Consider the following 48,012-nt stretch of genomic DNA (forward strand, 5'->3'; position numbering starts at 1 on the left):
AGGCTTGCCACTTAACCATACCACGCCCTTTGGGTATACGTGGATTAAGATACTCTCTAGGTATTTTACGGTAATCAGTTTCGTATTTATATTCATCTGGTGCGTCAGGATTTATTATTTTCATAGTATCACCTCATGAATATAATAGAACATTCGTTCGCATGTGTAAACATATATCATAAATTATATTTACTTTTTCCACTTTTGCAAATATAATTAATTTAATAAGTATACCCCCGCTTAACGAAATGAAAAGGAGGTCATTTCTGATGGAAAAAATTAGATATGATTTAACAAACAAAGAGTTAGATGTTGAATCTCAATATTTAAAAAAATTAGATAAATCAGAAAAAGATGAGTATCTAAATTATAAAGTTTTCAAAAAGCGTAGTAAATTGAATAAATTTAACGGCGAGGATATTGAATACTTTGCTGTAGAAACTGAATTAAAAGATGAAAATGATTATTTAAATACTTTGAGCCAAGAAGACAAAGAGCAGTACCTGAATTTAAGTAGTGTACAGCAGCATAAAATCATTAAAAAGTACAGGGTATCTGAAGGTATTATAGAGGAACCACTTATAAAACTTTCAGAAATTGAAGAACCTTCTAAACCAGTACCTGAACCTGAAGTATATGATTTTGATGATATAGAAAGTCGAATAATAAAAATAGAAAATGATAACTTAGCTTTTGAAACGTTAGAGGAACTGTTTGAAAGACGTAGAAAAAGTGAGATTTATTTGTCACCAGGGGAAAGCAGATTTTATCACGCTAGAACCAAAATATCATCTTACGTGGATGAACTGAGAGAAATATTATTTGAAATGCAAAAAAGCAATCCTAATTACAAAGTAGCTACCAATTATACAGAAGTACCTATTAATTATTACAATAAACAGTATTTTGATGCTATTGAGGAAATAACGGAAGGTGTAGACGTAAATAGTTTAACTCCGTATGAGATAGAAGAAATAAAAGCTGAAAGTATAGATTATGAGTATGAAATCTTAGTTAGCCAACCTACTAAGAAAACTAAAGAAAAAATGAATTCTAAATTAGTGGAGTATGTTAGGTCTATAGAGGATTCACTAGATAAAGGCGTAATTGATAATAACTACGCTAAGCAAGCAATTATTAATTATCTAGAAGTAAACTTATAAATCAGAATATTATATAATCTGTATGTAATAAAAAAGGAGCAGACACGGGACAATGTGCCTGCTTCTTTTAGTAAGGTATACTTGCGTTGGTTAGCAATAGTATATTGCTTAAAATATTTATATCACAAAAAAGACACCTCGTAAAGAGGTGTCAAATATAGTTCGTGTTATCTATATACTAAACCACCATCAGTAAGAATAGACTGACCTGTAATATAACCAGAACCTTCTGAAGCTAAGAAAGATACTAAATTAGCTACGTCTCTTGGTTCTTGATATCTTCCTAATTTTATTGCAGAAGAAAATTCTTCGAATGCATCTCCAGGCTCCATATCATCGTTATATTTAACCATTTCTTCGTCGATACGATCCCACATCTTCGTTTTAGCAACGCCAGGACAATATGCATTAACTGTAATACCATCTTGAGCTAATTCTTTAGCCGCAGTCTGTGTAAAAGAACGAACCGCATGTTTAGTAGCTGAATATGTTCCTAACATTTCATAAGATTCATGCCCAGCAATACTACATGCATTTATAATTTTACCACCTGTATTTTGTTTTTTAAATTGCTCTGCTGCGGCCTGCGTCCCAAACACTGTACCATAAACATTTACATTGAAAAGTTTACTAAGCTGTTCTTCATCTATTTCTAAAAATGGAGAAACAGCATCTACTCCAGCGTTATTAACAAAAACGTCTATCTGACCAAACTCCGTAACTGCAAACTGTACTAATTCTTTTTGGTCTTTTTTTACCGAAACATCACTTTTGAATGCGGCAACATTAAAACCGTTGTTCTTAAATTCTTTTTCTGTTTCTAAAAGGAGTTCTTCATTAAGATCTTGTATTATTAAATTAAAACCATCATTTGCCAGTCTTTCTGCTATTCCTTTACCTAAACCACCTGCAGAACCCGTAATAACAGCTGTTTTATTCATCATAAATCATCCTCCAATATTATAATTTTTTAACTAACTTTATAATATCATCTATAGTCTTTTTCATCTAAGAAAGCGCTTGTAATCTGTAACATCCTAGTTTGTAAACATAAAATTTTAAATAAAATCGGTGATTAAGCTCATATTGAATTGGCAGGTCTGTCTTAACTCCTTTATATCTTTTCTTTGAATTTCACTAAATTCAGTTTAATTTAGATTTCTTTTTTTCTTATAATAAATTATACTTAATCCTAACATAAATTCAGACAACCAAGGAGAGTGTATATGAATTACAAAAGTGAAATTAAAAAAATAGGTTGGAATAAAAAAGAAGTTGCTAATAGAGTGGAAAGTTTAATCGAAGAAGAAATAATAGATACAAAAGATGAATTAACTGACGATGTATCGACAGTTATTGAAAAAGAAGACAACAACCCTGTACTTAATGAATTTTTAAATAAATAAAAACAGTCTGAGGAAAACAGACTGTTAAAAATATATCATTAAACATGTGGCAAAATGTACTAGTTTATACTAGCCAAAATTAGTATATAACAAAGACTTAATTCTGAAAAATTTATGTCAATTTTACTGACATGAAATAACCACCCAGTGACATGTTTAGGTAGTTTAATAGGTAATAATCATTATCATTTTATAATATGTACATGTGAATATATTATAACACAAAAAAAGACAGACACAGAAGTACCTGCCTTTTTATGGTTAATACACAAGCTAGCTTATGGTATGAGCATTATTATAACATAAAAAGACACCTCTTAAAGAGGTGTCCGTCACAAATAAAAGGATAAGTTAAAACGAATGTTCTAACCATACCCTTATTTTATCACTATAAATTTAACTTTCAAATCATTTAATTACTCCCCACAATGAACCCACGCCATGATTAGGAGGCGCTACGCGGTTCCATGTACGAATTGGTAAATACCTTCTTCCATTATAACTGTCGTAACCAACCCATACGTGACCATCTTGTAACATTACTTCATCATATTTAATTGATTCACCAGGTTGTAACCATCCACTAATTGCCATATTAACAAACGGACCAATCATGTGTACTGCTATTTGTTCACTGCCTACTTTGAAAGTCGCTTGTTCTGACATATACCAAGTACCGTGTTCATTTTGTTGCCAACCTGTGTTAGTTGCAGGTTTGTTATTATTGTTTGAATCACTTACAACTTTTGAACCTTTTGGAATTTCTCCGTCGTAATATTGTTTAATTTGGTTAAGGAGGAATAACTATGACAGTCAAGAAATATAGCAACGGTAAATGGGGATATTACTTCGGTCACGAAGGTAAACGTTATCGTAAGCAAGGATACAAGACCAAACGAGAAGCTACTGAAGGCGAAACACAAGCGAAAAATCAACTTATGCAAGGTGTGATTATCAATAATAAAAGTTCGTTTATTGAATATTATAATCAATGGATTGATGTAAATAAAAAAGGTGTTATCACTGATCGTGCCTATCAAACATTTGTAAATGCTATTAATCAATTAAAATTATTTTTAGAAACTGAAATGATTACAGATATACGAATGGATAATTTCAACACCACTTTATATCGTAAGTTTATTAAATGGTATGGTGAAACGCATGCAACCGAATCAGTTAGAAAAGTCCACAACTGTATTAAAGCGTCAATTGAAGATGCAATACAAGAAGGTTTGATGTTAAAAGACCCTACTTATAAAGCTGTTGTAAAAGGCAGTAGACCAACACAACGAGAAGAAGACAAGTTTATGAGTATAAAAGAGTTCAATGGCTTAAAAGACTATGTACGTGGCACATATAAACAATCCTATCTGTTTATATATTTACTTATTATAACTGGTGGAAGATTTGGAGAAGTACAAAGATTAAATAAAACTGACTTCAATTTCGTAAATAACACTATTCACCTACCTGGAACAAAAACTGAAACATCAGATAGAACAATAGACATTCCTAAAATGGATATGAAGTACATTGAAACTGCCCTATCAAATATGCCGACTAATATGAGTGGTCAATTATTTAACACAGGTACATCTTTAATTACAAACAATGCAGTGACTAAAGTTTTGCAAAAATATTGCTTAGAAAACAAACTAGGCAAATATACCCTACACTCTATCAGACACACCCACTGTTCTTATCTACTTCATAATGGTGTATCAATATATTATATTTCAAAACGATTAGGACATCGTAATATCAAAACAACAATGGGTGTATATTCTCATTTATTAGATGAAACAGCAGAAATTGAAAAAGACAAGGCTATGACTGCATTAGAAGCAATGCCAACATCGTTGGCGTAATGGTATAAATCAAATTCCAAAATTGGCGTATCGTTGGCGCAAAAGTATAATTACGGTATATAACGAAGTATATCGAGATACAAGAAAACCCCGTTATACCAACGTTTTTATTAACGAAGTATAACGAGGAATATCGAATTAACGGAGAGTGAGGGATTCGAACCCTCGAGACGCTTGTGGCGCCTACACACTTTCCAGGCGTGCTCCTTCGGCCAACTCGGACAACTCTCCATATAAAAAAACAGAAGCGATATTTCACTTCTGTTTGTATGACCCCGACGGGACTCGAACCCGTGTTACCGCCGTGAAAGGGCGGTGTCTTAACCGCTTGACCACGGGGCCATGGCTCCACAGGTAGGACTCGAACCTACGACCGATCGGTTAACAGCCGATAGCTCTACCACTGAGCTACTGTGGAATAATTATAATGGAGCGGGTGATGGGAATCGAACCCACAACATCAGCTTGGAAGGCTGAGGTTTTGCCATTAAACTACACCCGCATTTTAACGATTATGGGGCGGATGATGGGAATCGAACCCACGAGTGTCGGAACCACAATCCGATGCGTTAACCACTTCGCCACAACCGCCAAAGTAAAAATCAAAAGAATGGTTCAGGACAGAGTCGAACTGCCGACACATGGAGCTTCAATCCATTGCTCTACCAACTGAGCTACTGAACCATAATTAAAAATGGCGGTCCCGATGGGATTCGAACCCACGATCTCCTGCGTGACAGGCAGGCGTGTTAACCGCTACACTACGGGACCTTTAAAAATTGCGGGAGGCGGATTTGAACCACCGACCTTCGGGTTATGAGCCCGACGAGCTACCGAACTGCTCCATCCCGCGTTAATATTATTAATGACGACTACCAATTAAATATACCATAAATGTTAACTTAATGTCAACGTTTTTTTAAATTAATTTACATTGGCTTAACAAGTTTTTAAAATTAAGTATGATAGTAGCTGTTTGCACATCACCTATCAAATAAGACTAACTCAGTATATAAAGATTTCATGGTTTAGTCAATGGCTTTTAAAAACTAATTTGTGTAAAAATGGTTTATAATAATATTATTTTAATTTTAGTTCCCTTTTTATATAAACAATTAGTGACTTCATCAATTTATTTATAGTTTTTAGACATTTTCTCAATCAAAAAGCTTAATATTAATTCAGATAGATAGAGACCTTCCACCTAAATAACTCGATTTAAGATTGTTATTTATTGACTCATAATACCTTGCATTTTACTTTGCAATCTTGTAAATGTTGTAAATCCATCATCCTCCATAAAATGCCCGCCATATTCTGTCACTTTGCATTTTCCACCTAATGTATCCATTAACCTTTTAGTTTCTTCATATGATACGCATTTATCGTCCTTGGCACACAAACCATAAAAAGATTCCACTTTGTCTTTAACTCGTTCATAATCGATTTGAAATTTTTCAGTGTGAGCTAATTCATCTGGCACTCGAGCATCTTCCATAAATCCTGAAATACTAAACAAACCTTCTATAAAATTTGCATCTACTTCTTCAATAAATTTTAATGATGCTAAAGTACCAAAGCCATGTGTAACAAAATAAGTTTCATATTTATTAATTTGAATTTGTTGTTTCATTTCACTTACCCATTTTTCGATTTCGCTATCTTTTTCATATGGTAAATTAAATAATGTTACATTATAGCCTTCTAACGTAAGGTTATTTGCTAACCAATCATACCAATGATTTGATGCATCACCATATTTTGAATGTACTATTACGATATCAGTCATAAATATCCCCCACTTCATCTGAATCACATTAGCTATTTATTACGCTAATTTTGCAACTGTTTCATTATCTCATAGATTAATTTGAATTTTAAATAATTATATAGCCATAATAAAAAACCGTATCATCTATATTACTATTTGATAAATAGATGGTACGGTTAATTGCTGTTATTTAATTATGATAATTCTGCCAATAACTCTTCTACCGCATTTTTACCTTGTTGAATACAATCAGGTAAACCTACCGCTTCGAATGATGCACCTGTAATACGTAGTTTTGGATAATTTTGTTTAATATGTGTTTGTATTGATCTAATTTTATTGATATGACCAACATGGTACTGTGGCATACTTTTAGGAAGTCTATTTACAATGCTAAAGTCTGGAGCACCTTTAAATGTCATCATCTGGTTTAAATCTTTTTTAACAATATTAACTAATGCTTCATCTGTGTGATCATCTACAACTGTATCATTAGGCTTACCTACATAAGCACGTATAAGTACTTTGCCTTCAGGTGTCGTAAATGGCCATTTCTTACTTGTCCATGTACAAGCTGTTATGTCGGTTTCACTTGTACGTGCAATGACAAACCCAGTACCATCATATGTGTTTTCAATATTCTTTTCATCAAACGCCAATACAACAGTTGCTACTGTTGTACAATCCATAGATTTAAAATAATCAAATGCAGGATCATTTCCAAACCATTGCATAAATGTTTGATGTGGCGTGGTCACTAACACACTATCGTAAGTGTCTTTATTTTCTCCACTGATAACTTCGTAATTATTTTGTGAAGTTATAATATCTTTAACTGGCGTTTGATATTTAATTTCAACACCTTGATTGACAACATATTCAGTCAAATATTCTATAAATGAACTAAGTCCATGTTTAAACTGTTTAAATTGCCCTTTAGGCGCGCCCGGGTATAATTGACGTTGCTTTTGGCGCTGTATTTTTTCATGTCTCATGCCTTTAATCAAACTACCAAATTGTTCTTCTCTATGCTTAAACTCCGGAAAAGTACTCATTAAACTTAAATCATCAATATTTGTACCATAAATACCACCCATTAAAGGCTCTATTAGATTTTCTAGTACCTCATCACCCAAACGTTCTCGGAAAAATGCACCAACAGAAATATCTTCATCCATTTCTATTGGCTTTTTAAATAAATCTAATCCAGCACGTATTTTTCCTTTGGGAGAGATTAACTTTGTCTTTAAAAATGGTTTTATATCTGTTGGTACGCCTAGTATAGACCCACCAGGTATTGGAAATAATTTATTCTTTGCGTAGATATAAGACTGTCCTGTTTGATTGGTAATCAAATCATTTTCTAAACCAATCTCTTGAGCGATATCAGTCATAATTTGTTTACGACCTAAATAAGATTCTGGGCCTAACTCAATAGTATAACCATCTTTTCTATATGTTTGGATTTTTCCACCAGTTCTATTAGAAGATTCGTATATAGTTACATCTACATCGGGACGTAATTTTTTAATAAAATAAGCACTAGATAGTCCTGTAATACCAGCACCAATTATTGCGATACTTTTACCCAAATTAATTCACGCTTCCTTTAATAAACATTTTTAACTTCATCAACGATGGCACCGATAAACAATGGATCTGTATTCGGCATTGAAGGTCGGTAATAATTTACGCCTAGTTCATCACAAACCACTTTACATTCATAATCGTTATCAAATAATACTTCTAAATGTTCACAAACAAATCCTACTGGTGTATATATGAAATGCTTGTATCCATGTGTTTCATACAAAGATTTCGTCAAATCTTGAACATCAGGTCCTAACCATGGCGTGCCCGTATTACCTTCAGATTGCCATCCTTCTGCCACATGAATAATATTTGATTGTTCCTCTAATAATTGTGCCGTATGATGTAATTCATTCGGATAAGGATCATTATTTTTCTCAATCAATCCTTTAGGCAAGCTATGAGCCGATACTACTAAGACAGTTTCATCGTGCTCTTCACGAGGGATTCTTGTTAGTGTTTCATTAATTTTTTCAGTCCAGTATTGTATAAATTTAGGCTGTTGATAATAATGAGCTACATGTTTAAATTGTATACCGAATTTATCTGCTTCTTTTTGGGCACGTGTATTATAAGATCCCACTGAAAAACTTGAATAGTGTGGCGCTAATACAACCGTAACTGCTTCATCTATACCATCTTTATGCATTGATTGTACTGCATCTTCTATAAATGGAGAGATGTGCTTCAAGCCTATATAAAGTTTAAATTGCACATCATCATATGCTTCATTGAGCGCGTCTCGTAAAGCTTCAGCTTGTCTATTTGTCGTACCTGCTAAAGGAGACAGTCCTCCTATAAATTGGTATCTATCTTTTAAATCTTGTAACTCTGCATCAGACGGCTTTTTACCATGTCTAATATCAGTGTAATATGGTTCAATATCACTCTCTTTATATGGTGTACCGTAAGCCATTACTAATAAGCCTATCGTTTTTGTCATTTTAAAATCATCCTCTTGTATAATAAATTTTAGATGTATATGACATAAGTATTTGTAAATCTTGGTAGCCAAAGTTTATGTCGTACTATCTTTGTGTATATTCATGTACAAACGTAGTAACTCGTTTTAAAGTTTCAGGTTTCACCTCTGGAAAGACACCGTGACCTAAATTAAAAATATGTTTCCCGTGCGCCATACCTTGATCTAAAATCACTTTTAGCCTTTCTTCTATAACGTCCCAAGGTGCTAATAACAGAGATGGGTCTAAATTACCCTGTAACGTTTTATTAATATTCATCGCATTTGCCTCTTTAATAGATAAACGCCAATCTAAACCTAAAACATCAATTGGTAAAGTATTCCATTCATCAGCTAAGTGACTCGCGCCAACTCCAAACAAAATAACTGGTACATTATATTTTGCTTTTATACCACTGATCAATTTATTCATAGCTGGCTTTATATAATAACGATAATCTTGAACATTTAATGCACCCACCCAAGAATCAAATACTTGAATGATTTGGGCGCCCGCTTCTACTTGAGCGGCAGTATAAGTAATAGACATGTCTACAAGATGATCCATTAATGCGAACCATGTTGCTTCGTCACTATACATCATTGCCTTTGTAAAATTATAATTTTTTGAAGGTCCACCTTCAATCATATAACTTGCTAAAGTAAATGGCGCACCAGTAAAACCTATTAAAGGTACATTTAATTTTTCTTCAGTTAATAATTTAATTGTATCTAAAACATATGGTACGTCTCGTTTGGGATCTATAGTGCCTAGTTTCTCAACATCTTGAATATTTTTTATTGGATTATGAATAACAGGACCAATCCCTGATTTTATTTCAACGTCTACACCAATCGGTTGTAATGGCGTCATAATATCTTTATAAAGTACTGCTGCATCTGTATTATAATTATCTACAGGTAAATGTGTGACATATGCACACAATTCTGGTTGGTGCGTAATTTCAAATAATGAATATTTTTCTTTTAATTTTCTATATTCAGGTTGTGACCTCCCTGCTTGTCGCATAAACCATACTGGCGTGTGCGACACAGATTCACCATTAATCATATTTAGGATTGTATTATTTTTATTATGCACCTTGTAATCCTCCTACATTGTAATCATTCTTATCTATAATACCATACTGCATTATTACTCGTATTTCATTGTGCTTAAATGTCATAAAAAAGACAAACTGTTAGCTTTTCACGATTTAATCATTTGACTATTGTTTTATAATAGAAATCAATTATAATGTTATCAAAGCTTATTTTATATCTATTTGAAAAACTAGATATATCTATAGTAAGGTATAGTAATCAACTATACTTTCATAAACAAAGCAAGGGGGAAAATCTTTATGAAAATTTTTGCATCTTATGGGACGTTTGGTTATTTAAATCAAATTAGATTAAATAATCCCGACCATAACTTATTACAATTTTCTGCATCTGATTCTTCAGTAATTTTGGAAGAAACAGATGAAAAATCAGTATTAAAACAGCCTTTAATTTATAACATCCTTGAGTCTGAGGGAGACTTAAACGAAAACCATTTTTATTCTGTAATCTTTGTACCGACATCAGAAGATCATGCTTATCAACTTGAAAAAAGATTAGAAAGTTTAACTACTGATTTCAAACAATTTGCAGGTTATAGATGCTACCGTTTCTTAAAACCAGAGCATGGGTTAACTTATAAGATTTACTTTGGTTTTGAAAGTAGAACAGCTTATGAAGACTTTAAAGCTTCATCTGTTTTCAAAGATAATTTTGATAAACTTGCGCTTAGTCAATTCTTTGGCTCTAGCGGTCAACATTCAAGTTATTTCGAAAGATATCTCTTCCCAATCGATGATAACTAATTTTTCGTAAAGATCATAATCAAAATAAAATGGTCGTTGCTCATTTCATTTAATGATGTATTGAGTAACGACCACTTTTTTAATCTTTTAATAATGATTCTTGATATTTAAGTTTTTTGACCACATTTCTAATGGTTAACCACCCTACCAAGAAGAATAACAAGCCATAATAGCTATACATCGGTAATGTGATTGCATAAACGATTACAAACAATACCCCAACAATAAACATGAGCCTATATAAAAATTGTTCATAGCCTTTTATTACTTTAGTATCTGGACTCGGCCAAACTTGTGGCCACAAGCCATAAGCTTGCTGCGTATAAAACTGAGCCATTTGTAATAAAATGATATACATAAAAAGACTACCTATGATTAGTGTAATGAATGGTTGATCTAACCAAAACATTAAAATCATCGCTAATACAACTAATCTTAATATGATGTTAAAGGCATCTTTCCCTCTTGCAAAACTTCTAATAAACAAATAAAGATACATATAGTTTTCATTAAATTTCTTATTTTTCGGCGTGATTAACAATGGATCAAGATAACTCCTACGAACTGCCGTTTCCTTTAAATGCTTAACATCGGTAAACATATTTACAAATTTATAATAATTCATATGATGTTGTTGTTCTGATTTAATCATTCTTTCCCAAGGGAATAATTGATTTTTATTTTGGTATTTAAGCAAAATGGCTAATCCAATTAATACGAATATAGAAGTTAAGCTAGATAAATGTTTTGCATCTAACGCGACATAATACCCCGAAGCATAAACGATAAATAACACAAGATGAAGAGACCAACTTTCTAATTTATACTTATACCATTGCCATTTCACTAATAATCCTAAATAAGGCATAACTAGCATTAACACAGCAAACAGTATATAAAATTCAAATGATCGGTTATTTATTACAAAAAACAATGGAAATAGTACGATTAAAATTAAAAGCTGAAGTCCTATTCGAGAAAAATAACTATAAACTAGTGATTGTGCCATGTATATTTCCATATTTTTTTCGAAGGGTAATAAAAATAACCTGTCTGCATCTTTCAGTAAAGTCCTTAACGGAAACATTGAGGTCATTGCCACAATAACACTCGCAATCAAAGCATAATTAATATGCTGCGGTATAGACTTTAACCAATCACCATATCCTAATATAAATGCACCTAATAAAATTACAAGAAATACTGAAAAATGGCCATTGAAAATAAATTTATTATAATATTGCTTTTCTTTAGTGATTTCCTTTTTTCTACTAGAAAACAATTGCTTAGCATTCTGTGTCATGTATTATTGCCACCTTGTGTTACATGGATGTAAATCTCATCTAATGTTTTACCTTCTAACCCTGTCTGTTTACGAAGTTCTTCCAAATTTCCAAAAGCAACAATTTCTCCCTCATCCATGATTAAAAATCGATCGCAATACCTTTCCGCAGTTGCTAAAATGTGTGTGCTCATTAAAACTGTTCTATTTTCATTCTTTTTCTCAACCATTAGATCTAACATTGATTGAATTCCTAAAGGATCTAAACCTAAAAATGGTTCATCAATAATATATAGTTCAGGATCTACTATAAATGCACAGATGATCATTACTTTTTGTTTCATACCTTTAGAGAAATGACTTGGGAAGATATCTAACTCATCTTCTAATCTAAAAGTCTTGAGTAATGGGCGAGCTCGTTCCATTGCTTCTTCCCTACTAATGTTGTAAGCCATAGCCGTCATATATATATGTTCTTGTAATGTTAGTTCTTCGTATATAACTGGTGATTCAGGAATATACGATAGTTTCCTTCTATAAGTCTCTACATCTTGATTGATGTTGATATCTGAAATAGTTAGACTACCTTCCATTGGCGTCAATAACCCTAACATATGTTTAATTGTTGTACTCTTTCCTGCACCGTTCAACCCAATAAGACCAACAATTTCTCCTTGATTGAGTTCAAAATTTATATTTTTAATTACAGGTCGTTTACCATATCCGCCTGTTAAATGTTCTACTTTTACTGTCATATGGCACCTCCACAAATGATATTGTATCAAAAATTAAGCTTTAGGTATAAATTTATTGCGAAAACTGACGTGAATAATATAGTAATGCTATAATAGGCAGTAACAATCTTACAAGGAGTGAAGCTTTTATGTCAGAAACAGTCTTCAGTAAAATTATTGATGGTGAAATTCCGAGTTATAAAGTATATGAAGATGAATACGTATATGCATTCTTAGACATTTCACAAGTTACAAAAGGTCACACATTATTAATACCAAAGAAAGCATCTGCAAATATTTTTGAAACTGATAGTAAAACTATGACACATATCGGTGTTGCTTTACCAAAAGTAGCAAATGCTATAAAATCAGCTTTTAACCCTGATGGTTTAAATATTATACAAAATAATGGCGAATTTGCCGATCAATCTGTTTTCCATCTTCATTTCCATTTATTACCAAGATACGAAAACGATGTGGATGGATTTGGTTATAAATGGGAAACACATGCAGAAAGTATCGATGATGAACAAAAGGCAAAAATTGCAGAAGAGATAGCTGCTCACTTCGATTAAAAATGCTTACCTTATAACATATGGGGTATATAAAAATTATTAACCGTTGAGATATTATTTAGAAATGAGGAGAATTTTTATGAAAACAGCTCAAATATTATTAGGTCTAGGTGCTGGCGTTGCTACTGGTCTAGGCGTAGCGTTGATGAATCGTGACAAAAAAGATTCTAATGAATATATTGAACACGCAAAGAAACCAGTGGGCGCTGAGTCTGAGTTTGATAGAGAAATCAATACAATTAAGCAAAGTATAAATGACATCACTAACTATATTGCTCAAATAAAGTCTGAAGGTACTGAATTTGGTAGTTCAATAGGTGATGAAGTTAAAACAATGATTGGTGATTTCAAATCAGACATAGACCCTAATATCGAAAAACTACAATCTCATATAGAAAACCTTCAAAACCGCGGAGATGAAATTACTAAAGCATTCGAAAAAGATAATTAAGTTAATCGCGGCTTGGTTTAAAGTCTGTTCCTAACATTTCTGAACTGCAACTCACCTTTTATTGGTGTGAGTTGCAGTTCTTTTTTTAATCTTTAGCTATACAGGCAAAAAACCGTAATATAAGTCTTAAATTTAGGTGTAAATACTAGAAACAAATTTGTCTTGACGTTTGTTCTATTAAGATAGATAATACGAAAGTATATAGCATGCGAATTATAATATAAAGGAGTATGACCGAATCATGTATCTTTGTACACGGCAAATAGATATTAATGCGCGTTTTGGTTTACCTAGGATTGCTTTTCTTAGTTTAGTCACAACAATCATTACATTTCTCATTGCTTATGAAATTTTATACTTCTTTTCAAATACAAAGTTAACAGATAAATATTTTTTAATTTTCTTGTTACTCGTATTAGTTTTATACCCTATTCATAAAGCAATTCATTTATTCTTTTTGTTTCCGTACTATAAATCATTTAAAAAGTATAAGTTATTAAAACAAAAAAACATCCCTTTTTATAACACGTACGTGAACACGCCTGTAAACAAGTATTATTTTTGTTTTGATTTGATGACACCAGTTATTATAATCACTTCTGTTTGCGCTTATTTAAGCACTTTATTCCCGCAGTATGGACATTATCTAATGTTTCTTATTGCCTTAAACATGGGCTATTCAGTAATGGATTTTCTATATTTAAAGATTATTATATTTTCAAACGAAGGAACTTACATTGAAGAACATCAAACAGGTATCAATATATTAAATAAAGTTGAATCAAGACATGAACGTCATATATAACTCATACTAATGTTTCAAAATCATTGCTATCACAATGATAACTTGTTATTTCAAAAGCTGTTTTTAACGCGTTTTTACAAATTAAAATATTTTTGTCTAATGGGACAACAAAATCTTATTTTTGTAATTTGATTTTGTTGTCTTTTTTATAAACAAACTCATACTATAGTCTTAGAAATTGTGTTTCTAATTGGTGATTACACCATAATATGTTATATTTACGTTGTTATTCTTACAAAAGGAGTTTCCAACCATGAAAACATTGAAAAAAGTTATACTTCCTGTTACAGCAAGTGCTTTATTATTGGGGGCGTGTGGTAACAGTGCAACAGATTCAAAAGAAGATACAATCATTTCTTCCAAAGCTGGTGACGTTAAAGTAGAAGATGTTATGAATAAAATTGGCGATGAACAAATTGCTAACAGTTCTTTCTCTATTTTATTAAATAAACTACTGGCTGATAAATATAAAGATGAAGTAAACACTAAAGATATTGATAAAGAAGTTGAAAAAGAGCAAAAACAATATGGTGGTAAAGACCAATTTGAAAGTATGTTGAAACAACAAAAAATGTCTCTAGGCGATTACAAAGAACAGAAAAAATTACAAGCTTATCAAAAAGAATTGCTTAATGACAAAGTAGATATTTCAGATAAAGAAATAAAAGAAGATACTAAAAAAGGCTCTCACATCTTAATTAAAGTTAAAGAAAACAAAGATGATAAAGAAGGCTTATCGGATAAAGATGCTAAAGCTAAAGCAGAAAAAATCCAAAAACAAGTTGAGAAAGATCCAGATAAATTTGGCGAAATTGCTAAAAAAGAATCAATGGATAAATCCTCAGCTAAAAAAGATGGAAGTTTAGGTTATGTTACCAAAGGTCAAATGGAAGATAAATTTGAAAAAGCACTCTTCAAGCTTAAAGAAGGTGACATTTCTGATGTAGTCAAAACTGATTATGGCTATCACATCATTAAAGCAGATAAACAAGATGATTTTGATAAAGAAAAAGGTAAACTTAAAGCACAATTAATTCAATCTAAAGTTCAAAAAGAACCTAAATTATTAACAGATGCTTATAAAGAGCTATTGGATGAATATAAAGTAGATTACAAAGATAGAGATATCAAAAAAGCAATCGAAGATTCCATATTGGATCCTGAGAAAATTAAACAACAACAACAGCAACAACAACAGCAGCAAATGATGCAACAAAGTGGTGCTGGCATGTCTACAGGACAATAGTAATTTTAAAAAAGAGGTTAGGAAAATTCCTAACCTCTTTTTATATATTGTAAAGAAAAGCAATACATAAAAATGAGAGTAGGACAACGCACCCATTTTTATATGTAATCGTAGCCCCACTCTCAATATTTAATTTAAAAACTTCTTTCATCAAGCTATTTCAAGAAAATATGCTAGCTTTAACTATTAATCTAGAGATGTCGGATTGTAAAATTGTCTGCCATCTAATCCAAAGATACGTTCCGTAAATTGTCCTTTGTTTGTTTTCTTAAATGCTTTTTCAAACATATTCATTTTCGCATCTATATTATCAATAAAGAACAATATTTCAGCTTCTTTCATGTGTGGTAATTTAGGTGATCCAAATTCCATTTTACCGTGATGCGCTAAAATCATATGACGTAATAACAATACCTCTTCACCATCAATGTTTAATTCTCTAGCAGCTTCAGCTACTTCATCACTTGCAATCGAAATGTGCCCCAATAAATTTCCTTCAACCGTATAAGATGTAGCTACGGGTCCACTTAATTCTCTTACTTTACCTAAATCATGTAAAATAATAGCACTATATAATAAGCTGCGATTCAATAATGGATAAATATCACATATTGATTTAGCTACTTGCAACATTGTTAACACGTGGTAACTTAAACCACTTGAGAAGTTGTGATGGTGAGTACTTGCAGCCGGAAATGTAAAGAATGCTTCTTGATGTTTACGTATTAAATGACGCGTAATACGTTGTAAAGTCGCATTTTCAATTTCTAACATATAATGTGAAATCTCTTCTTGAATTTCATCAGGTGTCATAGGTGCACCATCTACAAAATCTTGTGTTTTCATATTATCTTCAGGTGCAGCCAATTTTATTTTATTAATTTTCATTTGTTTACGGCCACGATAATTTATAATATCGCCTGTAACGTGTACAATCTTTTCAGGCTCTAATACTTTCATATCTTCTTTACTTACAGTCCAAAGTTTCGCTTCAATATCACCACTTTTATCTTGTAAATGAAGCGTCATATAATCTTTACCTTGAGCAGTTACACCTTGTGTAGCTTTATGAATCAAGAAAAAATGATCCACTGAATCTCCAGGATTTAAATTTTCAACATTTCTCATTATTTACCGCCTTCCTCGATTTTATTTAAAGTAATAATTTGTTTTGAAGGCACACTCGTATCTTTCACACATGTAAAATACAAAATTTGATAACTGCTTGGCATTTGTCTTAAATAATTCATCATGATATCTTTTCTATATTTATCAAAATGCACAAAAGCGTCGTCAATAATAATTGGGAATGGATAATACGGTTTTAAAGTTTGAATTAAACTCAAACGTAATGCAATATATAAAATTTCTTTCGTAGACTGACTTAACTCTACAGGCTCATACATCTGTCCATTTGCTTGTTTTACCATTAAATCGTCATTAGCATATGTGACTTGCACATAATGACCATTTGTTAAATGCGAAAAGATATTTGTTGCTTCGTTTATCACTTGTGGCAAACGTTTATCTTTAATTTGCTTAATATGCCCTTCAACTAAAGCTTGTAGATAACTAAGACTAGCCCAATCTTTAGCTTCGTCATTTACTTTGTTCTTAAGTATATGGAATCTATGTCTTAAATCAGCTAAAGTTTTATCTGTCTCCATATCTGTAATTTTAGCATTTAAATCACTTACCTGTGACTGTAGCTCTAAATATTGATTATTATAATCATCCACTTGACGTGCGAGTACTTCATCTTCATTAGTTAATTGTGCAGAAGTTTTCTCACTCAACCTAGAACTAGAATCATAATTGTAATTTTGATTTTCTAGGTATTTTGATAAATCATTAAAACGTGCCATCTGTTGATGGTAATTTTGATGTTGAACATGATGTTGATAATAAGACTCTTCATCATTCACATTAACAAAATTAAATAATTGTGAAATTACATTACTATTTTCATTCAGTCTATTATGAAGTTGTGAAACTTCACTTTCAATCAACTTAATTTGTTCATTGTTTCTATTCCACTTATCTAAATTACTTGTTTCTTCTTTTAGCCATTGTCTTATATCGTGGAACAATGACAACTCGTTAAAATATGAAAATTGATTTTTGGTAATTTCTTGCGCATGGGCATAAAATTCATCTAATTGTTGTTGTAATTCATGTGCTTTTTTATGAAGTTCAGTAATATGAACATCATGTTCTTTAATTTTATTCATTGTATTAATGCTATCAATAATTAATTCATCAGACATTTTGTTCGATAAGAACAAATCTGATTTAACGTCATTAATATTGTTCTGCGCAGTTTGATACTGTTGTTTAGCTTGCTCTAATGTGTCTTCTAAATAAGCTGCTTTTTTATCGATTGCGTCCTTTGTTTTAATTGCAGTTTGATACTGTTCACGCACTCTATATTGATCATCCAAGTCAAAATCAAGGTCATAATTGTCCTCTAAATGATTCACTTGATGCTGCAAATCATCAATCTCTTTTGAAAATGTTTCGCTATGGCCAATTTCTTTTGTTTTTACAAAGAATATACCTACGATAAAGACAAGAGATAAAATAGCGAATACGACACCGAATATAATATTTGCTGATATAAATGAGAAGATTGTTAAACCAATTCCTATTACTGCTAATACCATTAGACCTATACGTAATAAATTTTGTTTTTTCTCATTTTCACGTTGTTCAGTATCAAATGCCTCTTTCATTTTTTGATAGAGGTTATTTTTTTCTTGTAATTCAAATACTCTTTTATTGTATTGTTTTTTCTTTTCAAAATTTTCTTCTGGAACAATGTCCGCTTCTAATGATTCTATTTCTGCGTTGTTTGTGTCTTTATCAATTTTATTTTCTTCAATGTTACGTTCAAGTTGTTGTATATATGCAGTTTGTTCTTGCTTGTTTTTAATTTGATTACTTACGTGACTTTTCATTGCTTCAGAATCGTCTACTTGATGATGAACATCTTGCCAACCAATATTTGAACTTAGCCCTGATTTTTCACGCGTTTTGTCTTGAATTTCTTTTTCTACAGCTTTTAGTTCATATTCTTTTTGTTTAATTTCATTTTCTTGTTGATGTAAATGATTAAACGCGTCTATATCACTTTGTTTTGGCACATTTACTTTTTCATTTTCTGCTTTTAAATGTGCTAAGCGTTCTTCACGTAAACCAATATCACGTTTTAAATTTTGTGTTTGTATTTTTGCAGATTCATAACGATCAATACCTTGTTCTGGAAACACTATCGGTTCAATATTTAATTGGGTTTCTAGTTGTTTCCATTCTTGAGTCTGTTCATGTAATGCAATCTCTTTTTGTTTCTGCTCATGCATTTTAGATAATTGCGTTAAATTTTGCTTTAAATTACTTAACCTACGTTCAGCTTTATCTTTATCGTCAACTAACCTTTTATATGAAGTTAACTTTGCTTCTTCTTCTCGAATTTGTCCTTCAAGTTCTTTCAGCTGTTCTAATTGTTGATTTATGATAGGATTACGACCATTTTTCTTATATAACATTTCTTTTTTATTACTTAATATTTCGCGCATACTTGTAAATTCTGTTGAACCTAATGCACCTGCCTGTAACAGATAATTTTGTAATTGAGTTTCATCCATTTTTTTATGAATATCTTGAAGCCCAAGTACATCAAAAGAAAAAATACCTTGATATGTACGCTTAGAAATAAAATTCAGTTCTTTATTCAACCAAGTTTCATCTTTAATTGTTCCGTTAGGTAAGTATACTTTCACGTCACCTGTTGCGCTGCCTTTAATACGTTCAACCTCAACTAACGACCCATCATCTTGAATTAAAGTTAATTTTCCGCCGTATTGGTTTCCTAATCGAGGCTCTAAACGTGGTTCATTTTCTTTCTTTGTTGGGAAGCCGAAAAGTATGGAATGAATAAATGCTTGGATAGTTGATTTACCTGATTCATTTTCTCCATAAATTTCAGTGAATGATTCATCAAATTCAATCTTTCTTTGTATAAATTTACCGTATCCGTAAATCTCTAATGATTTAATTTTCATTTTATTCTCCCCTCATATCTGACTTCAAGAGTTCTTCGGCATGTTCAATAAGTTCTCGTCTATCAAAATCGCTATAGTTTTCTAAATACTTAGATGCTTTAGGATTTAAATATAAGTCATTCATCGCTTGATCATATACGGTATTGTCCTCGATTAACTCAGGAGAAAACTCTTTCACTAATGTGTTTTGATCATCATACTTATGCTTGATTGTTAAATCTTCAATAAATACAAAGTTATGTTCATTAGCCTCGTAATCACTGATCATTTCATGGATTTGTAAAATATCTTGTTCCGGTATCCATTGATCCGAATCTACTATTACTTTGAGCTGATAGATCGCTTTACCATTTTTTCTAACTTGCGTTTTAAATGCTTGTATATCATCAAAAAGACCTTGCTTAGAGGTTTCCTTTGTTTCTAAAACAGCTTTCTCAAATCGTATAAATTGAGTTGGCACAAATTTAGCATCGAGTTTTAAGTTGTCACCTTCAACGAGTAAACAACCTTTTTCACCAAGTTCTTTAAAGTGTCTTCCTTGGATATTGCCTGGATAATGTATCTGTGGCATATCACTCAATTGTTGACGTTCGTGTATGTGTCCTAATGCCCAATAATGATACAATTTATTATTTAAGTCTTCTAATCTAAACTCTGTGTAACGGTCATTCGTACTAGTTTTACTATATGTGCCATGCAAAATGCCTATATGAATACCTTTATAACCTTGGCTAGTTGGATATGCATCAAGCTTATTCTCATAACTCGCATCATTTTGATAGCTAAAACCATGGAGATAAATTTCTTCACCGTTTTTTGTTATTGTTTGATATGTTTCAACATTTTCAGAGAAAACTGATACATTATCTGGCCACACAGTACCAATATTCGATGATAAAGGATCATGATTACCGTGACATAAATAGATAAAAATCTGTTCTCTTTCTAAACGTTCGAATTGTTCCTTTAAAAACACTTCTGCACGTAATGTGCGATTTTGTTGATCAAATAAATCACCTGAAATAATCATAAAATCGATTTCTTCGGTTAATGCTAAGTCCACTATTTTTTTAAAACTTTCATAAGCACTTTTTTGAATATCTTCGAAAATAGGCTGACTGAGATAATCTCTTGACTTAAAAGGACTATCTAAATGTAAATCAGCACAATGAATAAATTTCACCATACAGTATCTTTCTCCTTTATTGAAAGGTTTATTTAAGCTGATGCACATTGGATATTTCAGTAACAGATTACACGTTTCAATCAATACTAAAATTTATGCATACAAATACCTTGTATTAGTATATTTTACCACATTGCCTATTAGACAGTCGATAAAACAAAAGATGCTCCATTCAAGACGCTAGCATTACAAATTATTATTAAATGACTTAGCACCCGATCATTTCCACCGTTATTTAATTAACACAAACTCTTTAAAAAGACTCACAAAAAAATGAGGCTGACACATAAATATATGCCTCAGCCTCAAATATTGTATTGGTAGTTATTAACTCATTGGAATTACGCTTAAATTTAGCTGTTTCAATTATAGTCTCTACTACCATGATGGATGACAAAATGTTAGTTATAAAATAATTAGTTTTCTGTGCACTCCATTTAAACTACAACACAATATTTGGTTGTATTATAGTCTTCACACGTTACACTAACAAAAATTAGTCAGCGTAAATTTCATCTAAAGGTTTAACAATGATTTGGTTAATTTCTTGGAATACTTGGCTCATGTTTTGTTCAGCAGCCATTAATTCAGAAATGTTAGAATCATTTTCGATTTTTTGAGCTTGTTCTTGTGCTTTTTGTAGCTCTTCTTCACCGATTTCTTCACCTTGCATTTGTTTTTGTTGGAAACTTAATTGTGTTTCACGGAATTCATCAAATAAATCTTTTGATTCTTGATTTTCTTTAACTTTTGCATAAGCATTTTGAATAGCTTGATATTCATCACTTTCTCTTAATGCTTGCTCTAATTGATTTGCATGATCGTATAAATTTACTGCCACTATGCTTCACTCCTTTTTTGTATATGTGTGAAAACCACATCGATATTACAATAACATAATTTAATATGTTATACAAAAATTGCAATTACCCCTTGTAATAAACCAATCATACCACCTAATAAGAAACCTAATAACATGATTAATTTTAACTCTTTATTCGCTATATCTATAATGAGTTTTTCAATATATGCTAAATCAAACGTATTAATCTGTTGTTCAACCATTTGACGTAAATTAACTTTCTTCATAATTGGCGAGATATGTTTTGATGCATTTTCAATAATCACATTCGTTAGCTTTTGTGACACTTTATTTTCTAAAAATCCTATAAAGTTTGGCATCAGGTTATTTAGTGGTTTCGTTGCCATATTATTAATATCCATATAACCCATTGCTAAATCAGTTACTGATGTTTTAAAAGATTGAAATTGTTGTTCATTTAGCACTTCACTTAACTGTTTGGATTTAAAGGTTGTGTATTCATTTGCGATAATTTGATTTGCGATTACTTTCGCTTTAGGATGATTAGTCAATCTGATTAATTCATGTTGGATACGATCAGCAATACTTTCTTTCGTCATAAACATTTGTAGTAACCCGACAATTTTCCCTTTTTCATTGAAGAATGTGTCTAACATTGATGCGATGTCAGATGCACCTTTTTCAGATTTTAAATAGACACGCGCTCTATCAAATAGTAGTTCTGGTACTGCTTCAACCTTACTATCTAAACTTTTTTCAATATCTTCGGGAATTAATTGTGCAATTGGAGTATGACTATGATCATAATAAAACAGTTCTAATTTTTCTGACATGACCGTTTCTATTTTCTCATTTGCCAATTGTGCAATATCTATATCCACTTTTTTCGCTAAATAATCAAAAGATGTACGATCTTCCTTTAATTTCTCAATTTGTTTTTGTACGACTTCCTCTATTGCAGTTCTCGTCGCTGTTGCATTTAATTTGGACTGAATCATACTTTCAGTAAGTAAATGTTCTTCAATTACTTGCCCAATTTTATCAGCAATTTCTGCTCTTCGTTTTGGTATTAAACCTGGCGTGAATGGCACGCGTTTGTTAAAAATATAATATGTTTTGAATGGATGGAACAACATTTTCACCGCAATAACGTTCGTTACTCCACCAATTAATGCACCAATTATCATCATAAATATAATTATTAAGAATGCATGCATAAAAGTTTCTCCTTTTTATTTTACTTGGTAACGTACTACTATTAAAAATTCACTCTTAAACATTGTACAATACATATCGTTTAATTGTGTAGAAGAATACACTTATTCATTTTAAAAAACAATTGAAAATAAAAAAAGACCTAAATCTTTTGTTTAGGTCAAGTAGTGTATAGTGACTAAATCATTCATATACAATTTAAAGTCCTATGTCACCAAATTATATAAATAATGATTCTTCTATCACAAATTGAATTAATATTATACGTGCATTAACTCTTCTTTAGAAATTCTACCAAAATATGTTTCTGCTTCTCTTAATTTAGAAGTACCAAATATTGGTTGTGTTTCTTGGTTAAGTACGCGATAAATATCACTTACTTTATTGCTTTGTAAGATGAAACCATTACGGCTATCAACAGTGTTCCAGTAGATGTCACTTGTTGTTGAATGGTTAGGGTATGCACAGTGATTACGAGAAATAGTTTGTACCATTTCTAGAGGATCACAACCAAATGTACTATTTAAAACATCTGAATCTCTAAATAATGCACAAATTGAGACACATGTTGTCCAGTTAGGTAGTACTCTTTCTTTTTCTATTTGTACTAAAGTCTTTTTTGAAAGACCAATAGTTTGGGCCATCGTATCTTGCGTATAACCTGCTTCAATACGTACCATTTTAAATTTTGTTTGAATTAAATCTGTGAAATTCTGTCTATCCATTACTTTAATCTACCTTTCATCTAAAGAATATTTTATCCGGACACAAGAAATTGCAATAATACACGCTTCTTGAAACACAAATTACATCTTAATACAATTTTTAAGAAAATAAAAGAGTGAAATCAAATTTTCATCGTTTTTTATCATTGGCGCAATTATCAAAATAATCAATCTTATATCTTATAATTAAGTTACAAACAAAAACCACTTTGTTTGTAAGCGTATTATTTTCGTGAAAAGTGTCATCATCCAAAATTACTTATTACTCTTAAAAGATAAAAACACTATTTATTATTATAGCCTATTTCTACTATAATAGTATAGTTAAAAGTATAAATTGTTCTATTTTTGTTGAAAAACATTTTATTTATTTACATTGTTCAGAATATTCCCTATAATTTTAAGTACTTTTTAAATTTTGAGGTGCTTAAATGGAAGATAAATACATATTACTCGCAACATGCAATGACAAAGTCGGTATAACGTCATTAATTACAAATATTATTGCAGAATACGGCTCTAATATTTTACATCTTGATCACTTTACTGAGTACGATCATGCACAAGATACCGAAGGGAAATTATTTTTAAGATTTGAGTTTGAAAAAGTAACACAATTGAAAGAGGCTCTAGAAAACACTTTAAGTCAAAATGATATTAATTTTGATATTTTTGATACAAGTGATAAAACAAAAATCGCATTATTTGTATCAAAAGAAGACCATGCTTTTAATGAAGTATTATTAAGAGTTCAACGTAAAGAAATTCCTGCTGAAATCACTTGTGTTGTCAGTAATCATGAAAACAATAGACATTTTGCTGAATCTTTTAATATCCCTTTTTACTATGTACCAAGTAATAATGATAAAGCAGTTGTTGAACAAAACATATTAGATATTTGCGCAAAACACGAAGTAGAATTAATCGTTTTAGCTAAGTATATGCAAATACTTACAGATAATTTTGTAAGTCATTATCCAAATCAAATTATTAATATCCACCATTCTTTCTTACCTTCATTCATTGGAGCGAACCCATACAAACAAGCTTGGGAACGCGGCGTTAAATTAGTCGGTGCAACAAGTCATTACGTAACTTCTGATTTAGATGAAGGACCAATTATAGACCAAGATGTCACACGTATTAATCATCGTTATAACGTACAAGATTTACGTAAAATTGGACGTCATGTTGAATCTTCTGTTTTAGCTCAAGCAGTTGAATATCATGTTCAACATAAAGTCATCGTGAATGATGGCAATAAAACAATCGTTTTTAATTAATATTGTGTATAAAAAGTGTACTAATTACTGTTATCATAATGATTAATATACATTTATGCACAATTTAATTTCTAAAACCTTCTATTATATATGCACGATTTATTAAGCCACTTTTATTCACTAATTACTTCGTATAAAAGTGGCTATTTTTGTGTTTCTTATTTTTTATATTCACTTTTATACGCACCTTCATCCATGCCTTTCCTTTACTCATTAATAATACTGCAGTCCTCATCTGTTGTATAACAGATACACAATGTTATAAAACTGTCATATAACTTCTTACAGTTTCTCAAATCGTTCACAGTTTGTATTAAAAACTTTCACAAATATTGTGAAAAATTTAACAATGACAATGTTACAATATTTGTGAAATTATTAACAAAATGAATGGAGGAGAAAAAATATTAGAAAAAGAAAAATTACATGAAACTGCTTGGCAAGGATTCAAAAGTGGACGTTGGAATCGCCATGTTGATGTTCGTGAATTTATCCAACTAAACTACTCACTATATGAAGGTGATGATCAATTTTTAGAAGGGCCGACTGAGGCAACAACGAAGCTATGGGATCAAGTGATGGCTTTATCCAAAGAAGAACGTGATCGTGGTGGCATGTGGGATATGGATACAAAAGTGCCTTCTACAATCACTTCACATGAAGCTGGTTATTTAAACCAAGATTTAGAGACTATTGTCGGTGTCCAAACTGAGAAACCATTTAAACGATCTATGCAACCATTTGGAGGTATTCGTATGGCTAAAGCTGCCTGCGAAGCATATGGTTATGAGTTAGATTCAGAAACTGAAAAAATATTTACAGATTATCGTAAAACACATAATCAAGGCGTGTTTGATGCCTACTCTAAGGAAATGCTTAATTGTAGAAAAGCTGGTATTATAACAGGTCTTCCTGACGCTTATGGTCGTGGGAGAATCATTGGTGACTATCGCCGTGTTGCACTGTATGGCATTGACTTTTTGATGGCAGAAAAAATGCATGACTTTAACACTATGTCTACTGAAATGTCAGAAGATGTTATTCGCTTGCGCGAAGAATTATCAGAACAATATCGCTCACTTAAAGAATTGAAAATATTAGGTAAAACATACGGTTTTGACCTTGGTCGCCCCGCCAATACTTTTAAAGAAGCTGTACAATGGCTTTATTTAGCATATTTAGCTGCTATTAAAGAACAAAATGGTGCTGCTATGAGTTTAGGACGCACGTCTACATTTTTAGATATTTATGCTGAACGAGATTTAAAAAATAGTACGATAACAGAACGTGAAGTTCAAGAAATAATTGACCATTTTATTATGAAATTACGTATTGTGAAATTCGCACGTACACCAGATTATAATGAATTATTCTCTGGCGACCCTACTTGGGTGACTGAATCAATTGGTGGTATAGGAATTAATGGTAAACCACTTGTAACTAAAAACTCATTCCGCTTCTTGCAATCATTAGACAACTTAGGACCTGCACCAGAACCAAATTTAACTGTACTTTGGTCGGTACAATTGCCATCCCACTTTAAAAACTACTGTGCAAAAATGAGTATAAAAACAAGTTCAATACAGTATGAAAATGATGATTTAATGCGTGAATCATACGGTGACGACTATGGTATTGCGTGTTGTGTATCTGCAATGAAAATTGGTAAACAAATGCAATTCTTTGGTGCTCGTGCAAACTTAGCTAAAACTTTATTATACGCAATTAATGGTGGTAAAGATGAAAAATCTGGTATGCAAGTCGGACCATCATATGAAGCTATCAATTCACAAGTATTAAATTACGATGAAGTGTTTGAAAAATTTGATAAGACGATGGATTGGTTAGCAGGCGTTTACATCAATGCTTTAAATATTATTCATTATATGCATGATAAATACAGTTACGAACGTATCGAGATGGCGTTACATGATACTAATATTATACGTACGATGGCAACAGGTATTGCAGGATTATCAGTTGCTGCGGATTCATTGTCAGCAATTAAATATGCTCAAGTTACACCAATACGTGATGAAAATGGTTTAGTAATTGATTTTGAAATAAATGGAGATTTCCCTAAATATGGGAACAATGATACTCGTGTAGATGATATTGCCGTAGATTTAGTAGAACGTTTTATGACTAAATTAAGAAGTCATAAAACATATCGTAACTCTGAACATACGATGAGTGTTCTTACAATCACATCAAATGTCGTTTACGGTAAAAAGACCGGTAATACACCTGATGGACGAAAAGCTGGTGAACCATTTGCTCCTGGTGCCAATCCAATGCATGGACGAGATCAAAAAGGTGCATTATCATCGCTAAGCTCTGTTGCAAAAATTCCTTATGATTGTTGTAAGGACGGTATTTCAAACACATTCAGTATCGTTCCTAAGTCATTAGGAAAATTACCAGAAGAACAAAATAGAAATTTGACAAGTATGCTTGATGGATACGCTATGCAACACGGCCACCATTTAAATATAAACGTTTTTAATCGGGACACATTGTTAGATGCAATGGAACACCCTGAAGCGTATCCACAACTAACTATACGTGTTTCTGGCTATGCTGTTAATTTCATCAAATTAACACGAGAACAACAATTAGATGTTATTTCTCGTACGTTCCATGAAAGAATGTAAATAAAGGTGGGATCAAAATGCTTAAAGGACACTTGCACTCTGTCGAAAGTATGGGCACTGTCGACGGTCCAGGTATTAGATATATACTATTTATGCAAGGCTGTTTATTAAGATGTTTATATTGTCATAATCCAGATACATGGAAAGTCAATTCATTTTCTAGGGAAGTAACCGTTGAGGAAATGATTGATGAAATCACAGCTTTCAAACCTTATTTCGAAGCATCTGGAGGTGGCGTAACTATAAGTGGTGGTGAACCATTACTACAAATGCCTTTTATCACAGCTTTGTTTAAAGCATTAAAGGAAAACGGAATTCACACCTGCATCGATACTTCTGCAGGTTGTGCAAATGACACAGTTGCGTTTCAACGTCATTTCGATGAATTATTAAAATATACAGACTTAATACTATTAGATATTAAGCATATTGATAACGAGAAACATATAGCATTAACTGAAAAACCTAACACACAAATATTAAAAATTGCTAAAAAGTTATCAGATCTTAAACAGCCTGTGTGGATTAGGCACGTGCTAGTTCCCGGATATACTGATACCAAGAAAGATTTAATACAATTAGGCACATTTATAAATACATTAGTTAATGTGGAAAGATTTGAACTATTACCCTACCATCAACTTGGTGTTCACAAATGGGAAGCAATGAACTTGAGCTACCCTTTAAACGATGTTCAACCACCTACAGATAACGATGTTAAATTAGCTTATCAATTCGTAGATTTTAAAGGTAACATCCCCTTGAAAATATAACCATGCTTTATGGTCTTTTAACGAACCTCCCGTTAAATGGTGAGGTTCGTTTTAACTTAAATAAAGTATTTAATGATAATGAACCCAAGCGCTATTTATAGACATACTTTAAAGTTAATTATTATTGGCATTATATTTATATTTGCTTATATTTTTAAAAATAATGTATAATCCTATTTATCAGTTTTTAAAAGTCAGCATGAAAGAGTGATATATTCAAATGAATGCAATATGTTTTGTTTTAAAAGAGCAATTGAAAAATTTATATTTAATTAAAAGACTAGCAGATTTTCAACTACGTATTTCAAATCACAATAATTATTTAGGGGTTGCTTGGGAGATTATAAACCCAGCCATGCAAATTGCAGTTTACTGGTTTGTCTTTGGTTTAGGCCTACGAAATAATACAACACATGATGGTATTCCATTTATTTATTGGTTAATTGTCGGAATTAGCATGTGGTTTTTCGTTAACCAAGGTGTATTAGAAGGTACGAAATCAATCTCTTCAAAGTATAATCAAGTATCTAAAATGAAGTTTCCCTTATCTATCATACCAAGTTACATTGTTTTTAGTAGATTTTATGGTCATCTTGGTTTACTTATGATTGTATTAATATTATGTTTCTTTGGAGGTTATTACCCTTCCATATACTCATTACAGTTATTAATTTATGTGCCCTATGCCCTTATACTTACTATAGTTATTTCACTACTAACTTCAACATTAGGTGTACTCATTCGTGATACGCAGATGGTAGTTCAATCGTTGATGAGAATCATATTTTTTGTCTCTTCTATTTTGTATACGCCTAAAAATGAAATTGTAATGACAGTGATGAAATTAAATCCAATCTATTTTCTAGCAGAGGGCTATAGAGCCTCTGTGCTTCACCATGAATGGTATTTTATTGAACACTGGCACTTAACGCTGTATAACCTTGTACTAGTAGTTATTTTATTTATTGTTGGTTCTATATTGCACATGCGTTATAGAGACCATTTTGCCGATTTTATGTAAAATCTCTTTCATCAAATTTATATTTATACTATACCCACTTTATATCATTCATGATGAAATAAAGTGGGTTATTAGTTGTGTAACTATTTTATAGCACGCAACATTAGTGGTAATATTAAATAAATGGTTAGATCTTATGTCAAACTCTCATTATTTTAACGCAGTATTAAACCTTGGAGGAATAAGTTATGAATATAGATATGAATAATCCGGTATGTGCTATTCAAGCTACATTGAAATATTCACTTTCACAATCAATTGTTGGAGATTTAATTTTGCTCAGCGATCGCATCTATTTTAAAACTAGTGATGGTGCAAAACTACCAAATTTTAAAGATGAATTACTATTTTCAGATATTAAAAACATAAAAATGGGTTTAACATTAACCGGTTATAGGATAGTTATTATGGATTTAGACGGCGAGCCATGGGTTTTTAATTCTATAAATCGTGAAAAAGGCAAGCACTTTATAGAACTTTATAATGAAATTCAATAGTTTAAAAATTTAGCGCAAAGAGATAATATATATTAATTATTTTACTAATGTTTACTATTAAAAAAACAAGGCTAAAACATTAACATGTCTTAGCCTTGTTTTCTGTAAAGATGATTGCAAGTTTTCAAGTATATTAAAAATGCACTTACCAATCTTTTTCTTTTTTATTAAATTGTTAAAAGCTGGCTAGAATTCAAAAAGCGCTTAAACAATACTTTTTCAATTCTAGCCAACTGTGTCATAAGCAAGCGACAATGATTAATTAATTAGCCACGTTTTTTGCTCATACTTTTAAATTTATAATTCAATAAATCCTTTGATAATCAAATAAATACTTAAACAAATCAAAACGAATTTAAGTAAGTTTGATAACTTTGCAGAATTAATCGATCTATTAATTTTCACACCACATTTTGTTCCTACATAACTGGCAATGATTAATATCAATCCATAACCCCAAATAACATGTCCTTGAATCACATGACCTACTGAACTGGCTAAACTTGAAGTAAAAATAATAATCATACTTGTTGCTACAGCTACATGTGGCGTAAAGTTAAAGACAATAATCATTAACGGTGTCATTAACACACCGCCACCAATTCCAAACAACCCAGCACTGATACCTACAAAAAATGCAAAAATAATTCCTACTGTTAAATTCACATTTTTTTCTGTAGTACTATCCTTTTTAGATGCCAGGTAGTCTTTTACAAAGAGTAAAATTGAAATTAAAAATAAAAATATACCAAATATAATATTAAAGTATATATCATTCAGAAATTGACTCAGGTAAGCACCTAATAGCGATCCCGGAATAATACCAATAGAAAATAAAATACCATTTCTGAAATCAATTGTATCTTTACCTTTACCTCGGTAAGCAATTATTGAAAATAAACCTGTAAAAACCAGCGTTACAGATGAAATACCAATTGCAGTTTGCGTTGTAATACCACTTAATAAATCAAAATTTGCACCTATAAAAACGAGTGTTGGTACAATAATAATACCCCCGCCAACACCGATCAAAGAACCTATAATAGAGGAAACGAGTCCTATTATAAGCAATATAATAATTGTCATTGCTTTACACCTCTCAACATTCAAACCCTATATTCTATTTTAAATTATTCTTATATTCATTTATTTTAACATTTTTATCTTCTTCATTTGGTTCAAAATACCAAACTCCATCAGATTCTATTAAGTTTTCACCATCAATAGTTTCTTTATCAATAGATTCTGTAGCATCCTTATAATTTGAATATAAAGATTTTAAATCTCCAACGTTCAGGTCAGTTTTAACATTTTCTTCACTAACTTTAAGTATTTTTTTTAACTTAAATAAATTGGAAGATTCATTTGCTTTTTTAGATAGTGCATCAATTACTTGACGTTGTCTTTCAGTACGACCTTCGTCACCACCTGCGCCTTCTTCTTTACGACTACGCACATAATTTAACGCTTTATCACCATCTAATTTTACTTTTTGTCCCTCTTCAAAACTAGAACCATTATAACTAAATGTAGCATTGCTTGTTACAGTCACACCATCAAAAATATCAATCATCTTTTTGAAACCGTCCATGTCTAAAGTAACATAAGCATCTACCGGTACATCTAAATTTTGTCTAAGTGTGTCCATTGCTGTCTTTGGACCACCATATGCATAAGCATGTGCAATCTTTTGATTACCAGCGACATCAGGGATATTACTATTCATATCACGAGGTATAGAAATGAGTTTTGTTTTATTCTTTTCGGGATTTATTGATGCAATTAATAATGTATCTGTACGTTGTCCCATGTTTTCCTCAGCGCGTTTCACATCTGAATCCACCCCAAATATTGCGATAGAAATTGGTTTATTGTTTTTTATTTTTTCTTGTGTTGCTTTCGTTGCTTCATCTGTTCCGTCTGAATCATGTATTGCTTGGTTCAAATGAAATAACTTATATGCAAAAAATCCGATTATGATAAGTATTAACAGTAAAATAATCGCTACAATTTTGCCTCTTTTCGATAATTTCAAATTACTTCTTCCTTTCCACTTGTTATTCAATTGATTTTTCCATGTATTATTCATATACTTTTGTCTCTTTTTTAATTTCTCGGATAACTGCCAATAAAATACCCAATGCTATGCTGATACTTAACATGGATGACCCACCATAGCTTAACAATGGGAGTGTTACACCAGTTAATGGTATCAAGCCAGATACACCGCCTATATTTACAAATACTTGCATAAATAAATAGCTCACTACACCTACGCAAATTAATTTATAAAAGTGGTTTCGCGTTTTGTTTGCGTAAATAAATCCTTTTAAAATGATAAAACCATACATGAGTAGTATAAGTAATACACCTATAAGTCCTAATTCTTCTGAAATAACAGTAAATATAAAGTCTGTATGTGGTTCTGGTAAATAACCTAATTTCAAGATACCATTACCTAGACCACGACCGAACACTCCACCGTTACTTATTGAAACTAAGGCATTTGTCAGTTGATATCCGTCACCATTTTCATATTTAAATGGATCCAATACTACTTTAATTCGCTTCATTCTGTATAGATTTTTCGAATCAAAAACTAAAGTATAAATGATGTATAGTACTACAGGAATTGAAGTAATTGTTAAAATTTGGATTTTTATTTTATTTTTGATATCCGAATACATTAAGATAGCCACAATAATTGCAACTGTTAATAATGTGCCTCCAAGATCTCCCTGCATTAGTACTAAAACTAATCCCACACCTAATATGCCTAATGGTGGAACAATATTCTTCAACTTATAATCTCGATTGTTTGTTAATTTTTTATCTAAAATAAATGAAAGATAAAAAATAGCAACTAATTTTAAAAACTCTGATGATTGTAAACTAAACAATCCAAGATTAATCCAGTTTCTAGAACCATTTACATCTTTACCAATCAGTAATGTCAGGATTAATAATGCGAATGTCCCAACTATTAGAAATTTTTGAGTACTGGTATTTCTTAGCATCTTAATATTAAAGTACATGCTAATAAATAAGATTATACAAACGCTTAAAATGAAAAAGATAAATTGTCTTTTCATGAAATAATTAGCTTCTATAGGTGTTCCATTTGTTAAACTCCCTTTAGAAGCCGGAACCATACTTGCGCTGTATACCATTATGACACCGATGACGCTTAGAATTATAAAACTAATAATGATACCAATATCTAAATGTTTTAATCGCTTTTTAAAGCCTTTCAATATATTTAACATTACCTTTACCCTTTCTTAATACTATGTTTACAATTGTTGCACAAAGGTAATGTTATGGCAATATTTTTTAGGTAGTCCTAAAGTCTTATTTTTGATAACAAAAATATTTTTAACGACAACTTAAAACATATAGTCTGTTTTTATAGAATAATTTATAAAAACAATTAACCAATAACATATTCTCTTTTACAACTATTGATTTGAATTAAAAAAAGAGGACAGAACATTATAATAATGTTTCGTCCTCTTAAATTATCATTCTAAACTATTTAAATTCATTCATTCTTTGCGGCTAATTTTCTCTCTTCAGCTCTAGAAATAATTAATGCACAAGCTGCATCACCAGTTATATTCACTGAAGTTCTTGTCATATCCAGTAATCTATCTATACCTAAGATTATCCCGATTGCAGCTGGATCTAGGCCTACCGCGTTTAACACCATGGCTAACATAATTAAACCTACACCAGGAACACCAGCTGTACCAATCGAAGCTACTACGGCGATTACGACTACCGTTATAATTTGGGCAAAAGATAGCGTAACACCTGAAATTTGTGCAATAAATATAGTAGCAACACCTTGCATGATTGCTGTACCGTCCATATTAATTGTTGCGCCTAATGGTTGTACAAATGAAGCAATTTCACGTCTAACTCCCATTTTCTTTGTACATTCTAAAGAAACAGGTAAAGTGGCAGTTGAGCTTGAAGCACTAAACCCTAATGTAATCGCAGGAATAAATTCCTTATAGAACTTTAATGGACTCGTTCTGCCAAGAAGCTTAACTGCGGAACCATAAACTACAAAGAAATGGATTACCAATGCTAACAATACAATAAAGAAATACATTCCAAGTTGCTGAATTGCCCCAAATCCTGCCCCTGTAAAAGCATGCGCCACTAGGCCAAAAGTTCCTATTGGTGCGAATACATTCATAATCATGGTAACGATGTACATTAACACTTCATTGGTTTGTTCTAAAATTTTATGTACCATCTGTGCTTTGGAACCTACCATAATAATACCGACGCCAATAAATATCGCAAATGTAATGATTTGCAACATATTTTCTTCCGTCATTGCTTGCAATGGGTTTTTAGGAAACAAATTAATAAGTGTTTGATCAAATGTTTGTTTTGCAGCTGAATCTTGTGCACTGTTTTCTTTATTTAGTGTTTGTTGATAACTCGATACATCGTCACTATTTAAAAGCTCAGATTTACCTGCACCAGGTTGTAACAACATTGCCAAAGTAAGTCCGATTGTAATTGCAATTGCAGTCGTAGTTAGAAAGAAAGTAATTGTCTTTAGTCCAATTCCTCCCAATAATTTTGGATCCCCTACACCGACTACGCCTAAAACAATGGATACAAATACTACAGGTACTACAAGCATAAAGATTAAATTCAAGAAAATTTGTCCTATAACATTAAATAGGTATTTATCAACGTTCTCAACAAAAGCCGAGCCCGCAAAAATATTAAAAATAGAACCAATTGCAATACCTAGTATTAATGCTATGACAATCTTTAATGAAAGATTTTTTGTTTTCATAGCAACATCCCCCTTTTGAGTATTAACTTTATTATATAGTATTTTTATATATTTTACAGTAATTTTTCAAAATACTGAGAAAATTGCTAACTTGTAGTATATATTTAAATAAAATTCAAATTTTATATTAAGTTGTTTTGCATCGCATAAATCGCTGCTTGTGTACGATCCGTTACTTGCAATTTATTAAATATGTGACTTACGTGCGTTTTAATCGTTTTTTCAGATACAAACAATGATTCTGCAATTTCTTTATTAGTCTTGCCTTTAGCCATTTCAGCTAAAACCTCTGCCTCACGTTTAGATAATTTATTCGTAAAATGTGGTTTTTTACTAACAGCTTCTATAACACTTTGAGCCTGTGGATGAATTTTTTTTTCTCCATTCAACACTTTTTTTATTGTTTTAATTAATTGCTCTGGTTCAACATCTTTCATTTCATACCCATCAGCCCCTTGATCAATGGCAGATATCACGTGTTCATCATCAACATAACTCGTTAAGACCAATATTTTTATTTGTGCGTAATTATCTTTTAATATCTTTGTAATTTCAATACCGTTCATCTCTGGCATGACTAAGTCTAGTAATACAATATCTGGTAAATCATGAGTTGTTAAGGATGCTAAAAATGATTTACCATCTGAAAATCCCCCAATGACTTCTAAATCATCTACTGTAGACAATAAAAATTCTAATCCTTGCCTTACAATGTGATGATCATCAACAAGCACGATTCGATTCATTTTAATCTTCCTTCCATTATATTATAACGGCACTTTTATATAAATTTGAGTTCCTTTATTTTCTTCAGATGTTATCTCTATATTGGCATTAATCGCTTTTGCTCGTTGTTTCATATTATTAATGCCATGAGAATTATTATAGTTTGATTGTCGCATATTAAAACCTATACCGTAATCTTTAATTTCTACATAAAAATAATTTTGATTTTGTGCTAATTTTAATGTAGTTTCTGTATCTTGAGCATGCTTTTTAGTATTATTCATGCCTTCCTGGATAATTCTATAGATATTTTCTTCAATAATGCTTGGCAAACTAATTAAACCTTCTACACTAACTGATAAATTTAATTGTAATACGTCGCTATAATTTTGAATAGCCTTAACTAAACCTCGTTCTAATCCAACTGGTTTTAGTTGCCAAATTAATGCACGCATCTCATTTACTGCTTGTTGACTCGTTTCTTCAATTATATTAAAAGCTTTACGTGATACTTCTTCATTAGAAATACCCTGTGCAGCATGCGCGGTTAATTTTACAGAAAAAAGCAATTGATTTACTGAATCATGTAAATCACGTGCAAGGCGATTCCTTTCACTTATACGTGCTGCTTCTTTCTCTTGATCCGTCAATATGATGCGTTTTATTGCAGACCCTATCTGAAAAGCAACAGACTCTAATAATTCTAAATCTTCTTCACTATAACTTGTCTTGTATGGCGTTGCTACATTTAAAAGACCAAACAATTCATCTCCCGAACGCAGTGGCACCGTGGCATGATGTGTAATGCCTTCTGTTTCCTCTTGAAATGCTCGATTTGCAAGATTAATACGCGAACAATTTATAATATTTGATGCTTTTGTCAGTTTTTTATTTTGATAAGCTTGCACACACCAGCAGGTACCTTCACACATATATTTACAATTTTGCTTTGCTAATGCACCAGGTAAGTCATAATGTGCAACTAATTCATGTTGTCCTGCATCATCTATAAAAAATATCCAACCCGTAGTAAATGCAGTACCTTCGATTAAATATTCCAATGCACCTTGAATCATAGTATATGTTTCTGTCTCTTCATTTAAAAATTCAGCAATTTCTTTTAACAATGCAAGTCTCGTTGGTTTTTCCATTTAACCAGTCCATTTCTTTACAACTTTATATTTATTATACCTTCTCAGAGAATAATTTAAAAATCCTGATTTATTGTTTAAATGTATGTTGTAATTACAAATGTAATTTTTAATCTACTGAAAGTATTTATCTAATATTTTTAAATCTATGTTTGTGGTATGATAATAGTTGATTATCAAGGAGGATACTATGAAATTTGAAATCCCTATTAAATACAATAATTTAACGTTAAGAGAAATTTTCCAACAATTGCATTTACCAAAAAAAGATTTGCATAATTTAAACATGTCTAAAGCAATTACAATTAACGACGCAACTGCTTCATTAATGACAAGCGTTAACACAGGTGATAAAGTCTTTATTCCTACTCCAGATGAAGTAAGTAACTATTTACCTAGTTATCGTTTTGCACAAGTTTACTATGAAGATGATGATATCGCTATAGTCATGAAGCCAAAAGGTGTTAAAACACATCCAAATGATTTAAAAGAAAGCAATACATTAATGAATCACGTTATTTATACAGTTAAAAGTGACTATGTTGAACCAATTCACCGCCTAGACCAAGAAACGGTTGGTTTATTAATTGTAGCGAAAAATCCATTGATGAAGAAAATATTAGATCGTATGTTAGAAGAAAATGAAATTGATCGTATCTATAAAGCTAATGTTCATAGTTTATTACCAATCAAACCCCAAACTATTGATATGCCGATTGGTAAAGATAAATTCCATTCTAACAAACGAAGGGTATCACGAACAGGTCAATCAGCAATCACGCATATTCTTGACTCAAAAATGCTAAAAGAAGATGTCTGTGAATTAGAATTGAAGTTAGATACAGGCCGTACTCACCAAATTCGTGTTCATTTAGCTGAAATTGGACATCCGGTTATAGGTGACCCATTATATGGAAACTCTACATTGAGACAACTTCAATTAAATAGTTACAAAATTGAATTCATCCATCCACTGACACAAGCACAAATTTCTGTCAGTCTAGATGATGAAATCTAATTAGGTAGTAAAGTTATACTATTTACTCAAAGTTATATTCATACTTTAAAGTGATAACCATTATTTCACCACCTATTTTCTTATAGGTTATATATAGGTATTAATTCAAAATTCTTAATATCATAAAAAGAAAACCCACTGCCAGTTAAAATGGCAGTGGGTTTATTTTTAGAAGTTATACCTTGTGATGTATTACAAGACTTTATTTAATTGATAACAACAATTACTTTTTTACGGTATATTTACTTCGGTTCAACCATATCTTCTGGTTTAATCCATTGCTCAAACTGTTCTTCTGTTACATAGCCTGATTGAATTGCAGATTCTTTTAAAGTTAAGCCTTCTTTGTGCGCTTTTTTAGCAATACTTGCTGCTTTCTCATAACCGATGTGTGGGTTTAAAGCAGTAACTAACATAAGCGATTGATTTAAGTAATTATCGATGTTTTCAGGAATGGGCTCTATGCCAATAGCACAGTTACTATTAAATGTATTCATACCATCTGCTAATAAATAAATAGATTGTAATGTATTTAGTAAGATAACAGGTTTATATACATTTAATTCAAAATTACCTTGTGAACTACCTATTCCTACTGCTGTATCATTCCCCATAACTTGGACAGCAACCATTGTTAACATTTCACATTGTGTAGGGTTAACTTTACCTGGCATAATGGATGAACCTGGTTCATTTTCAGGTATTGAGATTTCTGCCAATCCTGCGCGTGGGCCTGATGCTAACCATCTAACATCGTTAGCAATTTTCATTAAGTCTGTCGCAAGTGCTTTTAAAGAACCATGTAATTGTACTACCTCATCATGTGCAGTTAAAGCATGGAATTTATTTTCAGAAGATACAAATGGATAACCTGTATTTTCTGCGATGAATTTAGCAACTTTATCACCAAATTCAGGGTGAGCATTAATACCTGTACCAACGGCAGTTCCACCTATTGCTAGATTTAAAATATGTGCTTTTGATTCAGCTAATAATGTTTCACATTTATCTAACATATAACGCCAACCACTAATTTCTTGTCCTAAACGGATTGGGGTAGCATCTTGTAAATGAGTACGCCCTATTTTAATAATATCGTTATATTGTTCTTCTTTTTGTTTAAATGTGTCTCTTAAAGCTTTTAAAGCAGGCTCTAGTTTCGTTTCTACTTCGTTATATAATGCAACGTGCATTGCTGTAGGGAACGTATCATTAGAACTTTGTGATTTATTGACATCATCATTAGGATGAATAGACTCATCGCTACCTTGCTCTTTTAAATAAGTATTTGCCACAAAGCTGACAACTTCATTAACATTCATATTACTTTGCGTACCACTACCTGTTTGCCAAACTACTAAAGGAAAATGATCATCTAATTCTTTATTTAATACACGGTCACATGCATAAACAATTGCATCTTTCTTAGCATCCGATAATTTTCCTAATTCATGGTTAGCTAAAGCGGCACCTCTTTTTAATTGAGCAAATCCATAAACGACTTCAATTGGCATACGTTCTTTACCAACAGGGAAGTTACGTTTACTTCTTTCTGTTTGTGCACCCCAGTATTTGTCTGATGGTACTTCTATTTCACCGAATGTATCATGTTCAATTCTAACTGACATTTATAAATCTCCCCTTCATTAATCTTAGTTCGTTTTAAGTATAGCATTAATCATTTTAAACGGGCAATCGTATTATATAGCGTTTTCATAATAAATTCATTTTTCTCAAAAACATAATTTTTATCGACTCTTTCTTCTATCTCTTCAATAAACTGTTTCTTCTTATATAAAAAGAAAACCTCGAATATTTCCGAGATTTTCTACTTAAAAATGATGAGTCATTATAGTTATTTTGTAATATTTACGTTTTTAAACTGTTCTTTAGCAGCTTGAATAATACCAATAGCAGTTAAAATTAACAGTATTGCACCGATTACCATCGTTACTGGACTTATCGTTATTAGAAAACCTAAAAAGCCATCTAAATTACTATAAAACTCTCCTAACGGCTTAAACAATAAAACCGTTACGATCATACAACATAAAACGCTGATAATAATACCGGTTTGATTACCTTTTACAAATGTTGAAGCATTAACCTGATCTACAAGACCACGTGACAGATTTATCTGCAATTTAATAATTTTAAATAATACTGGTAAATAAATAGCACCAATTGCCATTGGGAAACCTTTAATTGATACTAAGTTAACAATTACTGCAACTATCATGATATATTTCCATTGCTTACTTAACATATATAAATCTCCTTAAATCAATAATGATTTAATCATACCATATTAACTTTTAACATGGCATTGCTTTTTGTAACTCGCACTATAATCTAATTTGCAATAAGTCAATAACAATATAGAACGCACCATCTGCATTCTATTCCTTCATCTATAAATACACATGTTATCGTACGATTACTATTATTAGCTAAAACATGTGATACACTTTTTAATTGTAAAATACTATGTGACATACAAAAACCCGAAACACTAATTATGTCTCGGGTAGCTATATATTAATCTTTAAGATCAGAACGTACTTCAGCATCATGTGATTTATCTAATTTATCTTCATCATTTTCTTCTGAAATTTGTTCCATCTCTTTACCTAATTCAACAACATCATCGAAATCATCGACCATTTCATTCTCCGGCACTAAAGATTCTTTTGGTTGTTCATTTGAATTCTTATTTTTTGTCATTTGAATCACCTCACATTTGATTATGCAAAACGTGCTGTGAAATAATGTCTAACATCTTCAGGTAAACCTTCGGCAGCCGCTTCATCTAAAATTACATTAACCATGCGGTGAGCTTTTAAATCTGAAGGTTCAAAACTTGTTTTACCATTTTCTTCATAAAGTTTATGAACAACTTCTTTTTTCTCACTACCAGTAATGATTAAAATTACTTCACGTGCTGAGAAAAGGCCTTGTTTAATACTTACGTCTAAATTACCTTTTGTATCAATAGAAAGTACTTGTGTCACTAATTTACCTTTGTTTTCTTTAGTTTTAATCTTATCTTTAATAAATGACTCAGTATCTTCACTAAATGATACATTATATATTTGACCTTCTGGGACTCCTAGCGCTTCAAAATAAGATTTTTTATCATCATAATCTAATATATTGATTTGACTGAAATCTACTGCGTTTTTATCTACATTTTTCTTTAATTCATCCAATACAGGAGCATTGTCACTAGCAAGATGTACACCTGCGATAGTTGTTGGATTATTGTTAAATTGTTTTCTTAAAATATCTGCAGCATATTCAGCTACAACTTTTTCGTTTTCTAAAACTTTAAAGTTCATTGCCATAGTAATTACACTCCTCTTTTTCTATTAAGACGGTTCTAGCATTATTTTTATTAATACCCTACATAATGTTTCTATAAACCAGTACTTTATTAAACTAAATGATGATTCGTCCAAATAGCCATTATAAGACTTATTATCATTATACAAAGCTTTTAGTATATTTTCATTCATTTAGGTAAGTATTAATGTAATTCAGGAAAATTCTGTTGTCTCAAAGCTTCATAAATTAGTAAAGAAGCAGTGTTTGAAAGGTTGAGAGATCTAATATTATCATTCATCGGTATACGAAGTGCAGTATCTGCATATTTCTCTTTTACCCAGTCGGGTAAGCCTGTTGTTTCTCGACCAAATATGAAAAAGTGGTCATGCTCAGTATTTGTAAAATCAAAGTCTGAATATGTTTTTTCTCCAAATTTTGTTAACAAATAATATGTTCCTTCAGTGGCTTCGAAAAATTCTTCTATACTTTCATGATACATGATGTTTACAGTTTCCCAATAATCTAGTCCTGCACGTTTTAACATTTTATCATCTGTACTAAATCCTAATGGTTTAATTAAATGTAAATTAGTATATGTTCCTGCACAAGTTCTTGCAATACTACCGGTGTTGCCTGGTATTTGCGGTTGAAATAATACGATATGGTTTGTCATGCTATTGTTCTCTCCTCGTTTCTAATCCTTTTAACATTTCTTGTTGAACTTCTTCTAGTTCATTTTGGTATTGTTGTTCAATAAAACCTCTAGCATCTTCGCCCTGTATTTGTCCAATTGCCCAATACGCAGTACCTCTAATCATTGGACGAGGATCATTTAATGCAACATCTTGCAAGTCTGGAATAGCACTCTCTTCTTTAAAATGTGCTAATGCTACTATCGCATTACGCTGGATTGGCTTTTTGCCTCTCCAAGCACCTGCTAAATGACCATACGTATGTTTAAATTCTTTATTACTCATTTTTAGTAATGGTACTAATCTTGGTTTTAAAATTTCAGGTTCTAAGACAATATCTTCATGCTGGGTGTTAATACCTTTATTTCTTGGACACACTTGCTGACAAGTATCACATCCGTATAACCTATTACCTATTTTATAACGATATTCATCCGCTAAATATCCTTTTGTTTGAGTTAAAAAGCTAATACATTTTTGACTATTTAACTGACCATCTCCAACAAGTGCACCAGTCGGACAACGGTCAACACAAATGGTACAATCTCCACAACTATCCAGTAATGGGTCATCTGGTGGAAAAGGCACACTTACAAGCATTTCTCCTAAATATGTCCAAGTTCCTAGTTCAGGGTTGATTACAAAGCCATTTCTACCAACATAGCCTAAACCAGCACGCTCTGCCACAGCTCTATCTGACAATGCTCCGGTATCTACCATTGACTGGATTTCAACACCATCTACTCTATCTCTCAAGTAGTCGGCTAATTTATCCAAGCGTTTTCTCATAATTGAGTGATAATCTTGTCCCCATGAAGCACGCGCAAACATACCTCTTCTATCTCCTCTAGTACTTTTAGGTGCTCCCTTTAATTTATTGGGATAACCTACTGCAATCGCTATAATGGACCTTGCTGTTGGTAATGTTAATTTCGGTTCAGTCCTCAACGCTATATCTGATTCTTCAAAACCTGATGCATAACCTTTAGCATGATAGTCAACTAATTTTTGTTTCATTTCATCAAATGGATCAGCAGTGGTAAAACCGATACTATCAATACCTATCGTATGTGCATAGTCAATGACATCTTGTTTTAATTGATTTAAATCCATTTATTCTTACACCCCACATTAAAAACATACATCCTACAGTTTAACACATTATTTCGTATTAAGAGTATGCGCAAATTCAATTTTTATCATCAAAAATAAAAACCAAGCAAATAAGTAATTGTATTGTCATAATTACTTAATCTACCTGGCTTTAACAAAATTTTATAATACTCTACTTAAGAAGTTTTTAGTTCTTTCATGTTGTTGCTGTTCAAATATTTCTTCCGGAGTACCTGATTCAACGATAACACCATCTGCCATAAATACTACTTTATCACTCACATCTCTAGCAAAATTCATTTCGTGAGTTACAACGACCATTGTCATACCCTCTTTTGCAAGATCTTTCATAACTTTCAAAACATCACCAACCACTTCTGGGTCTAACGCTGAAGTAGGTTCGTCAAAAAGTAAAACTTCTGGATTCATCGCTAATGCTCTAGCAATAGCAACCCTCTGTTTTTGTCCACCTGACAATTGTGAAGGATATGCATCAGCTTTATCACTTAATCCTACTTTATCTAGTAATTCCTGAGCTTGATCCTTTAAATTATTTTGCTTGTCTTTTTTTAATAAACTTGGGGCTAAAATGATATTATCTATTACTTTTTTATGTGGGAATAAGTTGAAGTTTTGAAATACCATCCCCATTTGTTGACGTAATTTTTCTAACTCTGTATTTTTACTTGTTAAGCTATGATCTTTAAATATAACCTCACCACTTGTAGGTGTTTCTAATAAATTCATACAGCGCAACAATGTACTTTTCCCACTACCTGAAGGTCCAATGATAGCTACAACTTCTCCCTGATTCACTGTCATATCAATACCTTTTAAAACTTCATTTTTACCAAAAGTTTTATATAAATTTTTAATATTAATCACTAACTTTCATTCTCCCTTCAAAGAAATACATCACTCTAGATAGTGTGAATGTAAGTATAAAGTATAATACTGCTGCCACTAACAATGGTGTGAATGGATCAAAAGAAGCACCTTGAACTACTTGGGCGTTAAACATGATTTCACTTACACCTATTACAGAAACGATTGATGATTCTTTAATTACAGTTACAAATTCGTTACCTAACGCTGGTAATATCTTTTTAATTGCTTGAGGTAATATAACTGTTTTCATAGTTTGGCCGTAAGTAAGCCCTAAACTACGTGCAGCTTCCGTTTGTCCTTTATCTACTGCGTTAATTCCTGCTCTAATTATTTCGGCAATATATGCAGAACAGTTAATTACAAGCGCAATCATACCGCAAATTAAAGCTGAAATATCTAAACCAAGCATCGCTGTGGTACCAAAATAAACTAAAAATACTTGTACTAACAATGGCGTACCTCTTAGAAATTCAATATAAGCTGAAGCTATCCATCTAAGTACTTTTATCTTACTGAGTTTTATTAATGCAATAATAGCTCCAAAAACAGTTCCTAATAATACACCCACAATTGAAATTAAAATAGTGTTTTGAATACCTTTTAAGAAAAAGTTACCATACTTGCTAAAGAAATTACCATCATCTTTTTTCATTGCTTCTGCAGCTGAATCTTTATAATCTGCAATTAAGTTTTTATCCTTAACCTCTTTAATACTAGAATTTAATTTTTCCATTAATTTAGGGGCATTTTTGGGTGCAGCAATTGCTGTACTTTTAGTTCCTTCATTAAATTTTACGCCATCAGCAAAAGTTAAATCTTTATTCTGTTTTAAATAGGCTTCTGCTACTGGGCCTTCAATGACCATGCCACTTACTTTACCGCTCTTTAATGACATGATTACTTCTGGAACTCTAGTCAGTGATTGAATTTGAGCATTTTCAATATCTGACTGGGCAATTTTTTCCTGTTGCGTCTGCTTTTGAACACCTATTTTTTTATTAGCAAAATCATCAATAGTTTTTAAGTTATCAGCATCAGATTTTTTTATAATCATTTTTTGTTGAACCGTCATATAAGGATCAGAAAAGTCTACTTCCTTTTTACGTTCTGGTGTAGGTGTCATACCAGAAATAATTAAATCTACTTTTCCAGTTTTAATAGCTCCCAGTAAACTATCAAATTGCATATTTACAATTTTTAATTTTAAATCATTGTCCTTTGCTACTTTTTTAGCTAATTCAATATCTATTCCCGCGTATTCAGTTTTGCCATTAACATTATGTTCGAATTCATAAGGTGCATAATCCGCGGACAAACCGACTCTTAACTCACCACGCTCTTTTATTTTTTCCCATTGATCATCTTGCGCTTGTGCATGAGTTGTAGGGTTTATATAACTTATTATGGCACTAAAAATAATTATAAATGCCATAAAGCTTTTTAATATGTGTTTCATTTTCGTATCCCCTCTCTATAATATCAATTATTATACACAATAACGTAATATTATTCAATAGTGAATTTTAAAATTATTGTTATATCGCACTTCCTTTAATGAAAATAAATTATTATGCAAAAAATGTGTATAAAAAAAGCGGCTAGAAATCAAAATTTTAGTAATGATTTCTTAAACCGCACTATTAAGCACCTCAAAGAGTGATATAACATATACTTTCCTTTATTTTGGTATAGGTATAAAGTATATGCAAAATTTAAATTATTTGTTTTAGTTTATAACGTTTGATACACCTATTGTCTCGGGATTTCGAATCTGTAAATGTCATCAGAATATTTACCAATGAATTTTTTACATAATTCATGTACAAAAAACGCTGATACAAAAGGTATAATAAAGTAACCAAAAACAAGTAGAATAATGTTGGTCGTCGGATCTCCATCCATACGATTAAATGCGTTTATTGGTCCAACAAGGCCTGTATATCCAAATCCTGCAGACATTGGTGTACCATGTATACCTATGAAATAAGCAATCAAGCCACCAATTATACCGTTTATAGTTAATGGAACTGCAATAATTAAATGTTTAAAATAAACCGGTATCATCATTTTTGCAGCACCGATTATTAGAACTAAATTCACGCCAGCGCTATTAACTCTAATTGAACCAAATAAAAATGTTACACACGCAGCAACTATACCCATATTTGCAGCACCACTTCCTAATCCTGATAAACCTATGGCAGTTGCAATAGCTACAACAGATATTGGCGTTACCATTAATAATGAATAAGTAATACAAATAAATATCGACATTAACATTGGATTAAGTTCTGTAAACGAACTAACAACATGACCTAAACCTTTAGTAACGTTTGATACGTAACTTAACGTATATAATCCAATAACGCCACTTATTACAGGTATTAACACTGGTAAAATAATCATTTCTAATGAACCTAGTTTATCGCGTAATAATAAATATAAAAAACATGCAACAATAACGACGAGAATAGTGTTTATAATATCACCGATACCATTTAACACAAATCCACCAGCTGTAATTTTCACGGCGCCACTACCTAACATAGCAGAGACACCAACCATTGCAGCACCCGCACCATTAAACTTAAATTGATGTGCTGCCAAAACCCCAATGATAAATGCCATAAATGACTGAATTAATACTACAAGTTGATATATTGATTCTAGTAATTGATTACCATCTTTAAAAAACTTTAATAACTCTCCTAATAATGCATTAGGCAATAAAGCAATTACTACTCCTGCACCAACAGCTTGTAAAATATTACTAAAAAATTGTTTTCCATTTGATTCTGAACTTTTATACTTAACCATCAAATTATGTCCTCCAAATATAACATTAGACTAATAATATTACACATCGTATTAAACTACAATATTAACTTAAGCATAGTAATAATTAATTTTAAAAGCGCTTTAAATTAATAGATTTAAACTAGAAATTTCTATATAAATGAAAGAAAAGGCATATGATTAAATTTAAAATAAATGAGTAAAATTTCTTGTATATGATCTTAAAGAAAGTAAAAAAAAGAAACATCATCAAATGATGTTTCTAATGTGCTAGTTATTTTATTAGTACCGGCGGTCGGGATCGAACCGACACTCCAAAAAGGAACGGGATTTTGAGTCCCGCGCGTCTGCCAATTCCGCCACGCCGGCTCAATAGCTCATTCGAGACTATTTATTATTCTGCATTTATATCTGTAAATAATATACAACTTTTAAATGGCATAAATATATTATATTACTAACTACATTTGTCGTCAATAGATTTATTAAATAAAGCTGTAATTGCTAGGTTTAGGTACCATTTATAAAATTGTAAATGGTAATTTTTGTCACTATTCAACTTTAAAGCTTTAAGTATAATTACTTATATAAATCCTAAAAATCAAGTGAAACTTAAAATACATAAAAAATGCATTTCTTATATATAATTATTTACATCAATAAAAAGGTTAAAATAAAATCTTAATGTTAATCAGTTATGACTTCACTCTCAACTTCATGAATCATTTGTATAATTTGATTATATTCATTCAAAACAGCAACTTTTGGAGTATGTGTAGAAAGCTCCTCTTCCTTCAGCTGAACATAAGTCATAATGATGACCACATCATCTACTTCAACTAATCTAGAGGCTGCACCATTCAAACAAATCTTACCACTACCTCGTTCACCTTCAATCACATATGTTTCAAACCTTGCCCCATTATTATTATTTACAATAGCAACCTTTTCATTAGGTAATATATCAACTGCTTCTAATAAATCTTTATCTATAGTAATACTACCTACATAGTTTAAATTTGATTCCGTAACTCTCGCTCTATGAATTTTTCCATTCATCATTGTTCTAATCATTATATACAATCTCCTACCACAAAGTATTTATAATAATGTATGTTATTTAAATCAATAGTACAAAACACTATTATGATTATACATATTACCATATTATATAGATATTGCTACAAATATTGGATTTTAAAATAAGGATACACGTTAAGACAAAAAAAGATATAAAAAAAAACTTCCCATAAGGAAGAATAAATGGAGCGGAAGATAGGACTTACACCTATACCTCATTCCGGGAAGGAATGTGTTCTGAGAGTTGAACTACTCCCGCTTAATTATTAAATTATGGAGCGGAGGATAGGACTTACACCTATACCACGTTCCGGGAAGGAACGTATTCTGAAAGTTGAAATACCCCCGCTTAATTATGGAGCGGAAGATAGGACTTACACCTATACCTCATTCCGGGAAGGAATGTGTTCTGAGAGTTGAACTACTCCCGCTTAATTATTA

At 31.5% G+C, this 48,012-nt stretch carries 45 protein-coding genes and 9 tRNA genes (1 of these 54 only partly in view); 14 read left to right on the plus strand and 40 right to left on the minus strand.

Annotation, left to right across the window (positions count from 1 at the left end; translation table 11 throughout):
• Positions 1-124, minus strand: partial view of a YolD-like family protein gene (locus D9V42_RS01760; RefSeq protein ID WP_122062743.1) — the 5' portion only. The gene continues 287 nt to the left of window position 1, outside the view; only the first 124 of its 411 coding nucleotides appear in the window; the start codon lies at positions 122-124; its stop codon lies off the left edge, out of view.
• Positions 125-269: 145 nt separating this feature from the next.
• Here D9V42_RS01760 and D9V42_RS01765 point away from each other — a divergent pair, with 145 nt between their 5' ends.
• Positions 270-1,163 (plus strand): hypothetical protein, encoded by an 894-nt coding sequence (locus tag D9V42_RS01765; RefSeq protein WP_122062745.1) that lies wholly within the window; start codon positions 270-272, stop codon positions 1,161-1,163.
• Positions 1,164-1,330: 167 nt separating this feature from the next.
• On the opposite strand, the gene D9V42_RS01770 is transcribed toward D9V42_RS01765, so the two are convergent.
• Positions 1,331-2,104 carry an acetoin reductase gene (locus D9V42_RS01770; RefSeq protein WP_122062812.1) on the minus strand — a complete coding sequence of 258 codons (774 nt, stop codon included), beginning with the start codon at positions 2,102-2,104 and terminating at the stop codon, positions 1,331-1,333.
• A 285-nt stretch (positions 2,105-2,389) separates the two neighbouring features.
• Between D9V42_RS01770 and D9V42_RS01775 the strand changes: the two genes are divergently transcribed.
• The gene (locus D9V42_RS01775) at positions 2,390-2,569 is read left to right on the plus strand and encodes a hypothetical protein (protein WP_107543235.1); all 180 of its coding nucleotides are present in this window, start codon (positions 2,390-2,392) and stop codon (positions 2,567-2,569) included.
• Positions 2,570-2,977: 408 nt separating this feature from the next.
• On the opposite strand, the gene D9V42_RS01780 is transcribed toward D9V42_RS01775, so the two are convergent.
• Positions 2,978-3,235 carry an SH3 domain-containing protein gene (locus D9V42_RS01780; protein ID WP_122062747.1) on the minus strand — a complete coding sequence of 86 codons (258 nt, stop codon included), beginning with the start codon at positions 3,233-3,235 and terminating at the stop codon, positions 2,978-2,980.
• Between the two features lie 140 nt (positions 3,236-3,375).
• Here D9V42_RS01780 and D9V42_RS01785 point away from each other — a divergent pair, with 140 nt between their 5' ends.
• On the plus strand, positions 3,376-4,440 hold the full coding sequence (locus tag D9V42_RS01785; protein ID WP_122062749.1) for a tyrosine-type recombinase/integrase: 1,065 nt from the start codon (positions 3,376-3,378) through the stop codon (positions 4,438-4,440).
• A 142-nt stretch (positions 4,441-4,582) separates the two neighbouring features.
• Here the strand turns inward: D9V42_RS01785 and D9V42_RS01790 are convergent.
• From D9V42_RS01790 to hemE, 12 genes are all read right to left on the minus strand, one after another.
• Positions 4,583-4,671: transfer RNA gene (locus tag D9V42_RS01790), tRNA-Ser, on the minus strand.
• A 39-nt stretch (positions 4,672-4,710) separates the two neighbouring features.
• Positions 4,711-4,782 (minus strand) — tRNA-Glu (locus tag D9V42_RS01795).
• A 1-nt stretch (position 4,783) separates the two neighbouring features.
• A tRNA-Asn gene (locus D9V42_RS01800) sits at positions 4,784-4,858 on the minus strand.
• Positions 4,859-4,868: 10 nt separating this feature from the next.
• Positions 4,869-4,942: transfer RNA gene (locus D9V42_RS01805), tRNA-Gly, on the minus strand.
• Between the two features lie 13 nt (positions 4,943-4,955).
• Positions 4,956-5,031: transfer RNA gene (locus tag D9V42_RS01810), tRNA-His, on the minus strand.
• Between the two features lie 20 nt (positions 5,032-5,051).
• Positions 5,052-5,124, minus strand: a tRNA-Phe gene (locus tag D9V42_RS01815).
• Positions 5,125-5,135: 11 nt separating this feature from the next.
• Positions 5,136-5,211 (minus strand) — tRNA-Asp (locus D9V42_RS01820).
• A gap of 8 nt (positions 5,212-5,219) precedes the next feature.
• Positions 5,220-5,293, minus strand: a tRNA-Met gene (locus D9V42_RS01825).
• 378 nt (positions 5,294-5,671) lie between these two features.
• Positions 5,672-6,229 carry an alpha/beta hydrolase gene (locus D9V42_RS01830; RefSeq protein ID WP_122062751.1) on the minus strand — a complete coding sequence of 186 codons (558 nt, stop codon included), beginning with the start codon at positions 6,227-6,229 and terminating at the stop codon, positions 5,672-5,674.
• Between the two features lie 176 nt (positions 6,230-6,405).
• Positions 6,406-7,803: a protoporphyrinogen oxidase gene (gene hemY / locus D9V42_RS01835; protein WP_122062753.1), complete on the minus strand. Its 1,398-nt coding sequence runs from the start codon at positions 7,801-7,803 to the stop codon at positions 6,406-6,408.
• Positions 7,804-7,820: 17 nt separating this feature from the next.
• Positions 7,821-8,744, minus strand: coding sequence for a ferrochelatase (gene hemH, locus D9V42_RS01840; protein WP_122062755.1), 924 nt, complete (start codon positions 8,742-8,744; stop codon positions 7,821-7,823).
• 85 nt (positions 8,745-8,829) lie between these two features.
• The gene (gene hemE / locus D9V42_RS01845) at positions 8,830-9,864 is read right to left on the minus strand and encodes a uroporphyrinogen decarboxylase (protein ID WP_122062756.1); all 1,035 of its coding nucleotides are present in this window, start codon (positions 9,862-9,864) and stop codon (positions 8,830-8,832) included.
• Positions 9,865-10,126: 262 nt separating this feature from the next.
• Here hemE and D9V42_RS01850 point away from each other — a divergent pair, with 262 nt between their 5' ends.
• Positions 10,127-10,630: a signal transduction protein TRAP gene (locus D9V42_RS01850; RefSeq protein WP_107530994.1), complete on the plus strand. Its 504-nt coding sequence runs from the start codon at positions 10,127-10,129 to the stop codon at positions 10,628-10,630.
• A gap of 79 nt (positions 10,631-10,709) precedes the next feature.
• Here the strand turns inward: D9V42_RS01850 and ecsB are convergent, their stop codons facing one another.
• The gene (gene ecsB, locus D9V42_RS01855; RefSeq protein WP_122062758.1) at positions 10,710-11,933 is read right to left on the minus strand and encodes an ABC transporter permease EcsB; all 1,224 of its coding nucleotides are present in this window, start codon (positions 11,931-11,933) and stop codon (positions 10,710-10,712) included.
• Entirely contained in the window at positions 11,930-12,667 is a 738-nt protein-coding gene (gene ecsA / locus D9V42_RS01860; protein WP_122062760.1) for an ABC transporter ATP-binding protein EcsA, read from the minus strand. Before ecsA ends, ecsB begins: the two co-directional genes overlap by 4 nt.
• A 128-nt stretch (positions 12,668-12,795) precedes the next feature.
• Here ecsA and D9V42_RS01865 point away from each other — a divergent pair, with 128 nt between their 5' ends.
• From D9V42_RS01865 to prsA, 4 genes are all read left to right on the plus strand, one after another.
• A complete protein-coding gene (locus tag D9V42_RS01865) occupies positions 12,796-13,221 on the plus strand; it encodes an HIT family protein (RefSeq protein ID WP_122062762.1) in 426 nt (141 codons plus the stop codon).
• A gap of 79 nt (positions 13,222-13,300) precedes the next feature.
• The gene (locus D9V42_RS01870) at positions 13,301-13,672 is read left to right on the plus strand and encodes a YtxH domain-containing protein (protein WP_107530990.1); all 372 of its coding nucleotides are present in this window, start codon (positions 13,301-13,303) and stop codon (positions 13,670-13,672) included.
• Positions 13,673-13,913: 241 nt separating this feature from the next.
• Positions 13,914-14,477 carry a DUF3267 domain-containing protein gene (locus D9V42_RS01875; protein ID WP_122062764.1) on the plus strand — a complete coding sequence of 188 codons (564 nt, stop codon included), beginning with the start codon at positions 13,914-13,916 and terminating at the stop codon, positions 14,475-14,477.
• 253 nt (positions 14,478-14,730) lie between these two features.
• Complete coding sequence (prsA, locus tag D9V42_RS01880; RefSeq protein ID WP_017723165.1) at positions 14,731-15,723, plus strand: peptidylprolyl isomerase PrsA; 993 nt, start codon at positions 14,731-14,733, stop codon at positions 15,721-15,723.
• Between the two features lie 186 nt (positions 15,724-15,909).
• Here prsA and yhaM read toward each other — a convergent pair whose 3' ends face one another.
• The 6 genes from yhaM to xdrA all read right to left on the minus strand — a co-directional run bounded on the left by yhaM (position 15,910) and on the right by xdrA (position 23,733).
• Positions 15,910-16,851, minus strand: a complete 942-nt coding sequence (gene yhaM, locus D9V42_RS01885) for a 3'-5' exoribonuclease YhaM (protein WP_122062766.1) — start codon at positions 16,849-16,851, stop codon at positions 15,910-15,912.
• Entirely contained in the window at positions 16,851-19,784 is a 2,934-nt protein-coding gene (locus D9V42_RS01890) for an ATP-binding protein (RefSeq protein WP_122062768.1), read from the minus strand. Before D9V42_RS01890 ends, yhaM begins: the two co-directional genes overlap by 1 nt.
• Position 19,785: 1 nt before the next feature.
• Positions 19,786-20,970, minus strand: coding sequence for a metallophosphoesterase family protein (locus D9V42_RS01895; RefSeq protein ID WP_122062770.1), 1,185 nt, complete (start codon positions 20,968-20,970; stop codon positions 19,786-19,788).
• A gap of 496 nt (positions 20,971-21,466) precedes the next feature.
• Positions 21,467-21,811: a YlbF/YmcA family competence regulator gene (locus tag D9V42_RS01900; RefSeq protein ID WP_002482889.1), complete on the minus strand. Its 345-nt coding sequence runs from the start codon at positions 21,809-21,811 to the stop codon at positions 21,467-21,469.
• Between the two features lie 68 nt (positions 21,812-21,879).
• Positions 21,880-23,010, minus strand: coding sequence for a DUF445 domain-containing protein (locus D9V42_RS01905; protein WP_122062772.1), 1,131 nt, complete (start codon positions 23,008-23,010; stop codon positions 21,880-21,882).
• Between the two features lie 258 nt (positions 23,011-23,268).
• Entirely contained in the window at positions 23,269-23,733 is a 465-nt protein-coding gene (gene xdrA, locus D9V42_RS01910) for an XRE family transcriptional regulator XdrA (protein WP_017723171.1), read from the minus strand.
• Positions 23,734-24,164: 431 nt separating this feature from the next.
• On the opposite strand from xdrA, the gene purU reads away from it, so the two are divergent.
• The 5 genes from purU (at position 24,165) to D9V42_RS01935 (ending at position 29,961) form a co-directional block, all read left to right on the plus strand.
• Positions 24,165-25,016, plus strand: a complete 852-nt coding sequence (gene purU / locus D9V42_RS01915) for a formyltetrahydrofolate deformylase (RefSeq protein WP_107555461.1) — start codon at positions 24,165-24,167, stop codon at positions 25,014-25,016.
• A gap of 404 nt (positions 25,017-25,420) precedes the next feature.
• Positions 25,421-27,670: a formate C-acetyltransferase gene (gene pflB / locus D9V42_RS01920; protein ID WP_122062814.1), complete on the plus strand. Its 2,250-nt coding sequence runs from the start codon at positions 25,421-25,423 to the stop codon at positions 27,668-27,670.
• A gap of 17 nt (positions 27,671-27,687) precedes the next feature.
• Positions 27,688-28,443 (plus strand): pyruvate formate-lyase-activating protein, encoded by a 756-nt coding sequence (gene pflA / locus D9V42_RS01925; protein ID WP_122062774.1) that lies wholly within the window; start codon positions 27,688-27,690, stop codon positions 28,441-28,443.
• A 220-nt stretch (positions 28,444-28,663) separates the two neighbouring features.
• Positions 28,664-29,464, plus strand: coding sequence for an ABC transporter permease (locus D9V42_RS01930; RefSeq protein ID WP_122062776.1), 801 nt, complete (start codon positions 28,664-28,666; stop codon positions 29,462-29,464).
• Positions 29,465-29,652: 188 nt separating this feature from the next.
• Positions 29,653-29,961, plus strand: coding sequence for a hypothetical protein (locus D9V42_RS01935; RefSeq protein ID WP_122062777.1), 309 nt, complete (start codon positions 29,653-29,655; stop codon positions 29,959-29,961).
• A gap of 297 nt (positions 29,962-30,258) precedes the next feature.
• Here D9V42_RS01935 and D9V42_RS01940 read toward each other — a convergent pair whose 3' ends face one another.
• The 6 genes from D9V42_RS01940 to D9V42_RS01965 form a co-directional block, all read right to left on the minus strand.
• Complete coding sequence (locus D9V42_RS01940; RefSeq protein ID WP_107555903.1) at positions 30,259-31,047, minus strand: sulfite exporter TauE/SafE family protein; 789 nt, start codon at positions 31,045-31,047, stop codon at positions 30,259-30,261.
• A 34-nt stretch (positions 31,048-31,081) separates the two neighbouring features.
• Complete coding sequence (locus tag D9V42_RS01945) at positions 31,082-32,050, minus strand: LCP family protein (protein ID WP_233665410.1); 969 nt, start codon at positions 32,048-32,050, stop codon at positions 31,082-31,084.
• Positions 32,043-33,227, minus strand: coding sequence for an FtsW/RodA/SpoVE family cell cycle protein (locus D9V42_RS01950; RefSeq protein WP_122062779.1), 1,185 nt, complete (start codon positions 33,225-33,227; stop codon positions 32,043-32,045). The genes D9V42_RS01945 and D9V42_RS01950 overlap by 8 nt, the downstream gene beginning before the upstream one ends.
• Before the next feature lie 275 nt (positions 33,228-33,502).
• Entirely contained in the window at positions 33,503-34,783 is a 1,281-nt protein-coding gene (locus D9V42_RS01955; protein ID WP_122062781.1) for a dicarboxylate/amino acid:cation symporter, read from the minus strand.
• A gap of 122 nt (positions 34,784-34,905) precedes the next feature.
• A complete protein-coding gene (locus D9V42_RS01960) occupies positions 34,906-35,529 on the minus strand; it encodes a response regulator (protein WP_122062783.1) in 624 nt (207 codons plus the stop codon).
• A 21-nt stretch (positions 35,530-35,550) separates the two neighbouring features.
• Complete coding sequence (locus D9V42_RS01965) at positions 35,551-36,660, minus strand: GAF domain-containing sensor histidine kinase (protein WP_122062785.1); 1,110 nt, start codon at positions 36,658-36,660, stop codon at positions 35,551-35,553.
• A 190-nt stretch (positions 36,661-36,850) separates the two neighbouring features.
• Here D9V42_RS01965 and D9V42_RS01970 point away from each other — a divergent pair, with 190 nt between their 5' ends.
• The gene (locus D9V42_RS01970; RefSeq protein ID WP_122062787.1) at positions 36,851-37,678 is read left to right on the plus strand and encodes an RluA family pseudouridine synthase; all 828 of its coding nucleotides are present in this window, start codon (positions 36,851-36,853) and stop codon (positions 37,676-37,678) included.
• Positions 37,679-37,920: 242 nt separating this feature from the next.
• Here D9V42_RS01970 and fumC read toward each other — a convergent pair whose 3' ends face one another.
• The 11 genes from fumC to panD all read right to left on the minus strand — a co-directional run bounded on the left by fumC (position 37,921) and on the right by panD (position 47,565).
• Positions 37,921-39,306, minus strand: coding sequence for a class II fumarate hydratase (gene fumC / locus D9V42_RS01975; protein ID WP_107531007.1), 1,386 nt, complete (start codon positions 39,304-39,306; stop codon positions 37,921-37,923).
• Between the two features lie 227 nt (positions 39,307-39,533).
• On the minus strand, positions 39,534-39,944 hold the full coding sequence (locus tag D9V42_RS01980) for a hypothetical protein (protein ID WP_017723185.1): 411 nt from the start codon (positions 39,942-39,944) through the stop codon (positions 39,534-39,536).
• A gap of 272 nt (positions 39,945-40,216) precedes the next feature.
• A complete protein-coding gene (locus D9V42_RS01985) occupies positions 40,217-40,402 on the minus strand; it encodes an SAS053 family DNA gyrase inhibitor (protein WP_122062789.1) in 186 nt (61 codons plus the stop codon).
• A 20-nt stretch (positions 40,403-40,422) separates the two neighbouring features.
• Positions 40,423-41,022: a 6-phosphogluconolactonase gene (locus tag D9V42_RS01990; protein ID WP_107531005.1), complete on the minus strand. Its 600-nt coding sequence runs from the start codon at positions 41,020-41,022 to the stop codon at positions 40,423-40,425.
• 182 nt (positions 41,023-41,204) lie between these two features.
• Positions 41,205-41,675: a tRNA (uridine(34)/cytosine(34)/5-carboxymethylaminomethyluridine(34)-2'-O)-methyltransferase TrmL gene (gene trmL / locus D9V42_RS01995; protein WP_029376880.1), complete on the minus strand. Its 471-nt coding sequence runs from the start codon at positions 41,673-41,675 to the stop codon at positions 41,205-41,207.
• Position 41,676: 1 nt separating this feature from the next.
• Positions 41,677-42,807, minus strand: a complete 1,131-nt coding sequence (gene queG, locus D9V42_RS02000; protein WP_107555893.1) for a tRNA epoxyqueuosine(34) reductase QueG — start codon at positions 42,805-42,807, stop codon at positions 41,677-41,679.
• 162 nt (positions 42,808-42,969) lie between these two features.
• On the minus strand, positions 42,970-43,692 hold the full coding sequence (locus D9V42_RS02005) for an amino acid ABC transporter ATP-binding protein (RefSeq protein ID WP_107555892.1): 723 nt from the start codon (positions 43,690-43,692) through the stop codon (positions 42,970-42,972).
• Entirely contained in the window at positions 43,685-45,151 is a 1,467-nt protein-coding gene (locus D9V42_RS02010; RefSeq protein WP_107555891.1) for an ABC transporter substrate-binding protein/permease, read from the minus strand. The genes D9V42_RS02005 and D9V42_RS02010 overlap by 8 nt, the downstream gene beginning before the upstream one ends.
• A gap of 293 nt (positions 45,152-45,444) precedes the next feature.
• The gene (locus tag D9V42_RS02015) at positions 45,445-46,512 is read right to left on the minus strand and encodes a PTS sugar transporter subunit IIC (protein WP_122062791.1); all 1,068 of its coding nucleotides are present in this window, start codon (positions 46,510-46,512) and stop codon (positions 45,445-45,447) included.
• Between the two features lie 265 nt (positions 46,513-46,777).
• Positions 46,778-46,860 (minus strand) — tRNA-Leu (locus tag D9V42_RS02020).
• A 318-nt stretch (positions 46,861-47,178) separates the two neighbouring features.
• Complete coding sequence (gene panD / locus D9V42_RS02025; RefSeq protein ID WP_107530999.1) at positions 47,179-47,565, minus strand: aspartate 1-decarboxylase; 387 nt, start codon at positions 47,563-47,565, stop codon at positions 47,179-47,181.
• Between the last annotated feature and the right edge of the window lie 447 nt (positions 47,566-48,012).

Origin of the sequence: Staphylococcus pseudoxylosus, assembly GCF_003697915.1 — a bacterium.
Taxonomy (GTDB): Bacteria; Bacillota; Bacilli; order Staphylococcales; family Staphylococcaceae; genus Staphylococcus; species Staphylococcus pseudoxylosus.

Coding starts and splice junctions, on each gene's coding strand:
- trmL (WP_029376880.1), bottom strand. CDS start 41,675: ATGACAAACCATATCGTATTATTTCAACCGCAAATACCAGGCAACACC.
- D9V42_RS01775 (WP_107543235.1), top strand. CDS start 2,390: ATGAATTACAAAAGTGAAATTAAAAAAATAGGTTGGAATAAAAAAGAA.
- D9V42_RS01865 (WP_122062762.1), top strand. CDS start 12,796: ATGTCAGAAACAGTCTTCAGTAAAATTATTGATGGTGAAATTCCGAGT.
- ecsB (WP_122062758.1), bottom strand. CDS start 11,933: ATGACACAGAATGCTAAGCAATTGTTTTCTAGTAGAAAAAAGGAAATC.
- D9V42_RS01870 (WP_107530990.1), top strand. CDS start 13,301: ATGAAAACAGCTCAAATATTATTAGGTCTAGGTGCTGGCGTTGCTACT.
- xdrA (WP_017723171.1), bottom strand. CDS start 23,733: ATGGATAGACAGAATTTCACAGATTTAATTCAAACAAAATTTAAAATG.
- D9V42_RS02015 (WP_122062791.1), bottom strand. CDS start 46,512: ATGGTTAAGTATAAAAGTTCAGAATCAAATGGAAAACAATTTTTTAGT.
- D9V42_RS01875 (WP_122062764.1), top strand. CDS start 13,914: ATGTATCTTTGTACACGGCAAATAGATATTAATGCGCGTTTTGGTTTA.
- D9V42_RS01930 (WP_122062776.1), top strand. CDS start 28,664: ATGAATGCAATATGTTTTGTTTTAAAAGAGCAATTGAAAAATTTATAT.
- D9V42_RS01895 (WP_122062770.1), bottom strand. CDS start 20,970: ATGGTGAAATTTATTCATTGTGCTGATTTACATTTAGATAGTCCTTTT.
- D9V42_RS01850 (WP_107530994.1), top strand. CDS start 10,127: ATGAAAATTTTTGCATCTTATGGGACGTTTGGTTATTTAAATCAAATT.
- D9V42_RS01905 (WP_122062772.1), bottom strand. CDS start 23,010: ATGCATGCATTCTTAATAATTATATTTATGATGATAATTGGTGCATTA.
- D9V42_RS01970 (WP_122062787.1), top strand. CDS start 36,851: ATGAAATTTGAAATCCCTATTAAATACAATAATTTAACGTTAAGAGAA.
- D9V42_RS01955 (WP_122062781.1), bottom strand. CDS start 34,783: ATGAAAACAAAAAATCTTTCATTAAAGATTGTCATAGCATTAATACTA.
- D9V42_RS01965 (WP_122062785.1), bottom strand. CDS start 36,660: ATGGAAAAACCAACGAGACTTGCATTGTTAAAAGAAATTGCTGAATTT.
- D9V42_RS01945 (WP_233665410.1), bottom strand. CDS start 32,050: ATGAATAATACATGGAAAAATCAATTGAATAACAAGTGGAAAGGAAGA.
- prsA (WP_017723165.1), top strand. CDS start 14,731: ATGAAAACATTGAAAAAAGTTATACTTCCTGTTACAGCAAGTGCTTTA.
- fumC (WP_107531007.1), bottom strand. CDS start 39,306: ATGTCAGTTAGAATTGAACATGATACATTCGGTGAAATAGAAGTACCA.
- D9V42_RS01980 (WP_017723185.1), bottom strand. CDS start 39,944: ATGTTAAGTAAGCAATGGAAATATATCATGATAGTTGCAGTAATTGTT.
- yhaM (WP_122062766.1), bottom strand. CDS start 16,851: ATGAGAAATGTTGAAAATTTAAATCCTGGAGATTCAGTGGATCATTTT.
- hemH (WP_122062755.1), bottom strand. CDS start 8,744: ATGACAAAAACGATAGGCTTATTAGTAATGGCTTACGGTACACCATAT.
- D9V42_RS01830 (WP_122062751.1), bottom strand. CDS start 6,229: ATGACTGATATCGTAATAGTACATTCAAAATATGGTGATGCATCAAAT.
- D9V42_RS01890 (WP_122062768.1), bottom strand. CDS start 19,784: ATGAAAATTAAATCATTAGAGATTTACGGATACGGTAAATTTATACAA.
- D9V42_RS01770 (WP_122062812.1), bottom strand. CDS start 2,104: ATGAATAAAACAGCTGTTATTACGGGTTCTGCAGGTGGTTTAGGTAAA.
- ecsA (WP_122062760.1), bottom strand. CDS start 12,667: ATGACAGTAAAAGTAGAACATTTAACAGGCGGATATGGTAAACGACCT.
- queG (WP_107555893.1), bottom strand. CDS start 42,807: ATGGATTTAAATCAATTAAAACAAGATGTCATTGACTATGCACATACG.
- D9V42_RS01950 (WP_122062779.1), bottom strand. CDS start 33,227: ATGTTAAATATATTGAAAGGCTTTAAAAAGCGATTAAAACATTTAGAT.
- D9V42_RS01785 (WP_122062749.1), top strand. CDS start 3,376: ATGACAGTCAAGAAATATAGCAACGGTAAATGGGGATATTACTTCGGT.
- purU (WP_107555461.1), top strand. CDS start 24,165: ATGGAAGATAAATACATATTACTCGCAACATGCAATGACAAAGTCGGT.
- D9V42_RS02010 (WP_107555891.1), bottom strand. CDS start 45,151: ATGAAACACATATTAAAAAGCTTTATGGCATTTATAATTATTTTTAGT.
- D9V42_RS01935 (WP_122062777.1), top strand. CDS start 29,653: ATGAATATAGATATGAATAATCCGGTATGTGCTATTCAAGCTACATTG.
- D9V42_RS01765 (WP_122062745.1), top strand. CDS start 270: ATGGAAAAAATTAGATATGATTTAACAAACAAAGAGTTAGATGTTGAA.
- D9V42_RS01780 (WP_122062747.1), bottom strand. CDS start 3,235: ATGTCAGAACAAGCGACTTTCAAAGTAGGCAGTGAACAAATAGCAGTA.
- D9V42_RS01960 (WP_122062783.1), bottom strand. CDS start 35,529: ATGAATCGAATCGTGCTTGTTGATGATCATCACATTGTAAGGCAAGGA.
- D9V42_RS01985 (WP_122062789.1), bottom strand. CDS start 40,402: ATGACAAAAAATAAGAATTCAAATGAACAACCAAAAGAATCTTTAGTG.
- D9V42_RS01940 (WP_107555903.1), bottom strand. CDS start 31,047: ATGACAATTATTATATTGCTTATAATAGGACTCGTTTCCTCTATTATA.
- D9V42_RS01990 (WP_107531005.1), bottom strand. CDS start 41,022: ATGGCAATGAACTTTAAAGTTTTAGAAAACGAAAAAGTTGTAGCTGAA.
- pflA (WP_122062774.1), top strand. CDS start 27,688: ATGCTTAAAGGACACTTGCACTCTGTCGAAAGTATGGGCACTGTCGAC.
- panD (WP_107530999.1), bottom strand. CDS start 47,565: ATGATTAGAACAATGATGAATGGAAAAATTCATAGAGCGAGAGTTACG.